Source organism: Streptomyces sp. NPDC022910, from assembly GCF_055561075.1.
This window is the reverse complement of record NZ_JBVHHL010000017.1, coordinates 1-57671: the sequence shown is the minus strand read 5'-3', so window position 1 is coordinate 57671 and position 57671 is coordinate 1. Positions and strand designations below refer to the sequence as shown.

At 68.9% G+C, this 57671-nt stretch carries 50 protein-coding genes (1 of these 50 running past the window's edge); 2 read left to right on the top strand and 48 right to left on the bottom strand.

Going from position 1 to position 57671, the window contains the following annotated elements; translation table 11 throughout:
• Both ACZ3TS_RS18425 and ACZ3TS_RS18420 read right to left on the bottom strand, forming a co-directional pair.
• On the bottom strand, nucleotides 1-5156 hold the 5' portion of the coding sequence (locus ACZ3TS_RS18425; RefSeq protein ID WP_467618999.1) for an RHS repeat-associated core domain-containing protein. It extends 1339 nt beyond the left edge of the window; only the first 5156 of its 6495 coding nucleotides appear in the window; it begins with the start codon at nucleotides 5154-5156; its stop codon lies off the left edge, out of view.
• Nucleotides 5157-5412: 256 nt separating this feature from the next.
• A complete protein-coding gene (locus tag ACZ3TS_RS18420; protein ID WP_467618998.1) occupies nucleotides 5413-9057 on the bottom strand; it encodes a LamG-like jellyroll fold domain-containing protein in 3645 nt (1214 codons plus the stop codon).
• A 1590-nt stretch (nucleotides 9058-10647) separates the two neighbouring features.
• On the opposite strand from ACZ3TS_RS18420, the gene ACZ3TS_RS18415 reads away from it, so the two are divergent.
• The gene (locus ACZ3TS_RS18415; protein WP_467618996.1) at nucleotides 10648-12135 is read left to right on the top strand and encodes a hypothetical protein; all 1488 of its coding nucleotides are present in this window, start codon (nucleotides 10648-10650) and stop codon (nucleotides 12133-12135) included.
• Between the two features lie 127 nt (nucleotides 12136-12262).
• On the opposite strand, the gene ACZ3TS_RS18410 is transcribed toward ACZ3TS_RS18415, so the two are convergent.
• The 46 genes from ACZ3TS_RS18410 to ACZ3TS_RS18185 all read right to left on the bottom strand — a co-directional run bounded on the left by ACZ3TS_RS18410 (nucleotide 12263) and on the right by ACZ3TS_RS18185 (nucleotide 55872).
• Nucleotides 12263-12790: a hypothetical protein gene (locus ACZ3TS_RS18410; protein WP_467618994.1), complete on the bottom strand. Its 528-nt coding sequence runs from the start codon at nucleotides 12788-12790 to the stop codon at nucleotides 12263-12265.
• The gene (locus tag ACZ3TS_RS18405; RefSeq protein WP_467618992.1) at nucleotides 12787-13368 is read right to left on the bottom strand and encodes a DUF6349 family protein; all 582 of its coding nucleotides are present in this window, start codon (nucleotides 13366-13368) and stop codon (nucleotides 12787-12789) included. The genes ACZ3TS_RS18410 and ACZ3TS_RS18405 overlap by 4 nt, the downstream gene beginning before the upstream one ends.
• 52 nt (nucleotides 13369-13420) lie before the next feature.
• The gene (locus ACZ3TS_RS18400; RefSeq protein WP_467618990.1) at nucleotides 13421-15070 is read right to left on the bottom strand and encodes a DUF4192 family protein; all 1650 of its coding nucleotides are present in this window, start codon (nucleotides 15068-15070) and stop codon (nucleotides 13421-13423) included.
• Entirely contained in the window at nucleotides 15067-15594 is a 528-nt protein-coding gene (locus ACZ3TS_RS18395; protein WP_467618988.1) for a hypothetical protein, read from the bottom strand. The genes ACZ3TS_RS18400 and ACZ3TS_RS18395 overlap by 4 nt, the downstream gene beginning before the upstream one ends.
• Nucleotides 15591-16601 carry an N-6 DNA methylase gene (locus tag ACZ3TS_RS18390; RefSeq protein ID WP_467618986.1) on the bottom strand — a complete coding sequence of 337 codons (1011 nt, stop codon included), beginning with the start codon at nucleotides 16599-16601 and terminating at the stop codon, nucleotides 15591-15593. The genes ACZ3TS_RS18395 and ACZ3TS_RS18390 overlap by 4 nt, the downstream gene beginning before the upstream one ends.
• Nucleotides 16602-16692: 91 nt before the next feature.
• Nucleotides 16693-16995, bottom strand: a complete 303-nt coding sequence (locus tag ACZ3TS_RS18385) for a hypothetical protein (protein ID WP_467618984.1) — start codon at nucleotides 16993-16995, stop codon at nucleotides 16693-16695.
• 61 nt (nucleotides 16996-17056) lie between these two features.
• Entirely contained in the window at nucleotides 17057-17698 is a 642-nt protein-coding gene (locus ACZ3TS_RS18380) for a hypothetical protein (protein ID WP_467618981.1), read from the bottom strand.
• Nucleotides 17699-17996: 298 nt separating this feature from the next.
• Nucleotides 17997-18626, bottom strand: coding sequence for a hypothetical protein (locus ACZ3TS_RS18375; protein ID WP_467618980.1), 630 nt, complete (start codon nucleotides 18624-18626; stop codon nucleotides 17997-17999).
• The gene (locus tag ACZ3TS_RS18370) at nucleotides 18623-19123 is read right to left on the bottom strand and encodes a hypothetical protein (RefSeq protein ID WP_467618978.1); all 501 of its coding nucleotides are present in this window, start codon (nucleotides 19121-19123) and stop codon (nucleotides 18623-18625) included. Before ACZ3TS_RS18370 ends, ACZ3TS_RS18375 begins: the two co-directional genes overlap by 4 nt.
• Nucleotides 19124-19185: 62 nt before the next feature.
• Nucleotides 19186-19527 (bottom strand): HU family DNA-binding protein, encoded by a 342-nt coding sequence (locus ACZ3TS_RS18365; protein WP_467618977.1) that lies wholly within the window; start codon nucleotides 19525-19527, stop codon nucleotides 19186-19188.
• Between the two features lie 157 nt (nucleotides 19528-19684).
• Nucleotides 19685-20491: a hypothetical protein gene (locus ACZ3TS_RS18360; protein WP_467618976.1), complete on the bottom strand. Its 807-nt coding sequence runs from the start codon at nucleotides 20489-20491 to the stop codon at nucleotides 19685-19687.
• Nucleotides 20492-20524: 33 nt separating this feature from the next.
• Complete coding sequence (locus ACZ3TS_RS18355; protein ID WP_037640471.1) at nucleotides 20525-20935, bottom strand: hypothetical protein; 411 nt, start codon at nucleotides 20933-20935, stop codon at nucleotides 20525-20527.
• A 19-nt stretch (nucleotides 20936-20954) separates the two neighbouring features.
• Nucleotides 20955-21680, bottom strand: a complete 726-nt coding sequence (locus tag ACZ3TS_RS18350) for a hypothetical protein (protein WP_467618973.1) — start codon at nucleotides 21678-21680, stop codon at nucleotides 20955-20957.
• Between the two features lie 31 nt (nucleotides 21681-21711).
• Nucleotides 21712-23202: a DNA cytosine methyltransferase gene (locus tag ACZ3TS_RS18345; RefSeq protein ID WP_467618971.1), complete on the bottom strand. Its 1491-nt coding sequence runs from the start codon at nucleotides 23200-23202 to the stop codon at nucleotides 21712-21714.
• A gap of 210 nt (nucleotides 23203-23412) precedes the next feature.
• On the bottom strand, nucleotides 23413-24033 hold the full coding sequence (locus ACZ3TS_RS18340) for a hypothetical protein (protein WP_467618970.1): 621 nt from the start codon (nucleotides 24031-24033) through the stop codon (nucleotides 23413-23415).
• Between the two features lie 89 nt (nucleotides 24034-24122).
• Nucleotides 24123-24446, bottom strand: a complete 324-nt coding sequence (locus tag ACZ3TS_RS18335) for a hypothetical protein (RefSeq protein WP_467618967.1) — start codon at nucleotides 24444-24446, stop codon at nucleotides 24123-24125.
• A gap of 30 nt (nucleotides 24447-24476) precedes the next feature.
• The gene (locus tag ACZ3TS_RS18330; RefSeq protein WP_467618966.1) at nucleotides 24477-25418 is read right to left on the bottom strand and encodes a helix-turn-helix domain-containing protein; all 942 of its coding nucleotides are present in this window, start codon (nucleotides 25416-25418) and stop codon (nucleotides 24477-24479) included.
• A gap of 84 nt (nucleotides 25419-25502) precedes the next feature.
• Nucleotides 25503-26636, bottom strand: a complete 1134-nt coding sequence (locus ACZ3TS_RS18325; protein WP_467619133.1) for a PD-(D/E)XK nuclease family protein — start codon at nucleotides 26634-26636, stop codon at nucleotides 25503-25505.
• A 72-nt stretch (nucleotides 26637-26708) separates the two neighbouring features.
• Nucleotides 26709-27698, bottom strand: coding sequence for a phage recombination protein Bet (gene bet, locus ACZ3TS_RS18320; RefSeq protein WP_467618965.1), 990 nt, complete (start codon nucleotides 27696-27698; stop codon nucleotides 26709-26711).
• Between the two features lie 27 nt (nucleotides 27699-27725).
• On the bottom strand, nucleotides 27726-28070 hold the full coding sequence (locus tag ACZ3TS_RS18315) for a hypothetical protein (RefSeq protein ID WP_374084448.1): 345 nt from the start codon (nucleotides 28068-28070) through the stop codon (nucleotides 27726-27728).
• Between the two features lie 110 nt (nucleotides 28071-28180).
• On the bottom strand, nucleotides 28181-28384 hold the full coding sequence (locus ACZ3TS_RS18310) for a hypothetical protein (protein WP_467618962.1): 204 nt from the start codon (nucleotides 28382-28384) through the stop codon (nucleotides 28181-28183).
• Between the two features lie 89 nt (nucleotides 28385-28473).
• On the bottom strand, nucleotides 28474-29046 hold the full coding sequence (locus ACZ3TS_RS18305; protein ID WP_467618960.1) for a hypothetical protein: 573 nt from the start codon (nucleotides 29044-29046) through the stop codon (nucleotides 28474-28476).
• A gap of 1097 nt (nucleotides 29047-30143) precedes the next feature.
• Nucleotides 30144-30953 (bottom strand): hypothetical protein, encoded by an 810-nt coding sequence (locus ACZ3TS_RS18300; RefSeq protein ID WP_467618959.1) that lies wholly within the window; start codon nucleotides 30951-30953, stop codon nucleotides 30144-30146.
• Between the two features lie 135 nt (nucleotides 30954-31088).
• Nucleotides 31089-35216, bottom strand: a complete 4128-nt coding sequence (locus ACZ3TS_RS18295; protein ID WP_467618958.1) for a trypsin-like peptidase domain-containing protein — start codon at nucleotides 35214-35216, stop codon at nucleotides 31089-31091.
• A gap of 7 nt (nucleotides 35217-35223) precedes the next feature.
• Nucleotides 35224-35532, bottom strand: a complete 309-nt coding sequence (locus ACZ3TS_RS18290) for a trypco2 family protein (protein ID WP_467618955.1) — start codon at nucleotides 35530-35532, stop codon at nucleotides 35224-35226.
• Nucleotides 35511-35744 carry a hypothetical protein gene (locus ACZ3TS_RS18285; protein ID WP_467618954.1) on the bottom strand — a complete coding sequence of 78 codons (234 nt, stop codon included), beginning with the start codon at nucleotides 35742-35744 and terminating at the stop codon, nucleotides 35511-35513. Before ACZ3TS_RS18285 ends, ACZ3TS_RS18290 begins: the two co-directional genes overlap by 22 nt.
• Before the next feature lie 322 nt (nucleotides 35745-36066).
• Entirely contained in the window at nucleotides 36067-36312 is a 246-nt protein-coding gene (locus tag ACZ3TS_RS18280) for a hypothetical protein (RefSeq protein WP_467618952.1), read from the bottom strand.
• A 31-nt stretch (nucleotides 36313-36343) separates the two neighbouring features.
• A complete protein-coding gene (locus tag ACZ3TS_RS18275) occupies nucleotides 36344-37549 on the bottom strand; it encodes a peptidoglycan-binding protein (RefSeq protein WP_467618950.1) in 1206 nt (401 codons plus the stop codon).
• Between the two features lie 148 nt (nucleotides 37550-37697).
• A complete protein-coding gene (locus ACZ3TS_RS18270) occupies nucleotides 37698-38135 on the bottom strand; it encodes a hypothetical protein (protein WP_467618949.1) in 438 nt (145 codons plus the stop codon).
• A complete protein-coding gene (locus ACZ3TS_RS18265; RefSeq protein ID WP_467618948.1) occupies nucleotides 38136-39245 on the bottom strand; it encodes a hypothetical protein in 1110 nt (369 codons plus the stop codon). It abuts the gene before it with no gap.
• Nucleotides 39242-40168, bottom strand: coding sequence for a hypothetical protein (locus ACZ3TS_RS18260; protein WP_467618946.1), 927 nt, complete (start codon nucleotides 40166-40168; stop codon nucleotides 39242-39244). The genes ACZ3TS_RS18265 and ACZ3TS_RS18260 overlap by 4 nt, the downstream gene beginning before the upstream one ends.
• 13 nt (nucleotides 40169-40181) lie before the next feature.
• Complete coding sequence (locus ACZ3TS_RS18255) at nucleotides 40182-41135, bottom strand: phage distal tail protein (RefSeq protein WP_467618945.1); 954 nt, start codon at nucleotides 41133-41135, stop codon at nucleotides 40182-40184.
• The gene (locus ACZ3TS_RS18250) at nucleotides 41135-45403 is read right to left on the bottom strand and encodes a phage tail tape measure protein (RefSeq protein WP_467618943.1); all 4269 of its coding nucleotides are present in this window, start codon (nucleotides 45401-45403) and stop codon (nucleotides 41135-41137) included. The genes ACZ3TS_RS18255 and ACZ3TS_RS18250 overlap by 1 nt, the downstream gene beginning before the upstream one ends.
• Before the next feature lie 36 nt (nucleotides 45404-45439).
• Nucleotides 45440-45838, bottom strand: a complete 399-nt coding sequence (locus tag ACZ3TS_RS18245) for a TFIIB-type zinc ribbon-containing protein (RefSeq protein ID WP_467618940.1) — start codon at nucleotides 45836-45838, stop codon at nucleotides 45440-45442.
• Entirely contained in the window at nucleotides 45781-46335 is a 555-nt protein-coding gene (locus tag ACZ3TS_RS18240) for a hypothetical protein (RefSeq protein WP_467618938.1), read from the bottom strand. Before ACZ3TS_RS18240 ends, ACZ3TS_RS18245 begins: the two co-directional genes overlap by 58 nt.
• A 2-nt stretch (nucleotides 46336-46337) precedes the next feature.
• Nucleotides 46338-46979, bottom strand: a complete 642-nt coding sequence (locus ACZ3TS_RS18235; protein WP_467618937.1) for a phage tail tube protein — start codon at nucleotides 46977-46979, stop codon at nucleotides 46338-46340.
• Nucleotides 46980-47110: 131 nt separating this feature from the next.
• Entirely contained in the window at nucleotides 47111-47554 is a 444-nt protein-coding gene (locus ACZ3TS_RS18230) for a hypothetical protein (RefSeq protein WP_467618934.1), read from the bottom strand.
• Complete coding sequence (locus ACZ3TS_RS18225; protein WP_467618933.1) at nucleotides 47551-47979, bottom strand: HK97 gp10 family phage protein; 429 nt, start codon at nucleotides 47977-47979, stop codon at nucleotides 47551-47553. The genes ACZ3TS_RS18230 and ACZ3TS_RS18225 overlap by 4 nt, the downstream gene beginning before the upstream one ends.
• Nucleotides 47979-48410, bottom strand: coding sequence for a DUF6093 family protein (locus ACZ3TS_RS18220; protein ID WP_374084433.1), 432 nt, complete (start codon nucleotides 48408-48410; stop codon nucleotides 47979-47981). Before ACZ3TS_RS18220 ends, ACZ3TS_RS18225 begins: the two co-directional genes overlap by 1 nt.
• Nucleotides 48400-48774 (bottom strand): hypothetical protein, encoded by a 375-nt coding sequence (locus ACZ3TS_RS18215; protein WP_467618931.1) that lies wholly within the window; start codon nucleotides 48772-48774, stop codon nucleotides 48400-48402. The genes ACZ3TS_RS18220 and ACZ3TS_RS18215 overlap by 11 nt, the downstream gene beginning before the upstream one ends.
• A gap of 1049 nt (nucleotides 48775-49823) precedes the next feature.
• Nucleotides 49824-50843, bottom strand: coding sequence for a glycosyltransferase (locus tag ACZ3TS_RS18210; RefSeq protein ID WP_467618929.1), 1020 nt, complete (start codon nucleotides 50841-50843; stop codon nucleotides 49824-49826).
• Nucleotides 50843-52135 (bottom strand): serine--tRNA ligase, encoded by a 1293-nt coding sequence (gene serS / locus ACZ3TS_RS18205; RefSeq protein WP_393103905.1) that lies wholly within the window; start codon nucleotides 52133-52135, stop codon nucleotides 50843-50845. The genes ACZ3TS_RS18210 and serS overlap by 1 nt, the downstream gene beginning before the upstream one ends.
• 72 nt (nucleotides 52136-52207) lie before the next feature.
• On the bottom strand, nucleotides 52208-52837 hold the full coding sequence (locus ACZ3TS_RS18200) for a histidine phosphatase family protein (RefSeq protein ID WP_393103903.1): 630 nt from the start codon (nucleotides 52835-52837) through the stop codon (nucleotides 52208-52210).
• Complete coding sequence (locus ACZ3TS_RS18195; RefSeq protein WP_467618927.1) at nucleotides 52834-53760, bottom strand: aminoglycoside phosphotransferase family protein; 927 nt, start codon at nucleotides 53758-53760, stop codon at nucleotides 52834-52836. The genes ACZ3TS_RS18200 and ACZ3TS_RS18195 overlap by 4 nt, the downstream gene beginning before the upstream one ends.
• Entirely contained in the window at nucleotides 53760-55010 is a 1251-nt protein-coding gene (locus tag ACZ3TS_RS18190; protein ID WP_467618925.1) for a methionine adenosyltransferase, read from the bottom strand. The genes ACZ3TS_RS18195 and ACZ3TS_RS18190 overlap by 1 nt, the downstream gene beginning before the upstream one ends.
• Nucleotides 55011-55086: 76 nt before the next feature.
• Nucleotides 55087-55872 carry an aminoglycoside phosphotransferase family protein gene (locus ACZ3TS_RS18185; protein WP_467618923.1) on the bottom strand — a complete coding sequence of 262 codons (786 nt, stop codon included), beginning with the start codon at nucleotides 55870-55872 and terminating at the stop codon, nucleotides 55087-55089.
• Nucleotides 55873-56172: 300 nt separating this feature from the next.
• Between ACZ3TS_RS18185 and ACZ3TS_RS18180 the strand changes: the two genes are divergently transcribed.
• Nucleotides 56173-57519 (top strand): transcriptional regulator, encoded by a 1347-nt coding sequence (locus tag ACZ3TS_RS18180; RefSeq protein ID WP_467618921.1) that lies wholly within the window; start codon nucleotides 56173-56175, stop codon nucleotides 57517-57519.
• Nucleotides 57520-57671: the final 152 nt, after the last annotated feature.

Below are 57671 nucleotides of genomic sequence, written 5' to 3'. Positions count from 1 at the left end.
AGGGTGCCGTCGGCGTCGTAGACGTGGCTGGTGGTGCTCTTCGTGGTGCCGGAGCCGGACTTCTCGGTGAGGGTGCTGAGTTGGCCCTCGGGGCTCCAGGTGAGGCTCTGGGTGTCGGTGCCGTTGGGGCGGCCGGTGGTGTTGCCGGTCGCATCGTAGGCGTACGTGGCGGTCACACCCGTGCACGAAGTGGCCGCGGTGGTGGCGGTCAGGCCGTGCGGGTGAGCAGTGTCGCCGTAGCAGTACGTCTTGGTGGTGTCACCGGCGGAGGTGTGGCTGGTCTCCGTGCTGCGCAGGCCGCCGTCGGTGTAGCTGTACGAGGTCCAGTAGGGGGAGGCGCCGCCGAGGTTCGCGGTGGTGCGGCCGGAGGCGGAGCAGTCGGCGGTGGACGGGGTCCAGGCCTCGGTCAGGCGTTGGTGGCCGTCGTAGGTGAAGCACTGGTCGTCGGCCTTGCCGGTGCCGCCGAGGGTGGTGGGGTCGGTGATGGAGGTGACGTTGCCCGCGTCGTCGTAGCTGTAGTTCAGTTCCTGCAGCTCGTAGTTGTGGGTCTGGTCGGTGACGGCCGACTGCTTGAGCCGGTCGGTGCCTTCCTCCCAGGTGTTGGTGATGTATGCCTTCTTGGTGCCCTCGGCCGCGGACGTGCCCAGGGTGAACTGCTGGGGCTGGCCGATTTCGGAGTAGGCGGCGCCGAGCAGGTAGCCGCTGAGGCCGGCGACGTCGGTCGGCAGACCGACACTGTTGTAGTGGGTGACGACCTTCTCTGCGGCCAGGCCTGCGGCGGCGGGTTCGGAGATGTACTGCTGGGTGCCATCGAGGTTGTAGTACGTCGAGAGGGTCAGCGTGGAGGTGACGGCGCCGGAGGTGACCAGGGCGTCGGTCGAGGGCAGGACCAACTGGGTGGTGGTCGGCCGGTACAGGCTGTCGTAGGCGGTGACCTTGCGGGTGTAGGCGGTGCCGGTCACCCCGCCGACATAGCTGGTGGACGAGTCCAGCTGCCCCTTGGCCAGGGTGTCATAGGCCCAGTGGGCGAGCTTGTTGGCGTCGGTCTTGGACGTCTGCCACTGGTCGGTCTTGCGGCCGAGTTCGTCGTAGCCGTACAGGAGGGTGGTTTTGCGGGAGTCGGTGGTGGTGGCGACCTGATCCAGGTCGGTGTACGACGTGGTGCTCGTGCCCTTGTCCGGGTCTGTCGCCGAGACCTGACGGCCGAACAGGTCGTACGTGTAGGACCACTGGGTGCCGTCGGGGCCGGTGACGATGTCCGGTTTGGAGTCGCGGGTGTAGGTGTACTTCGTGGAGGTGTAGGCGGTGCCGACGCCCGAACCATAGGCGGTGTCGGCCGGGTCGGTACCGGAGTACTCGCGCTGCTCGGTGGTGCGGCCGAAGACGTCGATGATGGTGCGGGCCGCGGATCCACCGGCCAGGGCAGTGGTGGCGGTGGAATCTCCGGTGTACGTCGTCGATGTGGACCGCTTCTTGACGCCGTAGACGTAGAAGGTGCTGTTGGTCGGGCGTTCGGCGCCGTCGAAGGCGGTGTCGGTCTGCTTCGGTGCGCCGCCGTATTCGGCACGGGCGTAGCTGCCGGAGGGGGTGGCGGTGGAGTCGAAGACGTCGGCGTAGGTCTCGTAGGCCAGGCCGCGGCTGTCGTAGCGGGCGTCGGTCAGCAGCCGGCCGCCGTTCGCGGTCGGAGACTGGGTCTGCAGCGGCCGGAGCAGCGAGTCGTAGATCGTGTAGCTGGTGTTGTAGACGCCTTCGCCGAGGATGCTGGAGGTGGAGACCCAGGACGGGGCGTTGTTGGTGACCGAGTAGGCGTAGGTGTAGTTGGCGCCGTATCCGGCGGCGCGAAGGTGGTTGGGCAGCCAGACGGCGGACACCCGGCCCAACGCGTCATAGGTCGACTCGGTCAGCTTCGTGTTGACGTCGTAGACCTTGACGGGAGTGCCGCGAGCGTAGTCGAGGTAGGTGTAGGACTTCTGAGTCTTCGCGTTGGTGACCGTGATCTTGGTCAGCGGTCCCGTCGTGGTCGGGGTGTAGACGGTGGTCGTCGGGTTGCCCAGCGCGTCGGTCACGCTCAAGGGCCGGCCCAGGGTGTCGTACGTGGTCTTGGCGACGGTCTGCCAGGAGGTCGGGGACCGCTCGCCGTTGGTGGCCGTGGCGGGGTAGGCGGAGGCACGTCCGGTCCAGTTCGCGTCCCCCAGGGTCGGGGTCTGCGAGGCGGTCCAGGCGGTGGCGGTGGCGGTGTCGTAGACCGTGGCCGCATCCGACAGCACGTCCCCGCGAGCGCTCGACGAGGCCGGCAGGCTCAGGTCGGTCTCGGCGGTGGAGCAGGCGCGGCCGACGACGCGGGTGCGGGAGACCAGGGAGTTGATGCCCAGGCTGTCGTTGCGGGCATACCAGGTGCGAGTGCAGGTCTCGTCGCCGGTGACGGCCGTGTCGCCGGCGTCGTAGACGGTGGCGGGCATGCCGTAGCTGTCAAAGCTGGTGGTCACGCTGCGGGTGCGCCAGTTGGAGGCGGCGGTCAGGTAGGTCGAGGTCTGCGTCTTGTAGGTGTGGACGAAGTAGGCCTCGATGTTGGCGTACGACTTCTGCTGGCTGGCCGTGCGGCTGGACCAGGGGTCGTTGACAGTGACGGTGACCGGGGTGGACCCGTTGTAGGTGATCTGCTCGCGGGTAAAGCCCGAGAAGCGCTCGCTGTCGGTCTGATCAGCCACGCTCAGGCCGGTGAAGCCGATGCCCGGGACGGAGACCGAGCGGGTCGTGCCGTCCTTCTGCTTGTCACCATCCATGCCCTGCAGATACAGCGACACGGTCTTGGACTGGGTTTCGCTGGACGCGCCCTTCAGCGTGGTGACGGTGCGGTAGCCGCGCCAGTCGGACCAGGTGCGCTCCTTGGCCGGGGTGAACGGGTCGTTGTTGTAGTGCCAGGCCGGCCCGGAGTAGCTGTAGTGGTTCTCCATCGTCTCGCCCAGACCGGTGGGGTCGGAGGTGACGACATCGGTGACCCGGTACTTGTTGAACCAGTCCAGCGACGCCTCGGTGGCACCGTTGATGTGCCAGTAGACCGGGTAGCAGCTCATCGTGTCGTTGTCCTCGGAGGACGGCATGTTCGAGCCGCGTACACACTCCGGGTTGGACAGCGTCACCGTGGTGATGGCACCGGCCTCGGAGGTGACGGTCTGGATGCGGGGCCGGTTCAGCGGCAGGACGTTGTCCGTGGAGGAATCGACCCGGTTTTCCCGCATCTGGTAGGTGAACGTGACCGGGTCCAGGGAGATGGCGGTGCCGTTCTTGCCGGTCTGCTGGATGCTCTTGAGGACGAGGGTCTGGTCGGTGCTGTTGCCGATGTCGCCCGGGTCCAGGAACTGCTGGGTCAGCGCCCAGGAGTCGACATCCGTGTAGGCGCTGGAAGCGGCCGACCAGGCGTGGGTGTCAATGCTGGTCAGGCGCTTGCGGGTGAAGAACGCCGGGCCAGTGGCCTTGCAGTCCGCGCCGGAGGTGCAGATGGAGTCGTACGGGACGTCGGGCCAGCTGGAGGCGGTGGAGGAGGTCAGCGAGGAGCAGTCGGAGGCGGTGCACCGCTCGTCATAGCTGAAGGTGACCTCGTCCGAGGCGGTGCCGGTGAACAGGGTGTCCTTGTTCTGCCCGTAGAGGATCTTGGTGACGTAGCCGCCCCGCGTGTACTGGGCGGTGCCGGTGGACGCGCCGTTCTTTCCGTAATAGTTGGTCTCCGCGGTGTACCAGTACGACATCGCGTTGCCGTGCAGGTCCACGACGTAGTCCAGATTCCAGCGCCAGGCCTGGGTGACGGCCCGGTCGGCGAAGACGGAGCCCTGGTCATAGCCGGGCTCGCCGGAGTTGTTGCCGAACACCGGCACGGTCCAGACGGAGTTGGTGCGCTGGGTGTCCGAGCCCGGCAGCTTGTTCAGGCCGAAGACGTATCTGGTGCCGTCGCCGGTGGTGACGGTCCAGTATTCGCCGTCGTTGTCGCCGTTGTCGGCGCCGGTGGAGTGGGTGACGGTGGAGGCGTCGTCGTCCTTCAGGTGCCAGACGCCGGTGGTGTCGTCCTTGACCAGTTCGGTGGACTTGCCGTTCAGCACGAGCGAAGCGTTGTCGTACTTCCAGCATTGGTCGTACTTGCCGCTCTCGCCGTCGTCGTCGCACGAAGCGTAGGACCGCTCGACGTAGGAGGACGCCACGTCGCCGAAGCCCTCACCGACGAGCGTTCCCTGGTTGTTCGTCGAAGCCGTCCTGCCGTCCACGCTCCCCGAGTCGTACGACAACGACAGCTGCGGCGACGGTCCCGCGGCGGCCGGCGGAGTGGTCAGAGGGTAGGACCAGGTGAAGCCGCCCGAGGCACTGCCAGCTTCCCAGCTGGAGGAGGCCGAGAGCGGGCTGGCCGCGTAGTTGCCGGCACCGGAGGCCGATTCCCCCGATGATGTGGCGGTCACGGCCAACACCGTGGCCGAGGACGTTGTTCCGGCAGCCATCAGGGACGTGCGCAGCGCCGAGCGCGAGGCCCGCGCAGTGCCGATGCCGTTGCTTGCGTCCCCCAAGCTGACCTTGGCCGACAGCGTCTGAGCACCGATGTTGTTGTGCGAGCCGAGCGGGGTCTGCGTCTGGCAGGCGGCCTTCTGCGGCGTAGTCAGCACGCAGGCCGGGAGCTGGACCAGCCGCAGGCGACCGGACCAGCCGCCGCCGTAGGCGGAGGCGAACGCCGAGTAGTCAACGCTCACCTGGGCGGAGCCCGGCTCGGCGGCCGATGCCGTCAGCAGCACACCCTTGATGCCTGCTGCCCGGGCCTGCTGCTGTCCGAGAACCCGCACCTGAACCTGGCCCGCCGCCGAATTGGTCCCCCGCCCAGGTACGACGGTGACCGGCAGTCCTCCCGCTGTCAGCTTGGCCACGCCCTGCCCTGGTATTCGTCCGGTCACCTCGGCGGTGTGCGGCCAGGCCACGTGCTGCTGGGCACGTGCGCGCTGGGCCTGGGCCGCGTTGGCGACCCTGGTTCTCGCGACCTGCGCACGGGCTTTCTTCGCACCCAGGCCTGGATGCTTCTGTACCTTGTCGACCCGCTGCTTCGGCAGCACCGGCTTGCCCAGGCCGCCCCCGGCAGCATGAGCCGCCGGCACCCCAAGTCCCGCCGGAACGACCAGCGCCATGCACAGCGCCGCGACAACAGGTGCCCGCCGACGGCGTACAACTCGCCCCAGTGCAGGTGCACGCCACGGCAACAAAACGCCGCGGGTCAGAGCAGTGCCGATCCAACGAGCCTTCATGCCGGAACTCATGACTAGCCTCCCGCGACCGCTGCCGGCCGCCTGCGCACGCCAAGGGATCAAAAGAGCAAGAGGACAAGGGAGTCTGGCCGGGTGGGGCGGCTGCTTGACGCCGCCCCACCCGTACCTGTCACGCGGTTCAGTCCCCGATGGTGTCGGTGACTTGCTGGTTGGCCATGGCACCGGCCCACAGCCTGATGTCGATGATCTTTCCGGGCAGATGGTGACCCCAGGCTCCGCCCACGTATCCCTCACCGGCCGCGAACTCGCCGGACCCCGCCACCGCCCTGTAGGGATGCGTGACACTGAAGCCGTTCTCGTCGGGCCCGAGATAGAAGTGGATCGTCCCGGACGGGGCGTCATACGTGCCCGTCATCCGCACCGGGCTACCCAGAACCGCGGCCTCGTCGGAGACCACCCCGTCGAAACTGCCGTCCGTGTTCAGCCGGCCGAAGTACCAGTTGCCAACCGGGATGGTCGTATCCGTGTCCGGGTCGATGTCGGTGCCGGTCAGCTGATACCAGAAGCCCCAGGCGGAACCGTCCGCGCTGCGCTGGCCGACCACCTGCGCCGTGTATCCGACAGGCTTGGACAGCAAGGCGTCGCGGTCGACGTCCACCAGCGTGGTGACGGTGAACGACGCGGTGTCATCCAGCACCGGCCCCGGGCTGGTGGCCGCCCCGTCCGTTCCGTTCAGGACGAGGGCCTGGCCGTCGAGTGAGGCACCGCCGGACAGGGTGAGCGCGCGACCGTATCCGGAGGTGGTGTCCGCCAGCGTGCTGCCGCTCGCGCCATCCGGGTTCCAGGCGCCCATCAGCTCCACGCTCGGCGCATTGTTGGCGTCGAGCAGCTGGTCCTCGGTGGCGATTCCGTCGTCCGTCAGGGCCCGCTGCCAGACGGCCACCTCGTCGACCCGGCCCCGCCAGTAGTTGACGTAACTGCCCGGGGTGAAACTGGCCCGGCCGAACTGCAGGGTGCCGTCGGTGACTGTGGCGTCCGAAGTGCTGGGCAGCGCCACCGGCGCTCCCTGCAGGCGGCCGTTGACGTACAGGGAGATGGTGCGGTCCACGGAGTTGTACACGCCGGTCAGGTGCGTCCACACCTTCAGCGGCACCCCGGCCGCGTCGGCATTCGCGCCCAGGTACTTGCGGACCCCGTTCTCGTACCAGTTCCACAGGAACACCCAGCGTTCGATGCTCGGCGAGTAGTACAGGGCGAATCCGGAGCCGTCGCTGCCCGTCTCCGACAACACCGTGCGGAAGTCGGACCCGTCCGCCAGGTAGGCCCAGGCCGAAACCGTGAACGACGACTGGGTGTTGACCACCGGTGCGGCGGTGGCCGCATACCCGGACTGACGGGTCGTGTCGGAGGTGTCGTTCAGCCACAGCGACCGGTCCCCCTCCCCGCGGCGTGCCAGCGACGACCAGCCTGCACCACTCGTGTACAGCGTCGCCGCGTGACGCGTGCCCTCGGTCGCCGTGTCCGCGGCCGTGGTCACGCCGGAGCCCGGCGCCGCATCGTCGAAATGCCAGCGACCGATCGCCGTCTGCCCCTCGGCGACGTTGAACTTCACGATCGTCTTCGCGCCCCAGCGTCCGGCACTGTCCTGCGCCCGCACCTGCAGCTGCTGGGTGCCCGCCAATTGGGGCGTGATCCCGGCCGTGACCTTGTTTCCGGAGATCGGCTTGGACCAGGCGCTGGAGGTCGCCAGCTTGTACTCGTAAGCGGTGTTGGTGTCCCCCGAGGCCGGCGAGAAGGTGAACTGTCCCGCCATGCCCGGGCCGCCGGCGGGGTCGCACGCGTTGGCCGTGCACTCGGAGTACGGGCTGCCGAAGGTGATCGTGGGCGCCTTCGGGGCGGTGGTGTCCACCTTGAAGTAGCACCAGCCTTTGGTGGTCACCGTGCTGTGCGACTCCAGATAGCTGTCCCCGCTGTTGTAGTAGGAGCGGCTGAACACGGCCAGCCGGTACAGCGGTCCCTCGGACAACGTGATCGGTGACGGGTAGGTGAGAACGGCGCCGTTGCCGACGTAGCCGCTGGTGGGCCGCACCGGCTCGGTCGCCACCGACCAACTGCCGTCGCTGTTCTGCTTCTGGACGTAGAAGTGGGCGCGCAGGCTCGCCCCACTGCCACCACCGGTCGCCGTCCACACCGTGGCGGTCAGGCTGGGGGTGGGATCAGAGATCACATCCGGGTCGCCGGAATCCGTTTCGCAGCTGATCCCGCTGCCCTCGACGATGCCCGCCTTGGTCGGCACCGCGGGCAGCCCCACATACGTCACCGAAAGCACAGCGTCGTTCCGGAACCGCTTCCAGGCACTGGTGTCCGTCTCGTCCCGGGCCTTCAGCAGCAACGTCAGCCGCGAGAACTTCCCCGCCGCGAAGTCCCCCACCACCGACGTCAGGCTCGAGCCGCTGAACTCGATCGGAGCCGGCGGCTGCGAAGGATCGCACAGAGAGCTGCGGCCCGCCGACACGTCGCGGCTGGCCATCACCCCCAGATACGAGGGACGGGTCGACCAGGTGGTCGACGACGAGATGTTGCTGGTGCGCTCCAGGTCCACCCAGCGCGCATCACACGTGAACGACCAGCTCTCAGTCGCCCGGAACGTCGCCGACAGCACCTTCTTGCCCGCCAGGCTGCTCGGCGAGAACTGGAAGTACAGCCGCTCGGTGTAGCCGGGGCCGCAGTAATAGCCGTTCCACGAGGAGCAATGTCCCGTGCCCTTGCCCTCGTTGTTGCTGCCGTTGCCCCAGTTGAAGTCGCTGACGCCGTCCGAGCGCAGATACGTGTGGGCCGTCTGGTCCAGGCCCACACTGGGGTCGATGTAGAGGGGGTAGGCACTGCTGTCACTGTTCGCCAGCATGCCCGCGTCCGGCACCACAGCCAGCGAATCCGTGCCGACCTGGACCGGCAGCACCGCCGATGCGTCGCCGTCGCCCGGCCCCGCCGTACCGTCCGCCGACGTGCCGGTGGACGGGTCCGTGGTGGCCGACGGGGACGGGTCGCTCGCCTGTGTGACCGTAACCGTCCGCTCCAACTGGGTGGACGAGCCGGAGGTGGTCGCGTCGCCCTGCGAGTCCCACATCAGCGCCGCCGGAGCGGAGAAGACCGGGCGCGCGTCGTCGTCCACGGCGGTCATCCCGCCGCCGCTCGTCGACGCCACCGTCAGCCCGTCCGACTGCAGCGAGAAGGCGACCTTCTTCAGCTCCGGATTCGCGGCCGCCTGCGGGGTCTTCACCACCAGCAGTTCACGGAAGCCCTCGGTCGTCGCCGTCATCTGCAGATCCACACCGGGCAGCACATCGGCGTACACCGCGCTCACCCCGTCCAGCGTCGGCTTCGGCAGCCTCCCCGGCCAGCCCAGCCGCAACGACTTGCCGCCCCGGGCGATGTCCACCAGCCCCGAGCCATCACCGCCGTCGGAGAACGCCAGATCCACCACGGCCGCCTTCGGACCGACCGTCCCGTCCGACCGAACCTCCAGGCTCGGATCCGGAGACACCCACGACCCGTCGGTCCGGTGCGCCCGCACCGGCACGGTCGACTGGTCCAGCCTGAACGTCGTGCCGTCCGGATTGGCGTACGTCGTCGTGTACTCCGTACGGTCATCGGCGACCTCAACCGGAGAACCACTGGCCACCGCCTGCTGCGCGGCGGCCGCCTCCGGCGACAGGGACGTCGTAGTGGCGGAACCGGTGTCCTGGCCGCCCGCGACGGCCGTGTCCGCGGCGGCCGCCGCGACAGGTTGAATCAACAAGACGGCCGCGGCCAGCCATGCCATGCGCAACGGCCGCACACGTCTACCCCCCGAATCCCCCACAACCCACCCCAGAGCACTTGACGGACCGATCACAAACTCTTGGCGATCGGAAAGCATGGCAGGGGCACTTCAATCGAGGAGCAATAAATCTTCCAAGATCAGGCGATCAGCCACCCGAGCACGGGTAAAGGATCTTGTCGTTCACTTCAATGACATGTTCCGGACGCCGCCTCGACCCCGCAAGCCGGCACCTGCCGACACAGAAGGGCCGCTCCGCATGGATGTCTACCTGCGCCAGGGAGCGGGGTCGCAATGCGGCCGTTCCCCGCTGAGCCCGTTTCCTCAGCGCCCATGCCCCGGGGCGCACCCCTGAAGGGCACACGACCGACACGAAGCTCCCGGAGGAACTCTCCGGTTACCGACGGCCTCAACTCGGCCCCAAGACGACGAACGGACGCCGCTCGATCCCCAACCGACTCCCCCGGACTACCCGACTGACACATCCGCGCAGGTCAGGTGCACATTCGACTGATCTGAACAGCCCTGAGCCCGACTATCGAGCAGCGGATTCGGTCCGTTCAGGCAAAGTTGACGCTCCGATACCCAAAAATGAACGTTTCCGCTGGTCAGAGGCCCACACAGGTGGGGCGGGTGGAACTCGAACCCACGGCCGACTCCTGCCTGCCGTGCGTCCGCGGCTGCGCCCGGGCGGCAGGCTGGTCTTCTCGCAGCGGCCGCCCGTCGAGGGCTGCTACGGCTGTCAGGCCTCGTACATCCCGCGCGGCCCCGACGAGGACCCCGCTGTGGTGAGCGGTGGGACTACGAGCCCGAGGCGGGGGAGCGCCTGCCAGCCGAGCATGACTACCGGGACGTGCGCGCCACGGTTCTCGCCGCGCCGCCGGACCGCGCACGCTAGGGACGCTCATCATCTCCGCCCGCGCCTGAACGACAGCCCGAGCTGGGACCCCCGACCCGGCTGGGGCTGCTTCATGTCTTGATCGTCCGCCGTTCGGGCCGACAGCGGGCCGACTAACGATCTCAGGCGTGTCGTTGCGGCCATCCGTGGCAGAGGCCGTGCAAAGTCGACGCAGGTGAAAACGTTCCTGCGTCGAGGGGCTTCGGTGGGGCGGGTGGGACTCGAACCCACGGCCGACGGATTATGAGTCCTTTTCTGATCTTCCGATCCGTCCCCGGTCTTGCCTCGATCTTCCTATAACCGCAGGTCAGAGGCACTTCGCCGTTCTGGCTCTGCGTCGGCCTTCCTGATCCTTCCGGGTCCTTCCGTCCACTGCGTGTCCACTGGCGGTCTCCCGAGAGCCTTCCGGGAGGAGGCGCTTGGGGACGTCTGCTGGATCAATGCAGGTTGAACGTGGGGGAAGACGGGGTCTCGAACTCTCACGCAGCGGAGTGCCTTACAGACGGAAAGGACTCCGCCCCCTTCGCCCGGGGGTGGAGCCATACGGCGTTTCTACTGGTCAGCCGCCTGCGGACAAGAGTACCGAAGTCGGCCCCGAGCGGGGCGAGCATGTTCGCCCGGCTGCGTGCTGACACGCTGGTCGAGGGCATCGACGGCCACTTGTGACCCGCCTTGTTTCCTTGTGAACTTGTCGCATGCACCGCTGGAAAGCGTTGAACGATCGACAACTCACGCTCCTCAGGAAACTTGCTGCCGACGAGGATCCCGGCGCTCAGGATCCGGGCATGCGGCGGTCAACCTATGCGCTGCGCGATCGGGGTCTCGTGACGGTGAGCCGCCGGGGTGGCGGCTGGCGGGCGGAAGTTACTGAGGCAGGGCGGTTCTACCTGCAGCACGGTCATCATCCGGAGCATCCGGCACATGGGCGCACGGCTGCTGGTGAGTCGAGGGCACCGGTTACCGTGGCGAAGGGCAGGGTCCGCGGCTCCACAGCAACGGCGACAGCTCATGGGAGCAAGCCGACGACCACCCATAAGAAGCAGCCAACGCCGTACAGCGAAAGGCCCATCCCCGTCGCACGCCGCGCAAAAGCGACCAAGCTCGTGGAGCGATTGGTCGCCGAGCGCCATGTGGTCATATCAGGGCCTGACGAGGATGAGATCACCGAGTGGCGACGTGTCATCGACTTCGCCAAGCGGCACAAACTCGCGCCGGCGGGCAAGCGCATCGAGAAGCGGCGACTGTGGAACGCGGGCCGTGATCTGCAGATCTCGTTGGTAGACGGCCCACATGCCAACTCTGGGCGGAGGTCCCCAGAGGAGAACCCGCGGGTTTCAGTCCCCGGGCAGTTGCGCTCGCCGCACCGCGTCGTGGCGGCCTTGCGAGACAGCGAGCGCCGGCTTCTTATGCCGCCCTCTCTGCGTCGCCGTGCTTTGCTGCTGCTGCAAGGGCTCGCAGCAGAGGCGGAACGCCGGGGATACAAGGTACGCGAGCAGCGGGTCCCTGAGCGTGACCACCGTTCAGCGCACTATTACAACGGCCGGTACTTCCCCGCGAGTTGTCGGGAAGGGGTGCTGGAGATCGTTATCGACGGCTTCACCAGCTGCGTCACTATCAAGCAGGAGTTTCCCCAGTCTGCCGATCCAGACCGCTCTCAGCAGCTCGCTCTGGACATCGGGTACAGCCGGTCCAAGAGGCAGCACCACTGGGGCGACCGCAAGCGGTCGAAACTCGAGGACGTCCTCGGGGCCGTGCTCCGGGAACTGGAGACTCGCGCGGTCGAGGAGCAGCAGAGGAAGCTGGATGAGGAACGCGCGAAGGAAGAGCGCCGCATCAGCTGGGAAGCGGCCATGGCTACCGCCAGAGAGAAGGCTGCTCAGGCTCGCTTCGCAACGATTCTCCGTGAGCAGGCAAGTCAGTGGCAGGATGCGCACGCGCTCCGCCAGTACTGCGACGCTCTGGAGCGCAGGATCAATGTAGCGGTGGACGAGGACGTCGACGTCGAATCGGCTCGTGTCTGGTTGCGGTGGGCGCGCGACTACGCAGAGACCCTCGACCCGCTGACACAACTACCGACCATGCCGTCCGGGCTGACGTTCGAGCCGGAAGATCTCAAGCCGCACCTCAACGGGTGGAGTCCCTACGGTCCGGAGTCGCACGCATCGGCTTGGAGCACTTTCTGAGGAGAGGCGTGCCTCGCCTTTGTGTAGTGCGAGCATCGCTAGCCGCACTCCTGACCGATGCGACAGGGCCGCACCGTCTGCACCCGAGAGCGCGGCCCTGTCTGCGGTGAGCAGCCTCGTTGCGAGGTCACTCCGGGATGCTTCCTTCTCCTGGTGTTGCGGAGTCCACGCCTGATGCGCCTTCCGTTTGTTCGAGGTGGTGCACTGCAGCGATCTCTGCGGCGAGCGCCTGCCGAGCCTGCCTGAGGCGTTCGCGGTGCTTCCTCAGTGCCTGTTGGGTGCGCGCGAGGGCCTTTGCTTGACGTGCCTCCAGCTCAGTGAGCCTGGCTATCTGCCGTTCGGAGTGAGCAATCTCGTCTGATCGCAGAAGGGTCGTGGGCCGGCGGGCGGCCGGTCTACGGGCTGGCGTGCGTTCCTTGTTCATCTGTGCCTGGGCGAAGGACAGGAACTCGTCGCGGGGGATGTACTTCACGCGCCTGTCGCCGATACCCGTCAGCAAAACGATCTTCGGGAAGGTTGCATGGCGCTTGGCCCAGTTGCTGACGGTGGAGCGAGTGACGCCGACGAGGGCTGCTCCCGCAGCGAGGTTGATCAGTTCGTCTTCGCGTCCCTTGTACTCGGGTCGGAGCCACGTGACGGACTTGGGGTCGCTCACGCCGCCTCGCTCTCGTGGTGCTCCGGGAGCAGCGTTTCGATGATCGCTGTCCGATGTTCCGTCCTTGGTGGTTGTACGGCGAGGTCGTAGCCGCCTCCGGGCGCTTTGCCGGGCAGGTGCCGTTTCTCGATTCCTGTGCGGATGGTGCGCACGGGCCCGCCTGTGTCGAACCAGCCCTTCGGGTACAGGTGCGTGGCGTGGGTGGTCCAGTGCCGGCCTCGGCGTTCGGGAAGCGCCGGGAGGTCGCGCCATCCCTCATGGGTGTGGTCGTGGGCGTCTTCGACGGCTTGGTCGCTTCGTCGGCGGTCGGGGCCTTCCCACGTGCAGCCGAGGCAAGCGCCCCGGTGGAGGTAGGACCAGAGGTCGCCGGAACCGTCCGGGGCGAGGCGACCCCAGTTGCGGACGAGGACGGTGGGCTGGTGATCGGTGGTCGGTTCGGGCGGCGTGTGATGGGTGAAGCCTGGGTGTCCCCAGGCGATGCGCCAGCGGTCGCGGCTGTTGCTGTTCTTGTCGCGGTAGTGAGGCAGGTAGTCGGTGTGGCGTGCGACGGCGCCACGACGTTCGTCCGATGTCGTCATGGGTCGGTCTCCGGGCGGGTGGCCCCGGCGGTTGCCGGGGCCACGGTGTTGGTCAGGGGGTGTCGAGGTCCGGGCGGCTTGCGGCGAACTCCGCCGCCGCGTCGCGGTACGTCGCCAGAAGCCGGGCCGGGTCGCACTGCATGCGGATGCCGTCGAGCAGCAGAGTGGCCATCGTGTGGCCGGGGTAGATGTCGAGGGCTTCTGTGAAGGCATGGCTGGCGGTGACGGTGTCGCCCTGTCGCCAGGCGACCCAGCCGAGGAGGGTGAGGAGCGGGGGTGCCTTTCCGGTGTGCGGCGGCACACAGCGCCGGGCGATGTAGCCCCACAGCTGCCGCTCGTAGGGAAGGTCGCTCTCCTCGCCGGTGGACAGTGCGGCGTCCCTGGTGTGCGGGTCTTGCAAGCCGAGGATGATGCGGGCGGCGATCTCGTCCGTGAGCTGGGGTCGGCCGTTACGGAAGTCGACCAAGGCTCCGTTGATGAGGTCGATGGTGCCGTGGCGGGCGAGGAGCCGTTCCTCTTCGCTGAGGACCTGGTCGTAGTGGTGGCTGGTGGCGGCGTCGACGGCTTCGCGGTAGCGCACCGCGGTGGTGTCGGTGGTGGGGCGGTATTCGCTGGCGACCTGGACAGCGTGCTGGAGGTGTGCCGTGCGGTGGGCACGACCCTCGCGGGCGGAGGCTAGCCAGTCTCGGGGGTCTTCGCCGTCGATGGTGCCGAGGTGTATGCCGGTGGCCAGCTCGTAGTCGGGGTCGGTGGTGATGGCGTCGCGCAGGGCCAACCGCGCGGCGATGAGGTCGCCTTGCCGCCAGGCGACGAATGCGAACAGCGTCAGGATGGGCACGGCCTCCTGCGTGAACGGTTCGGCGCAGTGCCGGGCGAGGTAGGCCCACAAGCGTCGGGCGTGGGGAAGGTCGCCGTCCTCCGCGTGGGCCACGCCGGCCTCCACGGCGGCGTCGTCCTGAAGCCCGACGATGAGCTGCGTGGTCAGAGCGCGGCTGAGGACGGTCGCCCCGTCACGGAACCGGCTCATGGCGGCGTCGATCTGCTCCAACGTCAACGCGAGCGTGGCGTCGCGTCCAGCGTTGGTCGCGCACCGCGTGTTGAAGTGGTTGGCGGCGGTGTGCAGGTCCTTGAGGAAGTCGGGATCGGCCGTGACCGCCCGGAACTCCTTGATGATGTCGCGGGTGCGGGGGCCGGGAGTGCGCCCGAGGCGGGTCATTTGCGCGACGACGCTGGTGGGATCGTCCGGCGACGGGAGCGGTTCGCCCTCGCAGCACCCGTCGCTGTCGCACTCGTAGGCCCACCACCGGTTCGCGACGAGACCGATCGTCTGGAGGACGGTGGCGCGGTGCTCCGTGAACTCGTTGGTGAGCCAGGTGCCGATGGGGGCGAGGAGGGCGGCGGTCTCCTCGGGGCTCTGGCCGAGGCGCGGTTCGCGGCAGAGGTAGATGATGACGCCCTGGGAGGGGTCGTGCCCCCGGTCGTGGGCGTACGCCACGAACTGGCGCGCAGCGTTCTCGGCGGTGGCCTGCCACTCGGCGGTGTCCTCGGGGAGGGGGCACGTCATGGTCGGCCCGTCGTGGAAGTTCGGGCCGGGGGCGTAGAGCGCGATGCTGTCGTCCGGGTAGTGGCCCAGGAGGCACGGCAGGATCTGGGCGAGGTTGGGCAGGCTGGTGACCTGCACGGTGTTGTCGGACGCGCTCACTTCTGGGTTCCTTCCTTCTGCGATGCGGTGTCGGGCTGCCCGATGCGGGCGGGCGGAGCGGGGGCAGGTATGCCGCGTGGCTTGTTCGTGAGGGCTGGGAGCAGCCGTTCGCGCACGAGCGCGGCGAGGTCTGCAGCCAGGGCTTTGCTGGTGCGGGTGGTCAGGACGGCGTGCCAGGTGCGGCCGGGCTGGAGCCGGGCGTCGTTGGCGGCTTGTGCTTCGGCTTGCTCGATGTCGGTGCCGTCGGGGATCAGCGGCAGGTCGGGGCCTGCGGTGATCCAGGTCTGGATGGCGAGGCCGCGGGGCTGGACGCGGAGGCCGATGCGGTGGCCGTCGGGGTGCTGGTAGGCGGCGGTGCGGTCGGGGGTGTCGGTGTCCTCCTTGCTCCAAGGCGGGTCGAGGGTGGGGGCGAGCTGGTCGAGGGGCGGCAGGTCGATCTCGTCGCGGGGGCCGGCGAAGGCCGGGCGTCGGCGGCGCGGTGCCGGGGTGGTGCCTGGTCGGTCGAAGGGGTCGGGTTCGGTCACGCGGCGTTCTCTTTGCTGGGCATGAGTTCGTCGAGGAGGGCGAGAGCGCGGCGGTGGGCGATGATCGTGGAGGCGGTCTCCATGTACCGGTCGCGCTGCTCGAAGGCTTCTTTGGCTTCGGCGCGGGTCTTGGCGTAGTCGTCTTCCGGTGCGAGGGAGTCGGCGCAGCCGATGAGGCAGCGTGGGCCGAGGTCCCAGATGATCGCGTTGACGGCGGCGCACCCGGCGGACAGCGAGTCGATGTCGTTGCCGTACCAGTGGAAGTCGTGCGGATTGAGGCCGAGGTCGCGCAGACGTTGGGCGACGGAGCGGAACATCGTGCCGGAGCCGACGGCAGGTTCGCGGAAGGACATGCCTGGCTTGGCGAAGTCCTTGTCGACGGTCATGTTGGCCATCAGGTCGGTGACGCACGCCGGCGTGTGGTACTCGCCGCGCCACTTCTTGTCGCTCTTGTGGCGGAGGCCGGTGAGCAGGGGGCTGAGGACGTCGGCTTCGGAGCGTTGCCAGGGGTCGTCGTGGCCGGTGAGGTCCATCAGGCCGGTGTTGATGGCGGCGCGGGTGACGGCGTGGACGGCGCGGAGCTGCTGCTTGTCGGGGTCGGGGTTCCAGGCCCAGTCGTGGAGGCGTATCGCGCGGTTGATCAGGTCGGGGCGCTTGATCCAGTGGCCGAGGTAGATCTCCTTGAGGAGCTGCGGGAGTTCTTCGGGCTGGAGGTTGAGCACCCAGTCCGCCAGGCCGGGCACGTTGCGCAGCAGGGACAGCCCGGCGACGGTGCCGAGGGGGACGTCGATGCTGCTGCCGCCGAAGGACTGGTACCAGGCATCGAGGACGTTCTCCGCGATCTTGCGGGCGTGCTGGTGCGGGTCGCGCGGGGCGGCGTAGCGGCGGGCGGTGATCTTGCCGGTGGGGCGGGCCTTGGACTTGGGCGGGGGCTTCTTCGCCCACGATGGCGCGGGCCGCGCGGCGGTGGCCGGGGTTGCCGCGCGGGGCAAGAAGTCGTCGGACATGGCTGCGGATTCCTTTCTGCGGGCGCGCATGGGGCCGCCCCGGTGCGCTGGGCGCGGCCGGGGCGGCGTGTGGATGGGGTGGGGAGCGGGATCAGCTGGTCTGCTGGAGGTCCCGGAGGGTGGCGAAGATGCCGCGGACCTCGACGTCGTAGGCAGCGGCGGGGTAACCGGCTTGACGCAGGCCGTTGATGAGGAACATCAGGGCTGCCTCGTCGGTCTCCATGTCCTTGATGAGCTGGTCGAAGCTGGTGTCGCGCAGCTCTTCGGGGCGGTGCTCGTAGCCGATGCGCAGGGTCTCCTCGATCTCGGCGAGGGTCGCGGCGGCCTGCTTGTCGGTGAGGCCGAGCAGCGTGGCCCAGGCCGCCAGAGTCGCGTCGTCAACGGGGAGCTTCACGGGCTGATGCCTTTCTGGTGGGCCGTGCCCGGCCGCAGGGGGCGGCCGGGCACGGGCAGGGTCAAGAGGTGGGGTCGGTGGGGAAGGGGTTGTCCCGGTGGTCGGGGTGGCAGGCGGCGTACAGGCCGCCGGGGAGGCGTTCGGTGATGACGCCCCATCCGGCCCAGCGCATGACGGCGAGGTAGCCGAGGTCTCCGCCTGCGAAGCCGGTGCGGCCCTTGGCGCCGGGGTCGGGCGCGATGAACACCCAGCCGGGCAGTTCTCCGGTGTCGTCGGGCAGGACCTGGAAGCCGGGGCGGAGTTCGTGGACGCCGTCGGTGTGGATGGGCGGCAGTCCGGCGGCGGTCAGGATGCGTACGGCGGCCTGGACGTGCGGGTGGCCGTGGCATTCGGGCGGGGTGCCGACGCCGGTGTGGATGGGCCGCTGGTACGGGAGGCGGCCTTCGGCGGCCTTGTAGATGTCCATCAGGAGTTGGGCGTCGTCGCGGCGGCCGGCGTGGCGCATGGCGAGGTTCGCGACGATGGCGATGGAGTGCCGGTCCTGGGTGAACAGGCGGCGGAACTGGTCGAGGCTCATGCCGGTCGTCACTTGCACGCGGGCGAAGGTGCGTGAGGCGAAGCGGACGGCGTGGGCGACGTGTTCGGGGTCAAGCCCTATTTCGTGGGCGAGTTGCCGGACTCCGGGCGAGTAGGTGTCGGCCATGGGGTTCTCCAAGAGGCGCTTGCGCGTATGGGTGCGCCCCCGGCGGTTGGCCGGGGGCGCGGGGTGCTGCTGGGGTTCGGGGATGGTTAGCGGCGTCCGCCGCATCCGGCGTGGCCGCAGCCGCCGCAGAAGCCGCCGCTGTTGCACTCGCAGCCACATCCGTGTTTCTGGATTTCCATTCCAATTCCCCTTCCCCTTCGGGCGTTTCCCGAATTTCTTACTTATATCTTAATGGCAGATGCCCAAGAAGCAAGGTATGGCAAACTGAATGCGCATTTAATTTCCGCAATTCAATTTCCTAATCTGCTGCTGCCGGAATGAGATCGGGCCAGCGGACGGCCTCCAGCGCGCGGCGGTGCGAGTCGGGCACGGGCACGGTCGGGTAGCCGAGCCAGTCGAGTCCCATCGCGGCGAGGATCGTGGCGTCCGCCTGGTCGTAGCGGCCCGGCCCTTCACACGGGACGCCGTACCGCTCGACGGCCACCGAGCGCACCATGCCCTTCGCGACGCGGGCCCGGTCCTTGCGCGGGAAGTCCTGCGCCGGGTTGGCCCGACCGGTCGCGTAGATCGTGCGCCCGTGCGGGGTCACGACGGCGTACGGGATGCTGTGGCGCCACAGGTACTGCGTGACCAGCCACCACAGCCCGGCCAGCTCGTGGTGCCCGGCCTGCCCACCCTGGGCGTACGCGGCGCCCTCGACGACCACCAGGTCCGCGCCGTCCTTCACGCTCAGCGCGATGGCCGTGACCAGCCAGTCCAGCCGCTCGTGGCTGCGGCGGCGGCCGGGCCGGTAGGCGCGTGCCCAGTCGGTTCCCGCGATGCCGGTCGAGGTCAGCGACAGGTCGAGGCCGACAACACGCGGCTGCCACTCCCCCATCTTCTGGACGCTCGGCAGGGTCACCGGGACGCTTTGGAGTTCGGCAGTCACCGATCGCCCTCGCCGGTTGCCGCGCGATGGTCAGTGATAAGCCGGTTGGCCTCAGCCACGGCCGCAGTCTTGGCGCGGGCCGTCCACTCGCCGTCGTAACTGCCGGGCGGCCCCCACAGATACCAGCCGGTCTCGTGGTAACCGTCCTTCGGATTCCTGCGGCGGTAGCTCAGTTCCCACCAGCCGTCGCGCCAGCGCCACAGGTGCTTCGCGTCCGGGTCGGGCACCCAGCCGGCCCGCTCGGCCAGGGCCTGGAGACGCGCCACGTCGGTGCGCAGCATCGCCGCTTCGGCGGCGGCGTCCAGGTCGCGCGGAGCGGTGCACTCGCCGCCGCCCGCCTGATGCCCGGGCGAGGAGGGGCGAAGGCCAAGCTGCCGCACGGCCTCGTCCCTCTGGCGCGCGACGCGCCTTAGCAGACGGGCCGCGCCAACCATGCACCGCTCCTCCAGCCACTTCGCCGTGGCATCGATCTCGACGCCCACGGAACGGTCGTTCATCTCGAACTCCTTCGGCGGTGCCGTCCCGGCGTGCGCCGGGACGGCACCTGGTGTGCAGCGGGTTACGGGCGGGCGACCTTGGGGGCCTTGGGGTCCTTCTGGATGCAGTTGCCGGACTCGGGCATCGCCCGGCGGCCCGCGACGAGGTCCTGGAACCGGGCGCCGGGACGGAACTTCACGACCCGGCGCTCGGCGACCTCCACCGGCTCACCGGTCTGCGGATTGCGGGCGGTACGGGCCGGGCGCACCTCGGGGGTGAGGCTGCCGAAGCCGGTGACTGAGACGACCTCACCGGCGGCGACGGCGCGGACCATCGCGTCGAGCGCGGCTTCCACGGCGTCGGCCGCCTGAGCGCGGTTGCCAGTCACCTTCGCCACGGCCTGGATGAGTTGGGCCTTGTTCACGGGGCTTTCCTTTCGATTCAGCTGGGCCACAGGAGTCGAGGGACGGGCGCGCCACGCGGCGGGCCACGGGTTCAGTCCGTAGCCGGGGTCCGCGACGTGGTCGCACACCGAAGCGCGAGAGCACACACGTTGATTCATGAATGTCATCTATCTCGCGTTAGTCGGGCAGGCGGACGAGGAACTTGCCGACCGCGAGCACCTGGGAGATGGGCAGGGCGACGGCCGCGTAGTCGGCCGAGATCAGCTGCGGCTCCTCACCGGGGCGGGGCCGGGCGGGCACGACCCAGGCCGTACCCGTCCAGTCCGCGTAGCGCGCCCCGACCTCGAGGAACTGCCCGGCGAAGAGGAACAGGCGGGTGCGCAGCGACGAGGACCATCCTTCGCCCGGCACCGGGCCGTCCCCGTGCGGGGTCTGGAGGCCGAGGAAGTCGGGACCGGCGGTCACCAGGGTGCCCGCAGACCCCAGGGAGCGGAACTCGATCGCCTCGCCTTTGCCGCCGGCGTTCAGCCACCGGGACAGGTCGTCGGCGCTCAGCTGCACGTGCCAACCGTGCAGCGCGCCGTGGTCGCGGGCGTCGAGTACCAGGCGCAGCAGGGCGCGCCAGGGCAGGCGGCCGACGTGGGGTGCGGCGGGGATGGTGAGCTGCGCGACGCCCTCGGTGAAGCGGAGCAGCTGGTGGCCGCCATTGGTGACGTGCTCGATGGTGACGGTGTCGGACGACTCCAGCCAGCCGCGCAGCGTGGTGGCGTCGTCGTAGCCGACTGGGGCCGTCCACACCTCGCCCGCGACGGGGGTGCGGGCGACGGCGAGCGTCCGGTCGCTGCACGCGACGACGTGGAGGTGGCCGGGGGTGCAATCGAGGATCAGGGCGTCGAGGTCGTTGGCGTCCTCGTCCGCCCGGAAGCGGTGCGGGGCGGCCTGGTCGAGGATGGCCGCCAGGTCGCGGGCCTTGATGGTGAACATGGTGTGTCTCCGCAGGAGTTGTAGGGGTGGTGATCAGGCGCCGGAGGCGCGCTTGCGGGCCCGGCGGGCTTGCTGGGCGAGCCGTCCGGCCTCCAGGCACAGGGAGCAGGCGCGCTCCCCGCGCCGGTTGTGGGCACGGGCACCGGCTTCGGTGCCGTGGGTGATCGGGCGTCGGCCGCGCTCGCGTAGTTCGACGGGCTGAGCACCCTCGCAGGTCGCGAGGACCTGGCCGTTGCGCCAGAGCCGCCCGCCGCACACGCCGTCGAACAGGCTCGTACTCGGCATGACCAGGTCGATGCACTGCGAACGGAACGGGCAACCCTGGCAGGCCGCGAGGAGCGAGAGGACCAGCGGCTCCGTCGGGGCTTCGGCCGCCGTCTCCTCGGACGTGAAGCGGGCGTCCCCGGCGCAGGGGGCCTGGGCGACCCACCCGTTGCCGCTCATCTGCTCCTCCTCCCGTCGGCTAGGCGGTCGGCGGCAGCGGCATCAGGCGGACCTGATCGCTGACGCTGGAGCCGTGGGGATGGGCGAAGCCGCGCGGTACCGGCATCAGGTGACGGTCGGCCAGCGGCGGGGGGAGGAAGACCTGTGCCACGAGGCGCGTGAGGGCGTCGTCGCACACCTTGCTGAGCCGGGGCTGGGCCACAGGGACGGGGGCGTCATCGTCCGCCTGCGCCTCGATGACCCCGACGACACGGCCCCCGCCTGCGCGGCCGTCCACGATGACCGCCGTCGCCGCAGGGTGGTGCCCGCGTCTCAACTCGGCCACGCGGGCCGCGCGGTCGGCCGGGGGCAGCTCCAGAAGCCAACTGCCGTCCATGCCCGTGTTGCGGTGCACGAGCGCCCACACGGGTGAGGTCGGGGGCAGGAGCGCGTACTCGATGTCCAGGGTGATGTCCGAGTCGATCTCGTTGAGCGGATGCCCGGCCTGGGTGCCGTCCCACAGCCAGGGGCACGCTCCCAGCGGACTTGGCTGCTCGCCGAGCACGCCGTAGACGGTGACGACGCGGTCTTGGCCGCTGCGGTCGATGGCCACGTAGACGGCCTCGGGGCAGCGGGCACGGATCTTGGCCGCGAGGTGATCGATGATGCCCAGGCAGTGCGCTTGCTCGGCTCGGCGGAGCGCGAGCGACAGCTCCTCGCGCTGCTGAGCCAGGGTGGCCACCTGGTCGTGTGCTGCCGGTGTCATGGCAGGGGTGTCCCTTCTTCTTCGGAGTGGGTCAGGCAAGGACGGGCTTGAGGCGTTCGCCCAGCCACCGCGCGACGTTGACGCTCACCGCGTTGCCGGCCTGCTGGGTCTGGGCGGCCTTGGAGCCGACAACCTCGTAGGTGTCGGGGAACCGCTGGCCGCGCAGCTGCTCGCGGGGCTGGAGCATGCGGAAGTGGCAGTCCTCGATGGCGGGGGCGCTGCGTACGACGGCCGCCGAGTCGCGGGTCGACAGCGTGTGCAGGGGCTCGGCCGCGGTCTTCGGCGCGGCCTTGCGGTACGGGATCACCAACGTGTTGCGGGCCCGGGTGCGGACGTTGCCGTCGGGCACGACCAGGCCGTGGTGGCGGGCCGTGGCGATGGTGCTCAGCGGGGCGTCGATCGGCGCGGCGTCGCAGTTGTTGCGGAACTCCACGATGAACGGGTCCACCGTGACGAGGGCTTCGCTCTCCCGGGTGGTGCGGGTTCGCATCGGCTCCCCGACGGGCGAGGCCGTGTCGTTCCACGAGCCGCCGACCGGCACAAGGAGAGCTTCACCGAGCTTGGCCGTGCGGGTGGGCAGTGGCCGGGTGTGCGGGGCGAAGGCCCGGTCGGTGCCGTCCTTGCCGTGTGTGAGGGTGACGACGGACGGTTCGTAGGGGAACTTCGCCAGTCCGGCCGCTATGCGGCGCATGGTGTTCGGCACCAGCGGGCGGGATCGGTCTCCGATGCGCTGGCCGATGTCGTCCCACATGATCACGTCGGAGGCGGGCCGGACGTACGGCTCCACCAGCGCGTGGCGGCAGCGGATGTTCGGGCAGCGGTAGTCGTACTGCTGCTGGTACTTGCCGACCTTCACCCGCGGGTCGCGCCAACTCTGGCGCGCCTTGACGTCCCGCCCGCACTCGAAGCAGTACGCCAGCGGGCGCGGGGCGAAGTCAGGTCGGCGGATCCCGGTGAGGGTGAAGACCGGGTACACGCGGTCGCGCCACTGCGGGGCGTATGGATTGGTCTCCGACCCTATGTGCGCCGAGGACACGGAGACGATCTGGACGCGGTAGCCGAGTTTCTTCATGGCGCGGATCCACTCGGGGAACAGCAGCCAGTCGGTGATGAATTCGACGACGTTCTCCACGACGACGCACGGGAACCGCTTCGCCTCGGCGGCGCGCAACACGCACCACGCGGTCACCCGGGTCATCTCGAAGGCTTCCGGGGGCAGTTCGCGCCACTGCTCCTCTTCCTCGAACAGCGCGTCCTGCACCGGGTCGGGCCGCTTCTTCCCGCCGGCCGGGCTGACCTCGGTGCAGATGACGCTGGCCCACATAATCAGAGCCCGGGGCAGCCAGCGCATGGGGTAGTTCTGGATGTTGGCGCAGCGCGCAGTCGCCTTCGGGTGGTTGAGCTCGAACGTGTCGACGGCGGTCTGCCAGTGGTTGATGCCGAGGATTGGGTCGAAACCGGCTTCCAACAGGCCGGTGGCATCTCCGCCCGCTCCGCAGAGCAGGTGGATGGATCGGGGCACGGTCTTAGGTCTCCAAGAGGCGGGGCCGCCCGGCCCGGATGGTGGGCCGGGCGGCCGTGGTCAGGACTCGTCGGAGGCGCGTAACGCGCGGTGGTAGCGGCTGTCCTCGATGCCGAGGGCGGTGAACCCCAGCAGGCCGAGGGCGCACACGATCAGCAGCCAGATCACCGGTCCGCGCCCCCGGTGGGGGGCGGTGTGCGGTGCGGCCGGTCAGTCATCGCTGCGGGTGACGCGGACGGTCGTGATGTGTCCGGCGCTCTCGAACAGCGCCAGCGGGTAGCCGTCCGCCTGGGGCCGCTGCCAGACGCGGCGGTAGCCCTCGTGGTCAATGAGCCGCTGGGACCACTCCGAGAAGCGGGCGATGGCGGTGGCCGCGCCCTCGATCCCGGCGGTCTGGTTGTGGTTCGCGCCGTACGGCGCGGTGTGCGTGGCCGAGACGATCAGCCGGGGTGCGCGGCGGGGAACGTCGAGGCCGTCGATGCGGGCCAGCAGGGGGATGATGCTGTTGCCGTGGTGGCGCTGGGGTCCGTTGGGGGTGGAGTCGTACAGGACGGTATGCCGGTCGGCGTTCTCCACGTCCTGGCGGACGGCGGTCCAGCCGGTCACCTCGGCGGGGTCGGCGGGCAGGCTGTGCTCGGAGGCGATGATCAGTTCCGTGCCGTCCCGCAGGTCGGCGCGGACGTGGAACTCGCCGCCGGAGGTCTCGATGTCGGTGACCCAGCCCGCGTAGCGCAGCGGGGTGACGACGTGGCCGTAGCCGTGGAACAGCCTCTGCCACAGCGGGTCGGTGGTGCGGTTGTGGTCGGGCAGAGCCGCGATGGTGGTGGTCATGTTCTGGTCTCCAAGAGGGTGTGCACGACGAGCGCACAGAAGGTGCGCCCGTCGTTAAAAAATGTCACCTATCTCAGGTGAAGCGTGATTCAGACGGTGGGCAGTTCGCTGCGGGCGAGGATCTGCACGGACCACATGCGGCCGCCGCGGGTGACGACGCAGCCGATCATGCGCCCCTCATGGGGCAGGACGAAGCCGCTGCCACCCTCCTCCTCGCTCAGGTCGCTGACGAGCTCGCGGACGCCATGCTCGGCGCACTCGGCCGAGCAGTACAGCTGGCCGACCAGGCGCGGAGCGAGGTGCGGGCCGTGGATGACTTCGCCGACCACGACGTAGGCGTCGGGGGCCGGAGTGAGCGTGTCGTTCAAGGTGGTCTCCAAGAGGTCGGTGAGTTCGGCCAGTTCCGATCTCATGCTTATATCTTAATGGCATACACCGGGGCGTCAATGTTGTCGATCTCGTGAACGCCCCTGTTTCTGGCGAGAGTTGGCACCCGTCTCGCGCCCCATTCGCGCCAGGTCTCGCACTCGTTGGCGGGCCATCTCCAGGGCTTGCGGGTCCGTCTGGGCAACGCGCCGCTCCTGCTCGGCGAAGAACTGCCGTAGCCAGTCCTGCTGCTCGCGGTGCTCGCGGTCGGCCGCTTCACGTCGAGCCTGCTCCCGCCCGGCACGCGGGTTCGTCCCGCACCCCCGGCAGCTCCCCACCGGCTCGGCGTGCTTCGGACAGCCCGCCCGCTGCTGGTCTCCGTGCCCCGCCTCCGGCTCCCCTGCGGCGTCAGCCGTGGGGGTAGGGGGGTGAGGAAGAGAAGAGGAAGAAGGAGGAAGAGAAGGGGTTTCCCCAGGGGAACCCGCTCGGTTTCCCTGCGGCAACCCACTGGGTTCCCCCAGGGCAACCCTGCCCGGAGCGTCATCAGGGTTCCCCTGGGGCAACCCTGGCTCCGACGCGGCCTCGGCGGCGGCCCGCGCCTCCTCCCGTGCGGCGACGTCCTGCTGAGTGCGGGCCGCCGCGGAGGGCTTGCGGCGCGCGCCCTTGCGGGCCAGCCGGGGGTTGGTCGGGGCACGCTGCGCCGCCCGGCGCCGCTCGATCAGCTCCTCCGTCGACGGGATGGGCGGCACGCCGTGCGGGAACACCCGGTACTCGGCTCGGCGGCCGACACGGCCGATGGTCACCCGCTCGACCAGTCCGAGGCCGACGAGCTGCGTCACCACCGTGATGACCTGCTTCTCCCCTACGCCGGCCCAGGCCATCATCCGCTCCAGCCCTGGCCGGGCCAGTCTGGTCTGGTCGTCGGCCGAGTCAGCGATCTTCATGAGGACCTGCTTCTGCGTCGTGTTGATCACCTCCTTCGGCAGGTAGGCGGCCGCCACCATCAGTTGGATGCTCACCGGCACCTCTCCGTGTTGCGTCCGGTTCCCGCCGCGCCAGGGCGGGGCGGAGCACGCCGGCTCCGGCCCCGCCGGGTGGCGCGATCAGGGCTTCTTGCGCGCGGTGACGTTGATGCTCACCGCGGTCCGCCGGTCGTGGTCGAGGCGCGTGGGCAGGGGGATGCCCACCTCCTTCAGCGTCGCCTTCATCGCCGCCGCGTCGGGCACCATGGGCACCTCCAGTCCTGCGCGGCGGTACAGCGCGAGCATCGCCTCGACGTCATCGACCTTGGTCGGGTTGCCGCCGCTCCACTTCAGGACGTTGTCGCCGTAGACGCCGGGTTCGGAGCCTTCGAGCTGGGCGCGCAGGAACTTCTGCCGGTCCTTGAGCGGCTTGATCTGCTCGGAGACCTCGGCGTATTCGGCCAGCGCCTTCGCGCGTTCCTCGTCGTCGTGGATGAGCTGGCTCTGCGGGGAGCGCCCGGCGACGAGCGGCCCCCAGCACGCGGTACGGAAGGGGCAGTGGTCGCAGATCGCGGAGATGCCCGGCCCCTGGAAGGTGCGCGGCAGTTCCTCCGGGGAGGCGGCGGCCCGCACCTGCTGAACCCACCAGCGGGCACGGCGGGCGCGGTCGGCCTCGTAGGCGATCTCCTGAACGTGGTCGTCGCCGTTGTCGCGGTTGATGAACCGGAAGCGGATGCGAGCGACCGGCACCGGCCCGAGGCGGGCGAGCTGCCGCTGACCCGGGACGCTGGCGAAGCCTTCCGTGCCGAGCAGGTCGGCGTACAGGTAGACCTGCCGCAGCTCGGCCTCGCTGGCGCCGTACCGCAGGATGCTGTCCCACTGGTAGGTGCTCTTGGTCTTCACGTCCTCGACCGTTGTCTCCTCGGCCGGGAGCGTGGGGCGCAGTCGCTTCGGCAACCGGGCGGCGGTGGTCGAGTCGAGCTGGACGGCGTCGATGTGGCCCCGGACGGTGTTGTCCTCGACGCGGCGCTCGATGAGCCAGCCGTACTCCTCGCGGGCGGCGTCGAGTATCCCGGTGTGCAGCCAGGTGCCGAGGATCGCCTTGCGCTTCTCGCCGACGTCGGTCGGGGTGCGGCCGTGCAGGAGGTATCCGGCCCGGCGTGCGCACACGGTGTCGCTGGCGCCGAGCTTGGTCTGTTGGGAGCGGGGACGGCGTGCGTCCGCCGCGTGCGCGGCGGGCCACAGGCTGACGGGCCGCTCCGGCGCGATGGCCATGGTGGTCACGGTGTTCTCCAAGAGGGTGGGGTGCCGCCCGACGACAGCGGGCGGCACCCGGTGTCGTCAGGGTCAGGAGGCCCGGCGAGGTGCGGCGGCGCGCTTTCGCGGAGCCCGCTTCGCCGGGGCCGGGGGCTCGTCGGGCGGGGCGGATTCGGAGGAGGCGTCCGGCTCGGCCTTCGCGGCGGCCTTCTTCGCGGCACGCGCCCGCTTCTTCGGCGCGGGCTTCTCCGTGGTCTCGCCCTGGTCCTCGGCGGACTCCTCCTTCGCGTCGCCGCCCTTGTCGGCCCCCGCTTCGAGCCCGGCGGCCTCGCGCAGGCGTCGGGTCGCCTCTTCCGCCTCACGGACGACGGCTTCAGCGTCGGCCCGCGCCATCTCCTCATCCGAATACACGCCGGACAGGTCCTGCGGCGCGGCCATGCGCAGCGCGCCGGCCTCGGCGCACTTGCGGAGCATGTGGGCGGGCATCTGCTGCCACATCTTCGCCACGACGTACGCGCCCTGCTTGCGGTCGTAGTACGTCGGGGCGAACTCGTCCCAGCGGGCGATCATGGGGAACCGGCTGGTGCCGCGCAGGACGGTGACCTTGACCGCGGCCGGGTACGCCTTGGACAGCCAGACCTCGTGGGCGTTGCCCTCGGAGTCGTAGTAGACGGTGTCCTCGTACGAGATGGACTCCCCGGCCTTGGCCGCCGCCCGGTGCGCGACGGTGCGGAAGCCGTCGATGCCGGTCTGGATGGTCCAGGTCTTCTCCGGCTCGTCGGGGTTGTCGGCGGCCTTCCAGTTGGTGCGGCCGATCATGTAGATCTGCCGGGCGAACGGGTCGAGGCCGCTGCGCACGCAGTAGTGGAAGAAGACGGCCAGTTGCGCACGCGGCGCTTGCTCCAGCCCGGGACTGATCAGAGCCAGGGCGGCCACCTGACGTGCGTCGAACTCCAGTTGGTCGGCGCGCAGGACGACGGCGCTCTGGGACACGCTGCGTTCGGGCAGTACCTCTGTGGTCGTCAGGGGCGGCGCGCTGGACGCAGCGTCGTCGCCCTGCTGTTCGGTCGGTTGGTTCATGGGGCGTTCGTCTCCAAGAGAACTGATTCAGTCGGTCCGCAGGGCGCGGACCTCGAAGGCGCTCACCCACTCGGGGTGACGCTCGATGAGCAGCCGGACGTACCGGCTGCGGAAGTTGTTGTTGAGGCGGAACTCGTCGCCCTCGGTCGCCGTGACGTATCGCCAGCGCAGGACCTCGAAGAGCATCCCGATGCCGACTCGGCTCGCGCCGCGCTTCAGGTAGTCGGCGGTCAGGGCTTCCAACGCGCGGAGCACCCAGGGGTTGAGCTGGTGGAACGTCTCGAACTGGGCCTGGATCGACGCCGGCTGGTTCTCCGGCTGCCTCACGGTGTGGATGACCAGGCCCGGTATCTCGTCCTGGACGGCTGCCATACCCACCCCCTGGTGTGACCTCTTTCAAGAATGTCACCTATCTTGAGGGTCGGCGGCCAGATGATCAACCCCACCGGCTACAGGCGCGACTTCACGCACTTGGCCCGAGGTCAGGCGGAGGTCCGCTCGGCCGCCTCCTCCATGCGTGCCTCGCGAGCCTCGTTGGCCGCCGACGCGGCCCGCAGGGCATCGATGGCGATGTTGGAGTCGGGGTGCTTGAGGACGTAGAGCGAGAGGGCCCCTTCGATGATCAGGGCATCGCGGGCGCTCATGACCGCGATCTCGTCGCCTCCCGGCGTTGCGCTGAACTGCACTGCTGCCTCCTTGGTGAATTGTGGCCCCCGCAAAGGGGATCACTTATATCTTAATTGCAATTCGAGGCTAGGTACAGTGTTTGCGCAGGTCAGATGGCCTTTCGGGTATGGCGGCCTCGGGTCAGTACGCGACTGCCGGGCCCGTCGTACGTGCCGTCGCGAAGGGCGGCGACGACCGCTTCGTCCACGTCCCAGGGCAGGCCCCGCGCGCTCTCGCGGAGCTTCGGGACAGCATCGAGGACGGTCTCCAGCATCCAGAGCCTCGACCCGGACAGCAGCCAGTCGTGCTCCGGAAACCGCCCAGTCGCGATGGTCGTCGCCAAATTGCCCTGCGCGGGCAGATGGAACAGCTCGATGATCTCCTGCTGGCCGACGATCGGCGGCAGCTCATCCCCCAGATCCGGCTCCCAGCCCTCACCCTGCTCCGCGATGATCCGCGCCCTCACGTCCAGGTCGACCTGTCGGAACCGCGCCGTGGTCGCTCCCCACCTGACAGCGAAGCCGAGCGGCCAATACCGCACCCCACTGACGATGATGGCGGTCTCCGGATCCAGCACACTGCCGCGGCTCGGCGCCAGCCACTGCGCGACCTGCTTCGCGTCGACGCGGTACAGCGCGGCGAACTCCTGGTGCCCGACCAGATACGGCTTGCCCCGACTCATCCCCGTCCTCCGGTCTCTGCCCTGGTGCAGTGGGCAGCGTAGCCGTACGCGCACGCCGGCGTCGGCGGCGGTCGCTGCTATGGTGGCGGCGGTCTTTCTCCAAGAGGACCGATCGGCCCCCGCTTCGGCGGGGGCCGTGTGCGTTGCCGCGCTGCCTACGCGGTCTTGCCCTCGGACCGGTCGGCGGTGGAGCTGAGCCGGGGCGCGCCCTGCTCCTTCCTCTGTCGCGTGAACCGCAGGGCGTGGATGGTGCGCCCGCCGGTCGCCTCGCGGAAGGCGCCCGCCAGCCTTGGTTAGCCGCCGCCCATTCAGTGTGAACAGCGGTCCGTCCGCGCGCGAACCGCTGAGCTCTAGCAGGGCGTTGGCCGCCGATGCGATGATCCCGGCCTCATTAGCTTCGTTCACGTCCAGCAGCAGCGTTAGTCGGCCGCTTTGGGCCGCAGTTACGGATCTTGAGGCCCGTGGTTGTCTTGAGAAACAGCAGCGCGGGCGTCGGCTCAGCCGGTCGATCAGGGTCGCGCTTGCGACTGCCGTCCCAGTGCGGCCAGCCACCTCCGCGAGTTGCACGCGCACCGCGGAGACGACGATCGATAACCTCAAGGAGTTCGTCGCCCGCTTCGATCAGGCTGCCGAGTCCGGGCCAGCCAGCTACGAGGTGACAATGGGGCCGATACCGATCCCGTCCGAGTGGTAAGCGACATAGGCCCGATCAGGGTGCTCGTGATTGGCGGCGTCGGCTTGGGCCCCGGCGAGGTCTTGTCGTACAGCACCAACCCAGGCGCCGCTGCGGTTAACGCCAGTCAGGTCCTCGGCGTGGCGACTCACTGGGCAGACCGCGACGTACTCGTACGAGTCTGGAGAGCCTCCGCCCTCTCCGGGATTCCTCACCGTCGCCCGGATCGGGGGCCCCGATGTGGCGCTGCCTCCCCCCGCGAACATTTCGAATTTCGGTCCGTCATGGAGAATCCAGACGACCATGGGATCAGTGCCGAGGTGGTAGCGCGGCACTTGCTCCTTCGTCTTCGCGATCTTGTCGTGTGGCACGTTCACCTCTCCGCTAGTTGGGATGAAGATGATCCGCTTGAGTGGCCTGAGCATCAGGTGAACGGCGTGTCAAACGTGATCTGTGCACGACCGTGGCAGTTGCTGAACGCGGCCACGACAATGGCGACCGCTCGAGGGTCCGCGTGGAACCAATCAACGCTCTGACCGGGCTGAAGGATGACGTGAAACGTGCCCTCACCGCCCTCGGGCACGAATGCCCCAGATGCTGTGACGCCGGCAAGGACGATCGGGCATTCGCCGGTGTTCACAGGATGGCCTATGCCAGCCGCGGTCGTGTGTTCGTTCGTCAGCCTTATATAGTTGGAGGCGCTGCCAGGGCTGGGGACGTCCTGCCACGTCCGACCGTCCGCGGTGAGCCCGCTGCTCGGCGGTGAACCTGCACTTGTCGGTTTCCTCTCCGGAGTGCCCTCTGAGCTTGGCCCGGCGCTCAGCGGATCGCCAGGTGCCACCCTCTGGCCGTTGCGGCCGCGCGTACCAGCAGGCCACAATCCCGCTACCCCGCCCGAAGCCCTGGGGGCCGACGTGCCGGACACTCGGATCGTGATCGTCTCCGGCTCTACATACTCGTAGGTGCCAGTCTCGGGGTTCCGGTGCGCCCATGCCACGAATTGGCCGGTCCTTGCGTCGATTACGGGAACTGAGCCCCCTCCGCCTTCATCTCCCGGGATGATCCCGTGGTAGGTACCAAAGTCGTGGAGAATGGCCAGAAGGCTTGGCTCAGGCCCCGGCCCGGGTTCCGCCTTCTTGGTCTTGGCCAGCTCGTCGTCTTGAGGCATTGGTTCGCTGCCCTTCAAGGGTGGGTGCACGCTTCCCAGGATGGGTTCGCCCAACTCTCTGAGCATGGTGCACGTTTCAGGAAGTCGTCGTGCCACGTACCCGGGTGCTGAATGTTACGCGGCCAGATCTGTCGATCTTGAGACATTTGCCGACCTCAGGTGTGGGCCTGCGGCTTCCTCCGATCGCGAACACAACGGGTTCTAAGGTGCGGGGGGTGGTGGCACGTCGTCGATGCTGACATGGAGCAGCGACAGCTGATCCTGGACGGTCGGGTCCTGCTGGTAGTCCAGGTGGCCCAGGATCGGCGCGAGCAACGGCTCGTCGGCGGTACGCCCGTAACGTACGGGGTCCTTCAGCGGGCCGAAGTCCACCTCATCCCACTCGGTCTGGATGGCGATCGGACCTCCGATCGGGTCAGTCAGCCGCCATCCGTTGCGCCAGGCGTTCAGGTCTCGGTGCAGCGCGTGGAGGTGCCCCCGTCCGAAGTACGCCGGGAACCAGCGTCCGTAGATCCGGCTCAGGGGTGAGCCGCAGGTGAGGAGGGAGATCCGGCGCCGTGCAGCCGGCGCAAGCTGCCACAACGCGGCGGCGATCAGCACACTTCCCTGGCCGTATCCGCGGAGGACCGTTCTGCGGCGGCCAGCCTCCTTGAGCGAGGTGGTCAACCGCCAGGAGAGATCAGCGATCGCCCGCTCCGCGTACGAGGGCGGGGCCAGCGGGTGGGCCGCCCGCGGCCAGAAGGTGCAGATGTCCCAGAACAGTCCGAACGTGCGCCGCGCCGCAGAGTTCCGGTACGCCAGCCAGCTCATCGTCAGTAGCAGCGCGACGAGAAGTCCCACGAGCCAGGCGCCCATCGCTTGAGCGGTCGCGCCCAGCTCGGACAGCGGCCCCGGCGCCACGCTCGTCGCCCGGTCGGGAGCCTCCTGGGTCGTCAAGGCGCCGACCATTGCCGCGACACTGAGGAGAGCGACGACGCATGCCAGCGAGCCCAGCACCGTAGGAGCGAAGTCGGTGAGCTTCGCGCGGGCCTTCGCGGTGGCGATGGCCCGGGTGCGTGGCAGGTTCATCGCCTCCACGTCGTCGTACAACTCGCCCGGATAGTCCGCGACGACCCACGCCGCCATGCTCTTCCGGCGCCTCGACTGCCGTATTGCGACCAGCACGACGAGCTCCACGCCCACCAGGGCGACCAGGGGGAGCATGGCCGCGTGCCAGACGAGCATCACGGGCGGCCCGGCGATCGCCGGGGGGTGCCCGGTGGTGTTACCGGGGTCCAGCCAGTTGGCGACCAGTTCGGCCGCGCCGCCGGAGAACCCGCCGGCCAACGCGCAGGCGACTGCGGCGAATGCGGGGCCGGCCTGTCCCCGCAACGCGACCATCTGGGGATACGAGTGGAAGAGGAGGCGGGCGACGACGACAAGCGCGGCGGTGAGCAGCCAGGGCACCAACACCAGGTAGTCGACGGCCTCTGCACCGGGCAGCCGCCCGCTGGACTGCCACTGTGGCCGCGACCAACCGACGTACACGAGGGCGAGCGCGAACTGGGCCGACGCGGCGACGGGCAGCGCCCGGGCTACTGGTCGTGCCCCCGGCCGCAGATCCAGCCTGCTCTCGCTGCGGCCCCGCCGCGCCACGACACCGACCACCGCAAGCCAGGTGACCGTCACGGTCGAGGCGAGCGCCCAGCCACCGGCTTCGAGCACTCCGGCGCCGTGCGCGGAGCGGTCCCCGGCCAGCGTCGCCACCACCAGGGCCGTGGTCACGGTCAATAGCCCGGCCGCGGTGTGCGCCGCACGCAAGGACGCCGTGAACGCCCGCCCATACCAGAAGCCCGGCAACTCCAGCTTCGAGCGCCACGACGCGTAGTCCCCGTCCTCCGCGAGGAATCGCTGCGGTGGCGGGGAGGTCGACTCGTGGGCCGTCCACGACAGGCAGGACAGCCACGCCATCAGGGCTACCCCACCGGCCGGAATCAGGGCGCAGACGGCCAGCCGGCGGCCCGGCTCGGACCACCAGCCGTACGCGTCGGCGGCCAGGGAGGCCAGCCAGGGCTTGCCACTTGCGCACGACGCCGTTCCGGCGCACTGCCACGCCACGAGGTCCAGAACCACCTCGCAGACGACGGCGGCCAGCAGCACGGTCAGGCTAAGTCCGAGGAGGCGGACGAGGACGTCGTACGCACGCTGGGCCGTGGGCCGCCGGTTGCCGTCGGGCTTGGCCCAGTGGGCGAGGTTGACCGCGATGAAGGGGAGCGACAGCAGCCACAGGGCCCGTGCCGCGTTGCCCAGGGCCAGGTTCGACCAGGAGTACGTCTCGGGGACCGGCCCGTCGGATGCGTCCCGGTCGTCGACCCTGCGGTAGATGCCGGCGGTCTGGTCGCCCGACACGAGCTCGACACGCGGATCATTCAGGATGTGCGCGGGCGAGGTCTCGTCGAGGCCGTGGACCGCGAGTTCCACTGCCCGCTCGCGCGTTCGGGCCAGCGCGGTCAGGTGTTCCTCGTCGTCGGTGGCCGACTGGACGAAGGTGTTCTCGGCGAGCAGCGGGCCGATGCCGATGTTCTCGCGGATGCGGTCGGTGCGCCGTACGTCGGTGGCTAGTTGCACCGCGCTCTCGGTATCGCCCAGGGAGGCAACTTGATGGGCATAGTCGGACAGCAGGTAATCGGGGGTTGCCTCGGGCCATCCTTCCGCCGTGTAGCTGGCGTTCCATGTCTTGATTCGCGCCTCGTACTCATGGATATCGTCTTCCAGCTCGTTGCGGGCGACCTCGAGCAGGGTGTCGTGGGCGAACGCGTACCCTCGCTCCGCGGCCAACGTCTCGGTGGCATTCCCGCTCGGGTGCAGGATGCGTCTGAGGGGGCGGTCGATCCGCCGCTTCACTTCGAACCGCGGGCGCTCGGTGAGTTCCTGGAGGTCCCGGACCGTTAGGCTGCCGCGCGCGGCTGCGACCAGTCCGATGATGTCGCGGGTCAACTCGTCGCCCTGCAGCGCCTCGTCCATCTCCCGGGCGGCCTCGTGCTGGATGTTGCGGGCGGCCACCGACGGTTCGAGCCGCAGCACCGGGCAGCGCCGCAAAGGGTGGTCGGGATCGACGTCCCTGGGCAGGCCGGGATGGGGTCGGCTGGTCACCAGGACCCGTACGTGGTCCGGCGGACTGCTCGGAAGCAGGGAGGCAATGCTCGGGCTCTTCGACCTGTCCTCGTCGAGTCCGTCCACTATCAGCAGGAGCATGCCGCCCTGTGCCGCTACGCGCTTCGCCGCTTGCGCGAGGAGCAGCCGGAGCTCCCCGGACCGGGCTGCCTCAGCAGTGGTGCCGATGGGGTCGCGGCCCGCCAGCGCGGCGCACTGCTGGATCAGGGATTCGACGTACGCGGGACTGTCCGCTTTGCTCGCATGCCTGTTGGTGACGAAGAACGACACGGGCACGACTCCGTGCGGGGGGTGCAGCGCGAGCCACGACGCCAGAGCGGTCTTGCCCGCCCACGCCGCGCCCTGGATCCACTGGTACCTGTCGGGCCCCGCACAGAAGCGGACCAACTGCTCCAGCTCGCGTTGCCTGTCCAGGAGTTCGTCCGGTGCGAGGGAATCCAGGTACGCCGTGAACGCGGCGAGCGTCGCCTCCTGGTGATGGGGGGGTACAACGTCCTCGAGGTCCGCGGGCCGCAGCCCGACGCCGAGCACGATCTCGAGCGCGGCGAGTTCGCTCTCGGTCAGCCGTTCCGACCAGCGGTCCAGTCGGCTCGCCGCGAGCCGCCCAGGACCGTCGGACAGATGGTGTTCGGCGACCACTCCGACGATGCGTCCCCCGCTGAACACGGCGGCCCCGGACATCGCGGCCCAAGGGGACTCTTCCTCCACCGGGTCGGGCGGGGTGACCGACAGGTCGAGGGTGCCCTCGCGGCGATTGGACAGCACCGCGCAGACGGCGTGGACGTGCTCCACGTCGCGGTACCGGGAGCCGTCGGGCGCGGTGCGCATCTTGAAGGCGGGGAAGCCGACGGCACCGGCATGGATGACGGCGTCCCGCTCACCGACCCTGCCGAACTCGGCGACGGCGGCCTGGGGCGCATCTGGGACGGCCAGTATCGCGATGTCGATCTCGGCGTGCTGCCAGATCACGGTGGCGGCGGATTCCGTCGTACCCGGCCGGTCCGCGTTGAAGCGCACCTGTACGGCTGTCGCGTCCCGCACCACGTGTCGTGCCGTCAGGACCGTCCGAGGCGCGATGAGATACCCCGACCCCCGTCGACCGTCACCGCCCTCCAGGTCCACGATGACCTCGGCCGCGTACTCGATGCGCAGGCCGGAGGACGTGGAAGGCGGCATGCGGTCGTCACCGCTCTCGGGGGACCTTGTTGCCGGAGATCAGCGCCGTTCGAGCCGTCCCGTCGGCACTGACGGTCTTCGGAAGGAGTGTGAGGGTAATCCGCTGCGTGGCCGTCTGTCCGTACTTTCCGTCGGCACTGGCCTCGACGACCCAGAACCGCACCTTGCCGCTGCCGCCCCCCTCGCGGGACACGGCCACGGTCGCCTCAATCTCCACGGGGCCGAGTTCGAAGCGGACCGACTGTCCGGAGCCATCGACCGTCGCCTCGATCAGTTCCCGGCGCAACTCTCGGATCATCTCAGTGAGTTCAAGCATGTTTCCCCCTCGCTCCAAGCCCACGTGCCGATGCTACTGCCCCGGTCGGCACCGACCAGTGGAACCACGAGAACCTCCGCCAAAAAGGGAGGGGTTGGCGGGCCGACGCCAGCCGTCCGCCAGGACACGTTGTACTTGCGCTCGATCTCCCCCATCGTCATGCCGCCGCGGTCGTCGCGCCGGATCGCGGCGTACAGCTCCACCTTGGACATCTGGCGCATGACCCGGGGCCTTTCACCAGGAGGACCTCGATGCTGTCCAGGCAAGGACCTCGACGCCATCAAAGCTCAACTCGTGAACAAAGTCAGCCTCATAGATACCGGCCTCCTTCGGCCGGGCCTCCACTCCCAGAGCAGATGCCATACCGCGCGGACGGCGGCCGGGACCGCCGGGTTCGCAAGCGCGGTGTCCACCTCCAGGTCGGTGACGAGCAGACTTGTCGTATCCATCATGACCCCCAGGCCGCAGGAACAAATGGGCCCTCACGCTATTCGCACCGTCGGACAACACCGCTGAACAGCAGGGGTGTTCGTCTCAGCCGCGGGCCAGGCTGAAGACGGTGAGCACCACCGCGGTGATGCTCACCAGCACGGCGACGGTCGGCAGCGGCCACCTGGTCTTCTCCAGCGCGCTCACCCTTTCCTCCAGATCCCCCAGGGCCTTGTCCGTTTGGTCGCTGCGCTGGACGAGCAACGCCAACTGTCCGTCGATGCGCGCAAATCCGACCTCCAGCGCCTGGCGCAACTCCGCCAGGGCGAGCGCGACCTGACCTTCAGGCACGGTCTCCTCCTCTTCTCTCGCTGGCCGGCGGTCAGTACTTGGGCGTTGCCGGGTCACGCTTGAGCGGGAGCCACGAGGCCGTTCCGGGCCTGCCCAGGACGGTGCCGAGGGTGGACTTCAGCGCGCTGAGCGCGGCGGGTATCGAGGAGACCGCGGCGGCCTGCCACGCCGACAGGGACACCATGTCCGTCGTGCTGGAGGCCGCCATCAGGCCCAGCAGCGACTGGAGGTAGGTGGCAACGGTGCGCTCGGCAACATCGGCAAGGGCCTGCGGCATCAGGTCGTGCTCCTGGTTCGGGGTGGTCGGGGTCGGGTCGGCGATGCCGGCCTGGTGCGGGACGCGGAGGTCCGCCCAGGTCTGCGGGCCGGGAATGCCGTCGGCGTAAGCGCCGTGGTGGCCGCGCTTGATCTGGTAGGCCGCGTAGGAGCGGCGGTGCGCGTCGTTCCACACCGGGCCCGGCGGCGTGTCGTAGGAGTCGCAGCCCTCGGCGATCAGCCGCTTCGCCATCGCGGCGATCACCGGGGACGAGCGTCCCTTGTGGAAGAACTGCTTGCCCGGGTACGCCACGTACTTCGGTGTCGGCTTCGGCTTGGGCTTGGGGTCCGGCTTGGGCTTGGGCTTCGGGTCCGGCTTCGGCTTACTGCGGTCCTTGAGGTGCCGGGCGACCCGGGCGCGGAAGTCGTCCATGTCGATGCCGCCCGGGTCCGGCTTCCCTGGCCGCCACTCCTTGTGGCCGATGACGGAGTGCTCGTTCCACCCATGTGCGCGGCAGATGGCCGCCGCCGCCCGCGCCATCGCGTCGAGCTGTGCCGTCGGCCACGGCTGGCTCCCGGTGTTGATGCACTCGAAGCCATAGAAGTGCCGGTTGCCGTCGGTGTCCGCCTCGTTGTCGCGCGGCAGGTCCGTCTTCTCCGCGATGACCGCGAGCAGGACGTCGGTGTCCCCCATGCCGGCGTGGTTGGTCCGGCCGTAGCCGACCAGGTGGATCGTCCCAGACCGGTCGATGACGCCATGGCAGAGGGGACCTGGAAGATCCTGGTAGCCGACGCGGCACAGCTCCACCATGTCCTGCTCGGAGCTGTACGGCCCGGTGTGGTGAATCATGACCCCGTTCGCGGGGCCCCAGTTGCCGTGGGTGTTCCGGTTGTGGGTGCGCCATTTGCCGTGCTCGACCACGCCGAGCCCGGCGCCCTTCAGCACGGACAGGAACCTGTCCGCGCTCAGCGGTGTAGCCACGCGCTTCGTCCTTCTCCCCTGCGCCGGATGGCAGTCGGCCGTGGCCGCCGCGGCGGTCCGGTCCCTCGGGAGTCGAAGCGGGTGGAGGGTCACCCAGAGCGTCATGCTACCGGCGGCGCACCGGCCGGTGGCCGACGCGCGCAGCCGGTCAGGTGTCGGCGCGGTCGGTGCGGAAAGACGTGCTGTCCAGGCTGATCCAGGACGCGCGGACGGTGCCGCCGCCCTGGACGCGCAGCCGCACCAGGCCCTTGGGATCGATGTCGAGCTGGAGACTGCGGCGTGCCGCGTTGGAGGCGACATCGACCGTGCGCGGCGCTTCCGGCCAGTACCCCTCGGGCAGCAGCGCGACCAGCTGCTCGTCGGCGGCCCGGTCGCCGGCCAGTCCGATACGGCCGCAGAACTCGGTCGTGTCCCAGGGGTTGGCCCGGAACTGCGGCGGCTGCTCCTCGTCCGGGACGGTGGTGTCGCCGGTCAGCGGCAGGTCGCGCCACTCCGGGTACGGCGCGCGGCGGGCGCGTTCCAGGGTGACGACCCGCTTCTCCAGCTTGGCCAGTCGGCGGCCGAGGTCGGCGATGGTGTCCGGCACCTACTGCTCCTCTCCTTCGCCCGTCTCGTCCTCGGGCTTGTTGGTGCGCTCCAGCTTCAGCGTCACGCGCTCAGCCGTCTCGCCCTCGCCGGGCCGTACCGTCCAGCCGACGATCCGGCACCAGCCGTCGAACTCGGTGTGCGGCTCGAACAAGCGGATCCGTACGTCGTCGCCGATACGCAGCGCGTGGATCGGGGCCGCCGGGTGGTCGACGATCTCCAGCTCGGTCAGCGAGGGCAGGACCTGGCGGGCCAGCCGTTCACGGCGGGCCCGCTGCCTCAGCTTCGCTTCGTCCTTCTCGCTCGTCTCCAGCCGATGTTCCAGACGTAGACGGCCGTTGCGTACGCCGTCCACGACGACCTTGCGCTTCTTGCCCTCGCCCGCGCCGAGCCCAATGACCCACTGGGCGTAGGAGTCGGCGTCCTTGAGGACGTGCGGGGTGCCGACCACGTTGGCGCCGGTGGTGAACGTCAGGTCCTCGCGGCGTCGGCCAAGGCGCGGCGCACCGAGGATGATGCGGCGCTCAGCACGGCGCCCGCGCCAGGCCACGGTCTCCGACCACTCCAGGCCGTCGTCGATCTCGGCCATCTCGTCCACCATCTCGCCGAGGTTGCGCGGGTCGGTCTTCGAGGTGGTGTACGGGTCCTTCGCGGTGCCGGTCTTCGCCTTCGACTTCGTGTCGTCCACGACCACGCCGAGGTCGCCGTCCGGCTGTGCCTGGGCGTAGGCCCACACATCGCGGATCACGTCGCACGGGTCGCCTTCGATGTACGGGCCGCGGCCGTCGAGGTTGCCGTGCAGGTCGAAGCGGCGGTGGAGGTAGCTGGTGAAACCGGAGGCTTCGACGGGCAGGGTGCTGCCCTCTGGTTCGGCGCGCCAGAGCAGCCCGCCCCAGTCGAGGCGGGCGTTGCGCTCGACGAGGAGCACCGTGTCGCCAGCGTCGAGCGCGTCACCGAGGGAGCGGCGGAACGCCGTCGGCAGGGTCGCCTTCAGCGAGCCGGGCCCGGACATCTCCGGGCCGTACTCGACCTCGCTCAGGGGCAGGTTCCAGTGCAGAACGTCACCGGTCGCGGCCCGGGCCACGATGTAGCGGTAGTCGGCCATCGTCACGCAGGCCCTTCCGTGAACGCGACATCGAGCGTGACGGTCGTGCCCTTGGCCACGGTCAAGTCGCCGTCGCCGTACTTGTCGTTCTGGTTGATCTCGACGGCCAGGTGCTGGCGGGTGCCTCGGTAGGCGGGCGGTACGGCGAGCGTGTCGGCCAGGGTCACGGAGGAGCGGCGGGTGGTGGTGCCGTCGTCGTCCACGACGGTCGGCTTCGCGGCGCGCTCTCCGAGCCGAGTGCGCAGCTCGGCGTACACGGAGCCCGCCTCGGCGCGCAGGCCGGAGAGGGTGACGACGATGGTGGCCGTCGTCGCCCAGGCCGGGACGTCAAGATCCCAGGCGGCTTCCTTGGGCCAGGCCGCCCACTTGCCGTGCTTGCCGGGCACCTCCTCCGTCGTGGTCGGGTGCACGGTGCGCAGGGTGCGCTCGGTGCGCGGGTTCGCGAGCTGCCGCAGGTCGGTGATCATGTCGGCGGTGATCGCCGCGGTGTTGCGCGGCAGGGTGATGCGGGCCAGTGCGATCCCGGTCATGCCCTCGGGCACGGTGGCGGCGTCGCGGGCCACGCCCTTGACGACGTGGAAGTATCCGATCTCCTGCGTGCGGGGGTCGCGTTCGCCCTCCCACTCGGGGTCCTCGATCCGCAGGACGATCAGGTCAGTGCGGGCAAAGGGGCCGGTCGGCTCGACGTCGACCCGCACGTCACCGATGTTGCTCTGGGTGTAGGCCCCCTGCCACGGGCGGGCGCCGTGGATGAGGGCGGAGCCGTCACCGACGCGGACGCCGGGGCCGGGGGTCTCCAGCGGGCGGACCTTCAGGTCCTCGCTCTCCGCGACGCCCTGCCGGCCGCGGGCGAGATCGCGGATCATCAGGCGCATCGCGCGGGCGGAGTGGTCGGCCCCGCGCACCATCATGGGGGGTTGCAGCGTCACGAGTGCTCTCCGTTCACAGGGTGGTGTACGCCGACCGCCACGCCACCTCGAGGCGCGCGGTGCCGGACGGGTCGGTCGCGCTCCAGGCGATCTCGGACCGTCCGGGCGGGAGGGTGAACAGGTCGAGACGGGATGCGGGGCTGAGGTCGTTGGCGACGTTGACGGTGCCGTTGCGCAGGGCCCAGCAGGTGCCGGGCCGGGTCTCGATCTCCAGCCATTCGCCGTCGCGCAGCGACAGGTCGAGTTCGAGGACGCGGCGGGTGACGGTGTTCCAGATCCGTGGGTCGGTGACGGGGCCGTGCACGCGCAGACTCGGGTAGGTCGGCACGTCGCCGTAGTTGGTGATCCATCCGGGGCGGTCGTCGGCCGGCTGGTGGCGCGGGTCGGCTGGGCGGCACGCGGCAGGGCGGCCCAATGCCTCGTCGACGGTGCGGTCCCCGTTCCGGGGTCGGGCGGCCTGGTCCAGGCCGAGCGTCAGCTTCGACAGCTCGTCGTCGTACCAGCGGGGGTTGTCCAGGCCGACGAATTCGATGTCGATGGGTATCCACCCGTGCACGGCGTTGGCCGTGCTGGTGGCTTCCATCCGCCGAAGTCGCCCATACATACGGCGTGTTGTGTGTCCGGGCCACCGCCCCCGCAGGACGTGACGGCCGTCCGGATTGGTTCGGGCGTCGGGGGCATCCAGGGCCCGCTCCAGCCGGGCGAGAATCTCGGCGGCCTTCACGGGGTCTCCGGGCGTCTTGATGCCCGCTTCGAAGCGAAGGGGACGCGGGCCGTAGAAGTCCCGGCCCGGTGCGGTGCCGTCGCTGTTGGAGTTGTCGGCCTCCTGCGGCCGAGTTGCCGGTGAGCCGAGTCCTTCGACGTTGCCGATGGGGACGTAGCTGCCGGTGCCGAGGACGACTCCGCCGATCTCGTACTGCCACGGGGCCAGTTCGGGGCGGCTGTGCTTGTTCGGTGCTGTGGTCATCACACTCTCCCGCCCCGCTGCGCATTGCGCAGGGTGCGCATCATCTCGTTGCCGATCTGCTCGGGGGTGGCGGAGCTGTCGGTGACGGTGACCGGCATGGAGCCGATCAGCGGCTGCTGTTCGCGCACCACGACGACTTGGACCCGGCCGCCGGCGCGGGCGTCCACCACACGGGTGCGGGCGCGGTCGCTGCTGGTGCGGAGGTCGAAGGAGCGCACGACGCCCGCCATGGCCGCGACGCTGCGGGCCTGCTTGAAGCTGCTGGCGAGCATCGGGTTGTAGTCGCGGCTGCTCCGGCCTCGCACGCCGCCGTTGGCGTACCACTCGACCTGGCCGCCGAACCGGTCGACCACGGTCTCCACGACCGCCTTGCTCCGGTCACGCTTCGAGGCGCCCATCGGCACGTATGCCTCCCCGCCGGTCTCGGGCTCACCCCAGATGCGCCAGCTCCCTGCCGGGGCGATCTGCGCGACGTGATGCTCGCGCCGACGCGGACCGGTGATGCCGCCGTCGGCGAAGTAGTCGACGACGCCGCCGTCGGCCTGCTTCTTGGCCAGCCGCTCCTGGGTTTCAGCCTGCTTCTGGATGGCGTCGGCGATGGAGGCGTTCGACTCCTGCAGCTGGCTGAAGATCGATACGTGGCGGGTGGTGACGGTCACCTCTTTGCCGCGCAGCGCGTTGATACGGCCCTGGATCGTGTCGGCCGACTTCTTCGCGCCTCCGGTGGGGACCGTGACCTTCACGTCCTTGGAGCCGGGGATCTTCTCGATGCGGAAGCCGAGCGATTCCAGCTGCTTGCGGGCCTCGGCCGTCGGCGCGCTGACCCGAACGCTCTTCGCGCCGGGTGTCGCCCTGATCTTCGCCTGCACCGCCTCAAGGCTCTTGATCGCGGCGGCGGTCGGCGCCGACACCTTCACGTTCTTCGCGTTCGGGGTCTGTCCGAGCTTGTCGATCAGCACGTCCAGGTTTTTGCGGGCACCGGCCGTCGGTGCGGTGATCTTGATCTGCCGCGTGCCCGGCACCGTCTTGACGGTGAAGCCGAGGCTGCGCAGCTTCTTCTGCGCGCCGTCGCTCAGCGAGTCAACCTTGATCGTCTTCTGCTTCGGCAGCCGGTGGAACTCGGCCTGCACCGCGATCAGGTTCGCCAGCGTGCTGTCCATGCCCTTCGTCTGAAGCAGCAGCGACAGCTTCGACGGCAGCAGGCCGAGGCTGTCGGCGACGCCCTCGGCCTGGGCCTTGGTCAGCCCGTAGCTGCGGGCCGCCTTGATCGCCTCGGCCCGCGCCCGGCTCATCTCCCCGCGGGCCTTCGCCAACGCCGCGGGCAGCGACTCCCCGTTGCGCACGGCCAGGTCGTACGTCGCCACCGACGCATCGGCCGCCGCGTCCGACAGGGCGGTGAGCTGGGTGTAGAGCTGCTGCCCGTTTCGAGTCGTGGTGTTGAGAGTCTTGTCCTGGTTGACCAGCTGCCTGCCGCCGTACCCCTGCTCCCGGTTGACGCCCTTGCTGCCCTCTTGAAGGTCGAGGACGGCGGAGTTGACCTTCGCCTTCGCAGCCTGAAGAGAGATCTGACCGCCCGACAGCAGATCGAGGGCGCTCCTGAGGGAGCGGGTGCGGGTGTCGGCATCGGCCGTCTCGTCCGCCAACCCGCCGACGGCGGCCTTGAGCCGGTCGTAGGCAGAGGTGCCGTCCCCGGTGCCCTTCGCCGCCTTGGCCAGTTCCTTGGCGTTCTTGACCGACTCGGCCATCTCGCCCTTGACGCTGCCGAGGGCATCGGCGGCGTCCTTGTACTGCTGGCCGACATCCGAGTAGACCTGCTTGCTCGCCTTTCCGCCCGCCACGTCCTCCCACACCTTGTGCTTGTCGGCGGTCGCCTGGAGCTGCTTCTGCAGCGCCTCCAGCGAGGTGCCCTGCCCGAGGTAGGCGTCCGTCAGGGAGGCGAGCGGCACGCCGGCGTCCTCCATGACCTTGCTCAGCTGCCCCTGGCTGGTCATGGTGTCCAGCAGGATCTGGGCAGCCTGCTGGCGCACGTTGCTGTCGATCTGACCGCCGGACTCGCGCAGGGCCGAGGTCAGCGAGGAGATGCGCTGCTGGTGTTCGGCCGCGGCCTGCGCGGCCTTCTGCTGGCGAGCGGCAAGCAGGCCCAGGCCGACGGAGACACCGGCCATGGCGATCCCGAACGGCCCGCCGAGCGCGTTGCTGACACCGCCCAGAGCGGAGCGCAGCCCGGAACCGGCCGCACGGCCGATGCCGTTCAGCGTGCCCATGAACGTCACCCCGGCGCCGTTTGCGCTGCGGAACGCGGACGTCATGCTGCCGAGGAAGCCGACGCGCGCCTGCACCGTGGCCCAGGCCGCGCCGTACCGCGACAGCGACACTCCGGCGGAGGCCGCGAGCGCCTGCTGGACCCGCATCTGCTGGGCGAAGACCTGGAACCCGCTGCGGATCGGGCCGGTGACCGTGTTGGCGACGCTGGTCAGGGACGGCTGGACACGGCGGAACAGCAGCATGGCCAGGGCAGCCGACTGGATCGGGCCGGGCAGGGCACCGAACGCGCTGACGAGACCGCCCACGATGTGCCCGATCGGCACGAGAACCAGGGACAGGCCCGAGACCGCGTCCATCGCGGCGTTGGCGACGGTGGCGATGATGTCGAGCGTGCCGGCCGCCGCACCGCCCTGCTCGCCGAGGTCGGCCACGGCGGACACGATGGGCTCCGCGCCGTCGGCCGCGTTGTCCAGGACCTCCCCCAGGGTCTGGGCGGCGTTGATCAGCAGGTTCAGGCCCGTGGCCAGAGCGTCCTCGCCCAGCTCCTTGAGCGGACCGACGAACCGTTTCGCCTCATCGACCAGGCCGCCAAGCCCCTCCTGGGTCTTGGCCTTCAGGTCCGGGCCGTACAGGACGGCGAGGTTGCGGCCGTACTCCAGCGCGGTGGTCAGGTAGGGGGTCGCGCCGGACAGTCCGCGGGTCAGCAGCCGCGTGACCCACTCCAGTCCGGGGGCCATGCCCTCGTACAGCGCGAGGCCGGTCTGACGGGCCTGGGTGCGCAGCTGCACCATCGCGCCGGACAGGCCCTGCCCGCGCGAGGCGGTGATGGACGCGGCGGCGCCTGTCTGCCGTACTGCCATCGACAGGTCGTCGAAGGACTCGGTGCCCTGGTGCGCCAACGCCACCGCACCGCTGAGCGCGGGTTTCCCGAACGCCCTGGTGACGCCTGCCGCGAAGTCCTTCTGGGACAAGTCGTGTTCGGCCTTGGCAAGACCGTCGATGACGACGCGCAGCCCTCGGAACTGCCCCTGGACGTCCCAGGCGTCGATGCCCAGTTCCTTGAGCGCGGTGCGCATCTTCGGGGTGGGCGCGGCGAGGTTCGCGAAGATCCCCCGCAGGCTGGTGCCCGCCGTCTGCCCGAGGATGCCGGCCTTGCCGAGCATGCCGACCGCGGCCGCGGTGTCCTCCAGGGAGACGCCGAGGGCGTTGGCGACGGGTCCGGCGTACCGCATCGAGTAGTAGATGTCGGTGATCGAGCCGGACGCCGAGTTCGCCGTGGCGGCCAGGGTGTCCGACGCCTTGGCCGCCTGATCAGCACCAAGGCCGTACTGGTCCATGATGTCGCCCAAATACTTGGCCGACGTGGCGGCGTTGACGTCGGCCGCTGCCGCGAGCTGGAGCGAGGCGCGTACGGCGTCGATCGACTGATCGGCGCGGAAACCGGCCTTGCTCAGCTCGACCATGCCCTCGGCCGCGTCCGCCGCGGTCGAGCCCGGCAGGCTCAGGTCGTTGCCGAGTTCCTGCGCGACGACGGCGGCGCGCTTCATCTGCGCGGCGGTGGCGCTGGTCACCGCGCGGAAGAGGTTCATCTGCCGCTGGTAGCGGTTGCCCTCCTCGACCATCTCGCCCGCGCCGAGCAGCAGACTGCCGCCAGCGAGCATGTTGGTCGTGGAGATGCCCCCTCTGCCCGCGCCTGCCATGGTGCGCTGGAGGCGGGACATGGAGCGGGCCCCGTCGTCGCCGGCCGAGCGCAGCGCCGCACGAGCCGCCCCGGCGCGGGCTGAGATCCGGTTCAGCTCGCCGACGGCCGCGCGGGAGGAACGATTCAGCGCAGCGAACTGAGCAGCAAGCCGGGCCCCGTTGGTGTCCAGCCGGGCCAGGGACCGGTTCGCTGCGTTGGTACGCTCCCCCAAGGTCCGCATCTGTGCGGAGGCAGCACGGGTTCCCGCGATCAGGTCGCGGACCTCGGCGCGCATCGCGACCGTGAGGGTGAACCCGGCCACCGCGGCGGCCTCCTTACATGGTGCGGGGGGGGTGGATCAGGGGCGCGGCTCGTACTGCTCGCGCGGGAGGAGCTGGATCTTCACGCCGTAGCTGGACCGGTCCTGGGGGACGTGATCGCGTTCCTGCTCGATCAGCTCGCAGCCGGGGCAGCGCAGGGTGTCGGTGACGTAGGCGTGGGGGTCGCCGCCGCGTTCGCGGTCCCACTCCTCCAGCCGGGTGTGGCACTCCGGGCAGACCGACCGCTGCCACTCCGCCCAGGCCAACGCCTTTGCCCGGTCGAGGTCGGTCCAGCGGCCGTCGCCGCCGAGGAACTGCGAGTGCGGGATCCCGTAGCGGGCGCACAGCTCCAGTTCGGCGCGCAGGCCGGCGTCACGGCTCAGCCTTTTCCCAGCTCGACCCGGCTCTCCTGCTGGATCTGCCAGGCGGCGTCCCACAGCGCGTTGGCGTCCGGCGCCGACCAGTCGTTCAGCAGCTCCTCGGCCTCCTCGCGGCTCATGCCGTCCACGGAGGCCGCCGCCACCAGCGCGGCGGGGAAGGTGTCGGCGTTGAAGATCGCCCCCTCCTCCGCCTGCTGTTCGGTGGGCGGGTGCTCGCTGATCAGCTCCTCGAGTACCGGGCGTGGCAGTGCGCGGAAGGTCAGGAACTCCGAGGCGGCGTCGAGTGCCTGGAGGGCCTGGTCCCGCGCCGCGTCTGCGTCGGTGGCCTGGCGCGTGGCCAGCTCGTCACCCGGGTTGGCCTCGGCGACGAACCGGGCACGGCGGGCTGCCTGCTCAGCCTCCTCGTACCGCTGGCGCAGCTCGGCGTCGTCGCAGATGCGGAGCCGGTTCTGCGGGCGGGCCCGGCGGCGGAGCCGTTCCATCTTGGCCGACCACGCCCCCTCCGCCGACGTGGTGGAGGGGGACGGGCGCTTGGCCTGTGCGGGGCGCGACACGATCAGACCTCGTCAGCGTCGTGCTCGCGGACCGTCGCCTCGGTCTTGGTCTTGGTGGTGCTGACCACGGTCACGTCGACGTGGTCACCATCGTGGTCGTGGTGACCGTGCTCGTGGTCGGTCTCGCAGTCCTCGTCCGGCAGCGGGCGGTGCTGCTTCTGCGGCACCGGGCGGTCGAGCGACGGCTCGTCGGTGATCGTGAAGTCCACCTTGAACTTGGCCGCTTCGTTGCCGGTCGAGTACGTCGCGGCGCGGGTGGCGACCTGGACCGGGAAGACGTCCACCGAACGGGAGCCGGGCAGGTCGCCCTTGCGCAGAAGGATGACGTAGCCCTTCGCGCCCTTGGGGAGCTGCTGCTCGATCGCGTCGGAGAACCGGTCCTCGTAGAAGGTCAGGCTGGAGTTCTCAGCCTTGTCGTTGCCCGGGATCGAGGAGTTGAAGGTCGAGCCCATGTCGGGGGTCTCGATGGGGTCGTTCTCCAGCGCCCAGCCCTCGATGTCCGAGACGGCGTCGGTCAGGCCGAAGGCGTTGGTGATCTCCCGGCGGCTGGGGTACTTCGGGTCGTTGAGGTCCGGCGACCAGAGGATCTTGGAGATACCGCGCCGCAGAAATCGGGTCTGGGTCTTCTTCGTGCTCGTGGACACAGGTCCGCTCCCACTTCTGGGGCAGCGTCCCGTGCCGAGGCCCTGCCCCTTGAGGTTCAAAGGGGGTTCGCCTGGCCTGGGGCCTAGCGTCCGCGCGGGCCTCCGCGGTGAGGATCAGAAGCAACGTTCCTTCATGCCGGGGTCACGGTGATCGTGACCCGCTGCACGTAGGACACGATAGCGCCTGCCGCCGACACCGAGGGCTCTCCTCCGGCGTCGTAGGTCAACTCCCGGTCGATGACGCGGGCTTCGGGAACATGCAGGTCGTGGGCCCAGTTCCCGTCTCTCCGGCCGACGAGGCCCGCACGTACGCGGTCGGCGAGCCACTCGACCTGGTCGACCCGTTCCCCGACCGAGGTGACCTGATAGGCCCAGGCGGCATCCGCGTGCCAGTCCCACAGGGGCGGGCCCGCGAACTCGGCAGGCAGCGAGTCGAGGATCGTGTACGGGACAGGCGCGGGCTCCCAGCCGAACTTCCCCTGAACACGCGGGAGTTCCCCGATCCCGCACGGTCGGCCGGTGGCGTGCTCCAGGAGGACGGCGAGCGCGCGGGTCACCGGAAGGCGAGCGGTCACGGCAGCACTCCGTCCGCCAGGGCCTGAATGAACGCCGGTTCGGTCTGCCGGAACGCGGGCTCGACGTGCGGGAACGGCGGCTGCCGGTAGTGCCGCCCCAGGCTGTCCACGCCGACGAAGCCGTACTCCAGCCGTCGCGCCTGCGGAGCATCGGAGAACACCTCGGCGGTGGCCTCACCGCCGCCTGAGCCCACCCGCACATCCCAGGAAGCGCGGTACTGCCCGGTGATCACGTTCGGTCCGGGCCTGCCGCTCGCGTTCCGCTGGATGCGGACCCGCAGCAGCATGGCGTGGTGCCGCGTGATCGTCCGCGTGCGGGCGCGAGTGGCCGGACCCATCCCCGCCAGCGCGGCGGCCAGCGCGATCGGGTCGCGGAACGCAGTCGCGTCCGGGTGGGCGTTAGGGTGCGGGTTCGCCGGGGCCATCAGTCGATCACCTGCACCCTGACGATGCGCACCACGCTGTAGGTGCCCACGGTCTCGTCCGACACGCGGAAGCGGCGACCGATCAGATGAGGATCACGCGGCCCACCCGGCCTCACCGATCCGGCCACGCGCACCACGTCGTCCGGCCGGAGGTCTGGAGCGTCAACGGGGAGCACGGCCTGGTAGTCCGTCGTGGGCGGCTCGACGGCGACGGCACCGCTCAGCGGCCGGGTGATCGCGGGACGGCCCAGCGGCATCACGGCGCCGAGCCCGTCCCAGACCAAGGACTCGTCCGGCGTCGGGGACACGAGCTGGCCGGTGGCTTCGTCCAGCACATCGTCCGCGCGGCCGGCGCCGTCCCGCCACACTTCGAGCTTGTCGTCCAGGATGCGGCCGACAACCCGGCGCGCACCCTCCACGTCAAAGGCCACGCGCCCACTCCACGAGCTGGGTGAGCATCGCCTGAGTCAGGGAGTGCGGGCCAGTGCCGAGGTCGGGCCGGGCCAGCGCGAACCGTTCCAGCTCCTCGGCGTCGATCGCCGAGAGGAAGACCGCGGCAGCCGGGCCCGGGTCGGGCATGTCGGCCACGGAGACACGGGCCAAGCCCTCGAAGACCGAGTCCACGTAGTCCCCCGAGTACAGGACAACCTGCGGTTGTTCCCCCTCTCGGTGGGTGACGGTATAGCCGCTCAGGGCACCAGGGTCCACCCGTTGTCCGTCGATCTCGATCGCGGCCTTCGCGCCGCGAGCGGTTATGCACACGCTGTGCAGGTTTCCGTCGCTGTCGTGATCCATTCAGCCGACGCTAACGCCGCTGTCGGACATCGTGGGCGGACCATCTGGTCACAGTCCGAAAGGACTACTTCCTGTGTCGTGGCGACTCGCGACCTCGTGCTCGATGCGAGCGGCAACTGCGGGCCACGGCACGGTAAGCCCTGCAATGGTCGTCCAGTACCGGTGGGATGATCGAACTGCGACGCTCACTCCCAGGCGAACCGCCTCTGGTTTGAGCGTCGCCAGGACGCGGCGGGTTATCCCTCCTGCGCCCCTCGGGGCGGGCATGATGCCGTTTCCAAGGAGGAGTGTCGCCGTACGCAGAGCGTCGAGGGTTGAGGGAGGTGCTGCCGCAACGAGGGGTCCAAAGACAAGCTCATTCCACTTTCGACGAGTTCGGGCCCAGGCCAACCGCTCAAGCCCTGTTCCTAGATCTACGGCCATGCACCGAGGGTCCTTGGCATTCCAGAGGAGGACGATGTCACCCAAGGTCAGGTCCAAGTGCCGGAACCGCAGGGTTATTCCCTCGACTTGGCTTCGCCTCCACACCTCTAGGCGACCGTATACGCTTATGTGGCGGGCGTGGAAGCCCAGTTGAGAGAGCACAGACAGCCAGGCGTCAAGGACTTGTCCATACTCGTCAATGCTTTCTATGGGCTGGACGCACGAGACGTTGACGAATGACGTGAGAAATCCGTCGCACAGCTCTCCGGACGCAGAGCGTTGCCCCGTGAATCGAACCACCGGTTGAGGAATGAAGCCGCGTCTATAGGTTGAAGGACGACCCTCCTTGAGGAGCGGGTCAAGTGCTTGGACGGCAGAGATGGTCAGTTCGGTCTCGCGTCCCCATCGGAGGGGGAGGCATGCGTCCCGGAGAAAGCCTTGAGCGGCGAAGGCGTATTCGAGAGTGCCTAGTAGTTGCTCCCAGGACAGTGGACCGCGAGGCGGGCGGTACGGGGAGTCACGATGTGGATGCTTGACCTCCAGTGTGTCCCCATCCTGGTGGAACTCCCAATGAGAGCCTAACGCTTGGCGAAGGAGGCCTGGAATCCGTAGGCCAAGTTCCCTGCTCAGCATGGCCGAGCCGCCATGGCCTCGAAGTGCCGTGCGGGATCGAATCGCTGTTGTCCGATCGCCTGCACCCGACGGTGATCGCACGGCTCAGTCTGCTCGATAGCCTCGGCCAGTCGGCAGGCTGCCGTCTCGTCGTCCTCTTCGGGACTGACGACCGCTATCACACCGGTCTCTCCACACAAGGCTGCCTCGGCACAAGTTCCTTCGCGCCAAGTCAGTGCGGCGATGGGCGTGCCAGCTCGCAGGGCCTCGCCGAACACTGCCGCCCCCGCCTCCACGTAGTTCCGCGCGTACGTATAGACGAACACCGACGCGTCGCGGATGGCGGCGGTCTTGGCGGGGCCGCCGAGTTCACCCGCCCACTCGACGTGATCCGCTGCGAAGAGCTTGTGCCGACGGACGTATTCCTCGTCGAAGACCGGTCCAACGACGCGGATGCGGCGGCCGAGAATCTCCGCCGCCCTCACGGCGAGGTGCGGAGCCTTCTCCTCGTCTATTCGTCCAAGCCACACGAGGTCCCGACCCCGAACGGCTGGCGGTTCGTCCTCATGGAGCCCCAAGTGAACGGCGAGTTCAGGGATCGGTTGGTGGCCGGCGTACCGCTCGATCATCTCGGACGAGTAGCAGTACAGCCGTGACCGCTTGCCGTCGAACGCCGTGGCGGTGTGCTGGAAGACGGGAGAGTGCTGGAACGTGGCCACGTCGCAGTCCAGCTCGTCCCAGGTGCGAGTCCACGTAGCCAGCGAGGGGTATTCGTGGCCGACCACGAGGAGGTCGTAGCCGGTGTCTCGGAGGTCGCGCTCGGCCAGGGATCCGGCGGTGACGTCTTCGAGACGGACCGGCTTACGGACCCATTCGGATTCGAGGTCCGGGAGCCAGCCCGGACCAAGGAGGTGTACGTCGGCGCCTGCGGCACGGGCGCCTACTGCGACCGCCCACAGCCATCGTTCGATCCCGCCGTATCCGGCAGGGGGAAAAGCGTAGCTACCAGGAAAGTCGCAGACGCCGACGAGCACTATGCCTCCGGTGTTCCGTCCGCCGAGATCCGGCGGAAGCCGAGGTATGGGACGAGGGATTCGGGCAGGAGGATGGAGCCGTCCTGCTGCTGGCACTGCTCAAGGAGAGCGGCCAGGGTGCGGCCGATAGGCAGGCCGGAGCCGTTGAGGGTAGCGACGAGCTTGGGCTTGCCGTCCTCACCGCGGGTCCGGATGTTCGCCCGGCGGGCCTGGAAGGTGCCGAAGTTCGAGACCGAGGAGATCTCGCGGTACGTGTTCTGGCTCGGGATCCAGACCTCGATGTCGTAGGTGAGCTGGGCAGAAAAGCCCGTGTCGCCGGCGGCCAGCTTGATGACGCGGTAGGCGAGGCCGAGTTCCTTCAGGCACGCCTCGGCATGGCCGATCATCTTCTCCAGCTCGACGTCGGCGTCCGCCGGGTCGACGATGCGAACGATCTCGACCTTGGCGAACTGGTGCTGGCGGATCAGTCCACGGGTATCGCGGCCATACGAGCCCGCCTCCGACCGGAAGCACGGGGTGTGCGCGGTGAATGCGAGCGGCAGCTCTGCCGGGGGGATGATCTCATCGGCGTAGAGGTTGGTCAGCGGAACCTCGGCCGTCGGGATGAGGAACAGTTCGCGATCGGCGACACCGGTCTTGAACAGGTCCTCCTCGAACTTCGGGAGCTGGCCGGTACCGGTCATGGTCTTGCGAGTGACGAGATAGGGCACCGCGTATTCGACGTAGCCATGCCGACGCGTGTGGAGGTCGAGGAAGAGCGTAGCCAGGGCACGCTCCAGAGCGGCACCAGCGCCACGAGAGACCGCGAAGCGCGGCCCGGACAGCTTCGTGGCCCGGCCGAAGTCGAGGATGCCGGTGGCCTCGCCCAGATCAACGTGGTCCTTCGGTTCGAACGCGAACGCGGGGGGCGTGCCGACGCGCCGGATCTCGACCGCGAACTCCTCGGAGTCGCCATCGGGGGCCGAGTCGTCCGGCAGGTTCGGGATGCTCAGAAGCAGGTCACGGAGCTGCGCCTCGATTTGCTCTTGGTCGGCCTCGATCTCCCGGATTTGCTCCTTGATCTCGCGGGCGCGCTCCTTGAGCTTGGTGATGTCGCCGCCCTGCTTGGCCGTCTGCTGGACCTCGCTCGCCACCCGCTTGGACTCTGCCCGCAGCTCGTCGGCCGAGCGGATGTTCTGGTTGCGCCGAGAGTGGAGGGACTCCAGCTCGGACAGGTCCAGGGTGTAGCCGCGACGAGCGAGCCGACGAACCGCTTCGGCACCCATGTCGATCAGGGCGCGGGCATCATGCATGAGGGGTCCTTCTCCTCCGGGAAGTGAGCTACTGCTCCGACGGTAGCAACTGCCGAGATGGCGCTGCCCCGCTTATATAGCCGCGCCACCCCCTTCCCCGAGGTCTCTGCGAGACTCCATAGCAAGATCAGATAGGAGATCCTCGATCCAGACGGTGAGCGAGTCGTCCGCGACGTCGAGCGGCTGGACGCACGGGGCCTCAGGAAAGTGCAGAGGCATCGCCTCGCCCCCGGACCGGTCGCGCTGCCAGAGCAGCACGGACAGCAGCAGGCCGTGGCACACCACGAGGCGAGGCCCAGGGACAGCTAGGCAATCCCGCAGCCCGAGGAGCATTCTGCGGATCCCTTCCCGTTGGGATTCTGCAGCGCCTGGCGGACGCCTCCATGCACCGTGGTGATCAAGCCAATCACCGTATGTGAGCCAGGGACCGCCTTCGAAGTCGCCGTAGTCCAGTTCGTTCAGCCTGGCCTCGACAACCAGCTCGGCGGCGGGGACACCAGTGAGCAGGACCGCGGTCTGCTGGGCTCGCGAGAATCCGCTGGCGATCCATGTTTTCGTGCTGTGAAGCGGTAGCACGGCCCAGGCTCGCTGACACGATCGGATTCCGTCTTCGCTGAGCTCGACCGGAACAGAGGGATCCCCGTTGACGAGGTACTTCATGCTGTACTCGGTCTGACCGTGACGGAGGATGTGCGTCCTCATCCGTCGCTCCCCGAGCCTCGGGCGGATAAGAAGGAGAGAACCTCCAGCATCTGGGGCGCTCGCGGATCATCGGTGTCCACGTAGTAGAGGAGGCCATCCAAGGACAGCAACCTGCACCATGGGGCGATCATCGGCACCGGGATGCGGGACACTCTGGACGCCGTCGCGAGCCGTATGTTCGTCTCACGACCGAGGTCGTAGTAGACGGTCCAGAAGGCCCAATCGAACACCGCATCTCCGACCATGGGCACCGGGTCGATCAGCCGCGGATGCCCGGTGCTGTCGAACGCCACGTTCTCGCGATACATATCCCCGTGCAGCACGGTGGGCTGACCTGTGCCCTCCACGAGTCTGTGAATCGCTCGGAGCTCGTGGTCGGCGAGCGGCTGCCAGGAACCGAGATCGATGCTTCGCGCCCGTTTCTCGATCCTCGGGAACACCTCGAAACGCAGGTAGTCTCTGAGGAGGGGGAGGTGACCAGTGAGGGGTCTGGCCCGTCCGAGAGTGTGCAGCCCTTGCAGTGCGGCGGCCACGACCTGTGTCTCCCGCTGGCGCCAACTGGAACCTCCCGGACGGCCGCCCACCATTTCCAGAACGGCCACCGCCATGTCGTCGTCGACCTCAACGACGTCCACCGTCGGCCCGCCGGCCCACAACCGCAACGCTCGAATCTCGTGGCGGTAGCGGGCCGGGTCCACCCAAGCCTTGACGATCAGCGGACGCCCGTCGAGAGCCGTGGCCGTCACGATCACCGAGGCGTGTCCAGCGTCGTGGTACCCGCCGAGGGAGAACTGCCAGCGTTCCGCTACCTGCCTCAGCACGCACGGCACGGCATCGAGCCATTCCTGAGCCTTCGGTCCATAGTGAGCGAGTAGCCGCCGTCGACATCCCACGGGCACCTCGCCGAGCGTCCGCGTCGTCATCAGCTCAGCACGACCCCATCGTGAACGAGCTCGTCGGTGAGGGCCGGGAACTCCTCCAGGGCCTCGGTGATGAGCGCCTGCACCTTGTCAATCTCGACCTCACCCGCGGCGAGACGGACCAGGACGCGCCAGGGCTGATCGAGCCTCTGCCCGGTGGTGCTCACCAGGTGCACCTCCGCGTGCTCTCCCGTGGCCTCGTTGAGCCGGCTGGCGAGCCGGAGGGCGGCGATGTTGTAGAGCTTGCCAACGTGGTAGACGGGGTTCTTACCGCTGGCTCCCTCCAGGTTCATCGGCCGCAGAGGCGTGATGAGGCCGTTGACACGGTTTCCTCGGCCGACGACGCCCTCATCCCCGGACTCGATCGAGCTGCCGGTGTACGTCAGGTAGAGCTCGTCCTTCTCGGGCATGTCGCGGGCGTTGAGGCGGAAGTCCGCGTCCTCGCCGGGCAGCCTGCTGTCGGCGAGGCGGTGGCACTCCGCGAGGACGGCCTCCGCGTTCTGGACGTACTCGGCCCGACTCGCGACATGGCGGGACTTCTGGGGCACGCACAGCACGATGTCCGCGTGTTGACCGTCCCAGTAGCCCATGAGCTTGACGTCCGAGCCGCACCACGGATGGGCCCGCGTGAAGTCACTCTGTCCCGAGAAGTGATCCACCAGATCGCGAACGAAGGTCTCGAATGGGCTCTCGGGGGCCCAACCCGTGCCGAGCGACGTGTCGTTCGAGAGACGCACCCGACGTTCGCGGAGGTCTTCGATCGACCGGGGGTTGAACCAGCGAGTCCGATCCGGAACGGCGTCTCCAGTGAGCACCGCACCCGGGCTTGAGTTACTCGTGATGTTGTAAGCGATGTCGAGGTGGTCAGCCACCTCCGGCAGGCGCTCGGCGAAGAACGCCCTTACCTCCGCCTCGACGATCTCGGTGACGGGGATGGTCTGTCCGCCGCACATGGGAGCCGCCCGCCCGTTGACCAGAACACGCACGGGAGAGGTCATCCGGCCGCCGCCGTACCGGACTTCACTCGCACCGCCGAGGAGCGCCAGCTTGTCGAAGTTGTGGTGCAGCACGGCGCCGAAGTGCTCCACCGTGTACCGGCTGTACGCGCGGGACAATCGCTCCGCGAGGTGGTCGGCGAGCGTGTCCGGGTGGCCGAGGCCCTTGCGCTCGACGATGGTCGTCGCGTCGGGAGGGATCACCCCCGCCTCGATCACTACGTGGCTGTTGCCGAAGGTCGCGGTGGTTCGTTGCATGGCCTACTCCGATTTCGAAGGGTTGGAAAGGGACGTGCGGTCTCGCGGGCCTCGTCGGGCCGAGACAGCGCCGTTCTCAGCGCGGGACACCAGCCGCGCGCAGCTGGGCGATCGTTCGAGCGAGTTCCGCGCAGGCTGCCGCGGGATCGTCCTCCGCGACGAGCTGATAAAGGTCATGCGATGGCAGGAGCAGGATGTCTCCGGCTCTCCGTCGGTCGAGCCATATGGCCAGACGCCAGGCCAACACTGCGCCAGAAACCGGAAGTTGGCTGATGAGCCCGACAGGGATTCGGTGGACTGGAACCGACGAGTAGATCAGGTCGCGTATGAGGTGGAAGATCGCGTCAGCGTGATCGCTGGAAGCTGGCCCTCGTCCGCTGGCCTCCCAGTCGAGAACGTGGCGACGGCTGCCGTCGAACAGGAGATGGTCCGGTTTGAGGTCACCGTGAAGGTAAACCGTTGGCAGGGCGTCGCAAGGTTTCAGAGAAGCCTCCAGCGACCCCCACCATGGCAGTCGTCGGCAGGCGAGAGACATCTGGTCGAGAAGGAAGCGACTGTTGCCTCTGTTCGCGTCACCCTTCTGCTGGGTCCAGCCGGCTCCGGGAGGCAGTCCAACGACTTGACTATGTAACCGCTCGGTCGTCGAGACAACGTGACAGAGGTAATGCTGAATCCCCTTGGCCGTGTCGAATGAACAAGGCTTGCCGGGCACGGTCGACAGCACGGTCCAGGCATGGGTCTTCTGTTCACCAGTCGCCAGGACGCGGGGCACAGAGAACCCCCAGTCTGCGGCGAGAGTCAGAGCCTCGACCTCCCGGCGCCGCCTCTCGTGCGGGGAGACACAACGGTAGATCTTGAGCACTGACCCGCCGTCGATGGCCCAGCGCGTGATCGAGTTGGGCTTGACCGTCGCCGGGCCGTAACCCCCGAGCTGACGCTGCAGGACTCGGAGGCGCGGAGGGCGGACCGGCGTGTGCTCTTGCCCATCCGACACAGGCTGCTGCTCGGTCTCCGTGCTCTGCCCTGCACTACTCATCATGGTCTGGCCCTCCCAGCGGCTGGCTTGGCTGACAACTAGGCAACTTCAGAATGGAGTTGCGCGGTACCGTGATCAGAGGTGTCGAAGGGTGTCGTTTCCGTTACCTCGGCCAGGGGGCGCTGCATGACGAACGATCGGCTTGCGAGTTGGCTCGACCGCTCAGGACTGAGTCGTGGCGAGTTGGCGCGACGCGTGAAGGCCAAGGCGTTGCTGTGGAACGAGCCCCATGTCGCCACCAGTACGACGCGGGTCCGCTTCTGGATCGAAGGACAGATTCCGCGCCAGCCGTTACCCGACATCATCGCGGCGGTCTTCTCGGATCACTTCGGATACCGGGTCACAACGTATGATCTCGGACTCGGGGAAGGCGCGGGCACTGAACGCGCGCTCGTGTACAACTCTTCCTACGCGGCTACCGTGGAGGTTGTCGCAGACCTCGGGAGAGCTGACGTGGATCGACGTAACTTCCTTGCAGGCGTGCCGTTCGCAGCCCTTGCCGGCGTAGGGCCATCGCGCGACTGGCTGATGAATACCCTCGACCAGAGTCCAGAGCCCGGCCCCCGCGTACGTCTTGAGGACGTGACGGCGGTGAGGAACATGTTCGGCGAGTTCCAGAAGATGGACGTACTTCAAGGAGGCGGTTCCGGTCGCCTGATCCTCGCCGAGTACATGAACCAGCACGTCTACCCTCTGCTCCGTCGCACCTACAGCGATGACGTGCGGCGAGCACTCTGCGAAGCGGCGGCCGAGCAGACGTACCTCCTCGGATGGATGGCCTACGACAATGGCGAACACGGCGTAGCCCAGAGGTATCTGATCCAGTCCTTGCGTCTCGCGGAGGAATCTGGCAACGCGGCCTTGGGCTCCCACGTGCTCGCGGGTATGGCCGACCAGGCGACCCTTCTCGGAGATCCCGCCGAAGGACGGCGCCTGGCCCAGGCCGGGCGTCTCGGACTGACCCACGCGAACTCGCCGGCCTGCCTCGCGGACCTGTGGTGCCTGGAGGCGCGCGCGCTCGCACTGCTCGGAGACAAGACCGCGGCGACTCGGGCCGTGGTCGAGTCGGAGAAGGCGTACGCGAACGCGCGGCTGAATGAGGAGCCGGAGTGGGCGGCGTTCATCGATCCGGCCTACCTGCACGGCGAGCACGCCAATACGTTCCGGGACCTTGGGGACGCGGCTTCCGCGGACGAGCACGCCCGCAGGTCCATTGACCATGCCAGGAGCCAGAAGCGCGCTCGACGTGGGGCCATGTCGCAAGCCGCGCTTGCTGTCTCTCACTTGCAGAGGAACGACCTGGAAGCAGCCTACGCGGCCGGTGTTCGCACTTTGAACTTGACCCAGCAGGTGAGGTCCTCGCGTGCCGTAGAAGCCGTGCATGACCTTCAACGGCGCATGCGACCCTTCGGCAGTCATCGGCTCGTGGCCGACTTCAACGAGCGGGCCAGGGAGCTCACCGCGGCAGCGTAATGACGAGGCGGGCGCTGCGCTTGGGACGGGGGCGCGGACGAACTCGTCGATGAGGGGACTGAGGGGCCTCGCGTTTTTCGGACAGGGTCTGGCCGAGCAATTCATGCCGTGAGTTGCAATTCCTGGAACTCGGCGTGCACTTCGCCCGGGGG

Coding starts and splice junctions, on each gene's coding strand:
- ACZ3TS_RS18420 (WP_467618998.1), bottom strand. CDS start 9,057: ATGGCATGGCTGGCCGCGGCCGTCTTGTTGATTCAACCTGTCGCGGCG.
- ACZ3TS_RS18415 (WP_467618996.1), top strand. CDS start 10,648: ATGCACCGCTGGAAAGCGTTGAACGATCGACAACTCACGCTCCTCAGG.
- ACZ3TS_RS18405 (WP_467618992.1), bottom strand. CDS start 13,368: ATGACGACATCGGACGAACGTCGTGGCGCCGTCGCACGCCACACCGAC.
- ACZ3TS_RS18390 (WP_467618986.1), bottom strand. CDS start 16,601: ATGTCCGACGACTTCTTGCCCCGCGCGGCAACCCCGGCCACCGCCGCG.
- ACZ3TS_RS18380 (WP_467618981.1), bottom strand. CDS start 17,698: ATGGCCGACACCTACTCGCCCGGAGTCCGGCAACTCGCCCACGAAATA.
- ACZ3TS_RS18370 (WP_467618978.1), bottom strand. CDS start 19,123: ATGAACGACCGTTCCGTGGGCGTCGAGATCGATGCCACGGCGAAGTGG.
- ACZ3TS_RS18360 (WP_467618976.1), bottom strand. CDS start 20,491: ATGTTCACCATCAAGGCCCGCGACCTGGCGGCCATCCTCGACCAGGCC.
- ACZ3TS_RS18355 (WP_037640471.1), bottom strand. CDS start 20,935: ATGAGCGGCAACGGGTGGGTCGCCCAGGCCCCCTGCGCCGGGGACGCC.
- ACZ3TS_RS18350 (WP_467618973.1), bottom strand. CDS start 21,680: ATGACACCGGCAGCACACGACCAGGTGGCCACCCTGGCTCAGCAGCGC.
- ACZ3TS_RS18340 (WP_467618970.1), bottom strand. CDS start 24,033: ATGACCACCACCATCGCGGCTCTGCCCGACCACAACCGCACCACCGAC.
- ACZ3TS_RS18335 (WP_467618967.1), bottom strand. CDS start 24,446: ATGAGATCGGAACTGGCCGAACTCACCGACCTCTTGGAGACCACCTTG.
- ACZ3TS_RS18325 (WP_467619133.1), bottom strand. CDS start 26,636: ATGGCCATCGCGCCGGAGCGGCCCGTCAGCCTGTGGCCCGCCGCGCAC.
- bet (WP_467618965.1), bottom strand. CDS start 27,698: ATGAACCAACCGACCGAACAGCAGGGCGACGACGCTGCGTCCAGCGCG.
- ACZ3TS_RS18315 (WP_374084448.1), bottom strand. CDS start 28,070: ATGGCAGCCGTCCAGGACGAGATACCGGGCCTGGTCATCCACACCGTG.
- ACZ3TS_RS18305 (WP_467618960.1), bottom strand. CDS start 29,046: ATGAGTCGGGGCAAGCCGTATCTGGTCGGGCACCAGGAGTTCGCCGCG.
- ACZ3TS_RS18300 (WP_467618959.1), bottom strand. CDS start 30,953: ATGCTCAGAGAGTTGGGCGAACCCATCCTGGGAAGCGTGCACCCACCC.
- ACZ3TS_RS18295 (WP_467618958.1), bottom strand. CDS start 35,216: ATGCCGCCTTCCACGTCCTCCGGCCTGCGCATCGAGTACGCGGCCGAG.
- ACZ3TS_RS18290 (WP_467618955.1), bottom strand. CDS start 35,532: ATGCTTGAACTCACTGAGATGATCCGAGAGTTGCGCCGGGAACTGATC.
- ACZ3TS_RS18285 (WP_467618954.1), bottom strand. CDS start 35,744: ATGTCCAAGGTGGAGCTGTACGCCGCGATCCGGCGCGACGACCGCGGC.
- ACZ3TS_RS18255 (WP_467618945.1), bottom strand. CDS start 41,135: ATGACCACAGCACCGAACAAGCACAGCCGCCCCGAACTGGCCCCGTGG.
- ACZ3TS_RS18225 (WP_467618933.1), bottom strand. CDS start 47,979: ATGGCCCCGGCGAACCCGCACCCTAACGCCCACCCGGACGCGACTGCG.
- ACZ3TS_RS18215 (WP_467618931.1), bottom strand. CDS start 48,774: ATGGATCACGACAGCGACGGAAACCTGCACAGCGTGTGCATAACCGCT.
- serS (WP_393103905.1), bottom strand. CDS start 52,135: ATGCATGATGCCCGCGCCCTGATCGACATGGGTGCCGAAGCGGTTCGT.
- ACZ3TS_RS18200 (WP_393103903.1), bottom strand. CDS start 52,837: ATGAGGACGCACATCCTCCGTCACGGTCAGACCGAGTACAGCATGAAG.
- ACZ3TS_RS18195 (WP_467618927.1), bottom strand. CDS start 53,760: ATGACGACGCGGACGCTCGGCGAGGTGCCCGTGGGATGTCGACGGCGG.
- ACZ3TS_RS18190 (WP_467618925.1), bottom strand. CDS start 55,010: ATGCAACGAACCACCGCGACCTTCGGCAACAGCCACGTAGTGATCGAG.
- ACZ3TS_RS18180 (WP_467618921.1), top strand. CDS start 56,173: ATGACGAACGATCGGCTTGCGAGTTGGCTCGACCGCTCAGGACTGAGT.